Below are 57,671 nucleotides of genomic sequence, written 5' to 3' on the forward strand. Positions count from 1 at the left end.
AGCCGCTGCGGCGGCGGGCGGCACCTCGCTGCGTTGTCGCAACGCCCGAGTACGCCCAGTACGAGGGCGATGCTCCGCCTTGCGAGGCTCCCCCAGCTACCGCTGGGAGGTGCCCCCTGCGCCAGACGCCGCTCGCGGCCGGACGCCCCCTTTGACGACAGACCCTAGCCACGCCCCGTACAGCGCCGCCCGTCCACCGCCCCCCTCCACACGGGAAGCCGATGACCCTCTTCGACCCCGCCCCGGCCCCCCGGCCCCGGCACATGTCACGGGACGCCCTCGAGACAGCGGGGCGCGCCCCGCGTCCCGGTGGCGTCAGCGACAGCTTCGTGCCCCGCGTCGACGAACGCGTCCTCGACGTCTTCGCCCGGGCCCGCGAACCCGACAACCCCCTGGAACTGCGCGACCTGTGGCTGGGCCGCGTCGAGGACGAACTGCGCGGCCACGCCCGGCACCCCGGGCTCGCCGAGCGATGGCGGGCCAGCCGCCCGCTGCGCCCGGTCCAGCCGGACGACGTGCTGCGCTCCCGGGCCACCGTCCGCTTCGTCAAGGAGCTGTTCAACTGGTACTTCCGCGACGACCTCTACGGCGAACTCAGGGACAGCGCCCGCTACATCCTCTCCAGCGGAGCGGTGGACGAGGAACGGTGGGGGCTGCCGCAGAGCCTCAAGGAATGCATCCGCTACGCCTTGGACCGCGACTGGTACGGCTACTCCGACTCGCGAGGGCGCCACCCCGCGCGAGAGGCGATCGCCGCGTACGAGAGCGCCCGCGTCGACAGCCTGCGGTACGGCCCGGAACACGTGGCCATGACCATGGGCGGGACCTTCGCGGTCAGCACCCTGGCGGACTTCGTGCTGCACGGCCGCCCACCCTCGGGCTCCCCCGCGCTGTGCGCGACCCCCAACTACCCGCCGCTGGTGGAGACGGTGGCCCGGCGGCACGGCGTCAGGCTGGTCCCGCTGGCGAGCGAGCACGGCCGGACCTCCGTCGAGCCGCTCATCGACGCCCTCACCCCCGACACCCCGCTGGTGCTGCTGCAGACCGTGGGCAACCCCACCGGCGCGGCCGTCACGGAGGAGGGGCTCGCCCGGCTGATCCGGGCGGCCTCGCCGTCCACGGTCATCGTGCTCGACGAGTGCCACGAGTGGCTGGGCACCTACGAGGAGCGGTCCGCCGCCCGCGGCGCGCCCCATGTGGTGCGCGTCTCCAGCCTCTCCAAGACCTGGTCGGCCCCGGGGCTGAAGGCCGGCTGGTTCCTCGCCGACCCGGCCTTCATCGCCGAGTACTACGAGTACGCGTCCTCGTCCTTCGGCGGGCCGCCCTCGTTCTTCTACACCGTCGTGGAAGTGCTGGCCCGCATGGAGCGGTGGCTCATCACCGGCGTGGAGGAACCCGGGCCGGCCGAGCTCAAGGAGTTCGAGGCATCCTACGGGCTCGGCCTCGACCGCCTGCGGCAGGCCTACCGGGCCTACCGCACGGACCGGCTGCGCCGGATCGAGGACCTCACGGCGCTGCGCGACGCGGCCACCGTCCGCCTCGCGGACATCTCCGCGCGCGTGCTGCCGCCGCGGTTCTCCATCAACACGGCCGTGGAGTTCCCCGACTGGGACGACTCCTACCGCTGCTTCCGCGACATCCTGCGGGAGACCGGGGTCTCCCTCTTCCCCGGCATCCTCACCTTCTGTTTCTCCGGCGCGGTGATGCGGGTGACCACCGCACGCCCGTGGGAGGAGCTGTCGCCCGCCATCGACAGGCTGGGCGCCCACCTCACCGCCACCGCCAGCCGCTGACGACGTCCCCGACGGAGGCCGAGACGCATGAGTACGTGGACGACACCGGGCGACGGACACAAACTGGTCCTCGGCATGGTGCACCTGGCACCCCTGCCCGGCACCCCCTTCCACGAGACCGGCACGTTCCCCCGCATCCTCGACACCGCGGTGGCCTCCGCGCGCGCCCTGTACGAGGGCGGCGCGGACGGATGCCTCATCCAGACCGTGGACCGGGTCTACAGCGTCGCCGACGAGTCCGACCCGGCCCGCACCGTGGCCATGGGCCTGATCGCGCGGGCCGTGGCGGAGGCCACGGGGGAGGGGTTCCGCGTCGGAGTGCAGCTGATGCGCAACGCCAACAAGGCCTCCCTCGCGGTGGCGCGGGTGGCCGGCGGCGACTTCATCCGGGCGGGCGCCCTGGTGGGACAGACCCTCACCGCCCACGGCATGGTGCGGGCCGACCCGCTGGAGGTGATGGCCTACCGCCGCTCCATCGGCGCCGAGGGCATCGGCATCGTCGCGGAGGTCGACTCCATGCACTTCACGTGGTTCGGCGGGGGGAAGACCACCGCGGAGGTGGCGCGCGCCGCCCGGGGCGTCGGGGCCGACGCGGTGTCGCTGTGCCACCCGGACGAGCGCACGGCACTGGAGATGATCGCGTCCGTCCGCGACGCGGCCCCCGGACTGCCGGTGATCCTGGCCGGCCACACCCACCACGACAACGCCGCGCGGCTGCTCGCCGCCGCGGACGGGGCGTTCGTGGGCACGTGTCTGGAGCGCGGCGGCTGGGGCGGCGCGATCGACGTCGACCGCGTCCGCGCCTACGTCGACATCGTGCGGGGAGTCGAGCGATGACCGTCCCCGCACCGGGCCCCGAGGTGATGCTGCGCCAGGCGGAGGCCCTCGCCGACGACCTCCGTACGCACGCCGGCGCGTTCGACGAGCAGGCGCGGGCGCTGCTGTCCGGGGCGCGCCCGGCGGAGATCGAGTCGGTGGTCATCGTGGGCGACGGCGACTCCTACCACGCCGCCCGCGCCGTCGAGATGGCCTTCGAGTCCCTGGCCGGGGTGGACTGCCGGCCGGTGAGCGCGCTGCCCTTCACCCACTACGCGCGCCCCGACGCGCCCCGCCCGGCCCACACCGTCCTCACCATCGCCGTCTCCGCCTCCGGCCGCACCCCGCTCGTCGTACGGTCGGCCGAGCGGGCCCGCCGCGCGGGGGCGACCGTCGTCGCCCTCACCGGCACCCCCGCGAGCCCGCTCACCGAGTCCGCCGACGCCGCCCTCCTGGTCGGCCTGCCCGGGCAGGAACCGTCGCCGGGCGTGCGCACCTACCAGGCCGGCGTGCTCGGTGCCCTGCTGATCGCGATTCGGCTGGGACAGGCGCGGGGACGGCTCGACCGGGACCGGGCCGACGCCCTGCGGGACGAACTCGTCGCACTCGCCGGGGCGGTGGAGGAGACCGTCCGCACCGTCGGCGGGCCGTGCCGTGAGGTCGCCGAGCGCGTCGCCGACGCCCCGGTGCTGACCGTGCTCGGCAGCGGGCCCTCCCACGGAACGGCCCTCTACAGCGCCGCCAAGGTGATCGAGACCTCGGGGGTGTTCGCCGCCGGGCAGGATCTGGAGGAGTGGTGTCACGTCGAGCGGTTCGCCCGCCCGACGGACATGCCGACCTTCGTGGTGGCGCCCCCCGGACACGCCCGCGACCACGCCCACCAGGTCATCCGACGGGCCGCCGGCCTGGGGCGGCGGGTCGTGGCCATCACCCCAGCGGACGACGACCGCGGCGCCGCCGAGGCCTGGGCCCGGCTTCCCGTACGGGGGAGTGTGCGCGAGGAGTTCTCCCCGCTGCTCTACCACCTGTACGCCGCCCCCCTCGCCTGTCATCTCGCCCACCGCCTCGGGCGGACGCCGTTCGCGGCGGGCAGGCCCGCGCCCGACAACCCCCACTGACATCGCACCACCGCCAACACCCCGCACCGCCAACACCTCGCACCGCCAACACCCCGCACCGACACCGATCGTGACCCGGAGGACGCCTTGAGCGACACGATGCACGGCCTGCCCACCCAGCAGGTCATCGAGGTTCTGACCGAGGAGCTGCACAGCCTCGCCCCCGCCGAACGCGAGGCCAAGGCGGTGGAACTGCTGGCGGTCCTCGGCCTCGCGAAGGCCGCCGGCGCCCCGCGCCCCGAGGAACCCGCCACCCGCCCCGCGCCCCTGCTGATCTGCGACTGGGCCGCCGACCTCGGCCTGGACGGCACCACCCAGCAACTCGGCATCGACGTCGCCCCCGGGCCCACCCGGGTGTCCAAGACCGCCGCTGCCACCGGACGCTCCCTGCTGTCGAGCGGTCAGATGGGCGCCGACATCCTGCACGTGCCCGCCGGGAGCGGCTTCGCCCCGCACACCCACCCCGGCGACCACCTGCTGTTCGTCCTGGCCGGAACCGGCACCATCGCCGTCGCCGGGGAGATCGTGGAGACCCGCCCCGGCCAGGTCTACATGGTCGAGGGCGCCGTCACCCACGCGGTCGGCGCGGTCACCGACCACATGATCCTCGCCGTGGGCGCCCCGCACCGGCACCTGGACAGCCCCGAACGGCAGAACCTCACCGCGTACACCGCGCTCCTGAGCGAACTGGGCCACATCACCTGTCGGCTCTGCGACATCCGGGCCTCCAGCGGCGAGGAGCTGGCGGCGAAGGGCTGCCCGCACTCTCCGCACCGGTTCGGGTGAGCCATGGCGCCGGACACCCCCACCGACTTCGACCGGGCCCACACCTACCAGGGCAGGCCCCTCACCGAGCGGCTGACGCCCTGGACGACGGTGCTCTCCCGTCTCGACCACCACGCCCGGGAGCGGCCGGACGCCCCGTTCCTCACCACACCGACGCCCGCGGGCGACACCGTCACCCTCTCCTACGGCCAGGCGGACGCGCTCAGCCGACGGCTGGCCGGATGGCTGCGCCGCGACCCGGCCGCCCCGCCCGGCCGCGCGGTGGCCCTGGCACCGGTCAACGACGCGGCATCCGTCCTGGCCGTCCTCGCGGTGGCGCGGGCCGGCCGCCCGCTGCTCATGCTCAACCCGCTCGACCCGGCCGGCCGCCGCCGGGAGCAGGCCGCGGCGGCCGGGGCCGACCTGGTCCTGCGGCCCGGCGCCGCCCCGGCGGACGCCCTCCCGGAGGCCGTCGCCCTGCCCGACCCGCACACCCTCCCCGACCCCACCGTGCCCGATGCGCACACCCTGCCCGGCCCGGACGACGACGCCTTCTTCTTCGCCACCTCCGGATCGACCGCCGCCGGCAAACTGGTCGCCCAGTCCCACTATGCCGCCGCGGTCAACGCGGAGGCGCTGCGCCGCCACCACGGGCTGCGCCCCGGGGACCGGGTGCTCGGCTGCCTGCCCATCCAGCACGTCAACGGCCTGCACTTCACCGTGCTCGGCGTCCTCGCCGCCGGCGCGCACGTCCTCCTCGCCCCCGGTTTCGACCCGCTGCGGTACCCGCGGCTGGTCGAGCGCTTCCGGCCGCGGATCGCGAGCGTCGTCCCCAGCATCCTGGAAGCCCTCGCCGAGACCTGGCGGCGACCCGAACCGCCCGCCGGCCTCGACTACTTCGTCTCCGCGGCGGCCCCCCTGACCGCGCGCACCGCCCGAGCCGTACGGGAGCGCACGGGCGTCCGGGTGCTCCAGGGCTACGGGCTCACCGAGACGGTGAACTTCTCCACGACCCTCCCCGCCGACCTGTCCGAGGACTCCTACCGCCGGCTGATGACGGACGCCGACATCCCGTCCATCGGCACCGCCCTGTACGGCAACGAGGTCGCGGTGCTGACCGCGGGCGGTGAGCGGGCGAAGCCGGGGGAGGAGGGCGAGATCTGTATGCGCGGGCACAATGTGATGACCCGCTACCAGGGCAACGAGCGGGCCACGGCCGAGGCCTTCGCCGGCGGCTGGTTCCACTCGCAGGACCTGGGCACGGAGGTTCTCGACCCCGACTCGGGACGGCGGTTCGTGGTCGTCACCGGCAGGGTGAAGAACATCGCCAAGGTGGGTGGCGAGGCCGTGTCCCTGGACGAGGTGGACCGCGTGCTCAGGGCGGTGCCCCAGCTGCGGGACGCCGCGTCCGTGGCGCTGCCGCACCGCTTCCTCGGCGAGGAGGTGGTGGCGGCCGTCGTACCGGTGCCCGGCGCCGACCCGCTGCCACCGGCGCACACCGCGCTGTCCCAGGCCTTCCGGCCCGCCTGCCGGCCCGCCCGGATCCTCGTCCTCGACGCGATCCCGAGAACCGCCACGGGAAAGGTGCTCCGCCGCGAACTCGCCGCGCGGATCACCGGCCTGTCCCAGCCTCCCGAAGCCGTCCCACCCACCAGGAGCGCCCAGTGAACGAGACGTCACCCGTCGCCGCCCGTGTCGTGCAGCTCTTCAGGGAGGACCTGCACATCGACGTGACCGACCGGGACACGGCGCTGATCGACACCGGCCTGCTCGACTCCGTGGGCTTCCTGCGCCTGTTCGAGGCCCTGGAGAAGACGTTCGGCATCGCCGTCACGGCCGAGGACCTCGCCCGGGACCGCTTCCGGTCGGTGAACGCCATCGCGGAGTTCGTACGCGCCAAGCAGTCCGGCGACGACACCCACCCCACCGCGGTCCTGACCGACCCCCGCACCGGCGCGGAGCGGCTGACCGTCGCCGTCGGCCGCGAAGGGGAGACCGGAGCGGCCGTGGCGGCGGCCCGCGCGGCCCAGCCCGGCTGGGCCGGCCTCACCCCCCGCGACCGGGCGAGGCGGCTGCTCCGGTTCGCGGACCTGATCGAGGAGAGGTCCGCCGAGTACGCGCGGGCCGAGCGGGCCGGCACCGGCAAGCCCGAGGCGGAGGCACACGGCGAGGTCGAGCACTGCGCCGACCTGCTGCGGTTCTACGCCGGGGCGCTGCGGGCCGACACCGCGCCGGCCGCCGGCCGGCGCATGGGCGGCCGGGAGAGCTGGGTGCGGTGGGAGCCCCTGGGCGTCGTCGCGGCGATCGTGCCCTGGAACTACCCCCTGATGATGGCGGCGTGGCGGATCGGCCCGGCCCTCGCCGCCGGCAACACCGTCGTCCTCAAGCCCGCGCTGACCACCCCGGACACCGCCCTGCTGCTGGCCCGGGACGCGGCCGGGACCCTGGGCCCCGACGTGTTGCTGACCGTGCCGGGCGACCGGGACACGGGCCGCCTGCTGGTCACCGAAGGCGTGGACGCGGTGGCGTTCACCGGCAGCGTGGCGGGCGGCCAGGACGTCGCCGCCCGGGCGGGACTGCGCCGGCTCAGCCTGGAACTCGGCGGCAACTGCCCGGCTCTGGTGCTGCCGGACGCCCCCGACGACACCTGCGAGGCGCTGGTGCGGGCCGTCACCTACAACGCCGGCCAGAGCTGCGCCGCCCCGGCCCGGGTGATCACCCTGCGGGAGAACCACGACCGGGTCGTCGAAGGGCTGGCCAAGGCGATGAGCGACCGGCGCGCCGGGGCCGACTTCGGACCGCTCAACAACGCCGACCAGGCGGCCCGCTACGACCGACTCCTCGCCAGCAGCTCCGCGGGCGTGGACCACGTGGCGGACCTCGCCCCGGCGCCGGGGGAGGAGGGCGGCCACTGGCGGCCCGGCCGTGTCCTGGCCGATCTCCCGCCCGACGACCCGGCGGTGGTCGACGAGGTGTTCGGGCCCGTGCTCACGGTGCAGCGGGCGGACGGCGTCGAGGAGGCCGTGGCGCTCGCCAACTCCGTGCCGCAGGCCCTCGCCGCGAGCGTCTGGGGCTCCCACACGGCCACCACGCTCGGCGTGGCCGGAGAGCTGAACGCCGGCGAGGTCTGGGTCAACTGCCATCTGGACCAGACCGCGGAGCTGCCCCACGGCGGCCGCGGCACCTCGGGACACGGCACGGACATGAGCGTGCTGGCGCTCACCGAGTACCAGCGTCCCAAGACCGTCACCGTACGCGTCGGCGAGCGCTGAGGGAGGGGCCACGATGTCCCGGGCCGAGACACCGCCCACCGATCCGCACCCCACCGGTCCCAACCCCGCCGGACCGCCCCCCTGGCGGTGGCTCACGGCCACCGACCCGGACGTGGTCCACGCGCTGCTGACCTCGTGCGACGCCCATCAGGCGGCCATGTCCGGCACGCCCGCCCCGGCGCGGCGACCGGAGACCACCCGGCGCCTGGTGGAGTCCGGCGCGGTGCACCTGCTCCACCACGCCACCGGGCCGGCCGGCATGTTCACCCTGACCGAGCGCCCGCCCACCGGCACGGACGAGACGGTGTTCCCGCCCGCCGAGCGGCCCCTGTACCTGCAGCGGCTGGCCGTCGCCCCCGCGTGGCTGACCGCCGGGGCGCTGGTCGGGGTGCGCTGCGTGCGCCGGGCCGTGGAGGTGGCGACCGACACGGGCGGCGACGTGCTGCGCGCCCAGGTCAACCCCGACCTGCGCGACACCTGCGCCCTGCTCGCCCTGCTGGGCTTCACCCCCTGCGGCCCCACCTTCGACGACGGGGCGGGCAGGCGCCACGCCCACCTCCACCGGCCCCTGCGCCCGGCCGCGGCCGACCCGGGAAAGGACTGACCGGCATGGCGGCGACCATACGACGCGAGACGGTCGGGACCACGGCCGGACACGCGGGCCAGGGACCGACCCGGGTGGACGCCTACACCCTGGACACCGGCGAGGGCCTGGCCATCACCGTGTGGACGTACGGTGCCGGCCTCGTCGAGGTGCTGGTGCCCGACCGCGAGGGACGCCCGGAGAACGTGGTGGTGAACCTCCCGGACCTGGCCGCCTACCAGGACCGGGCGCGCAACCCCTACGTCGGCTCCACCGTGGGCCGCTACTGCCGGTGCGTGGCGGGCGGCCGGCTGGTGCTCGACGGCGTCACGTACGAACTCGACCGCAACGACGGGCGGCACCACCTCCACGGCGGAGCCATCGGCTTCGACCGGTACGTGTGGCAGGCGAACCCCGAGCCGCGCGGCGACGCGGCGGCGCTGCGGCTGCGCCTGGACAGCCCGGACGGCGACCAGGGCTACCCCGGGGCGCTGTCCGCCGAGGTGGTCTACGAGGTGGCGCCCGGCGGCCGCCTGACCTTCGCGTACGAGGCCACCACCACGGCGAGCACCGTGGTGAGCCTGACCAACCACGCCTTCTGGAACCTGGCCGGGTCCGGCCCGATCGACGGCCACACGCTGGCGGTCAACTCCACCCGGACGACCCTCTTCGACGACCAGCTGATCCCGCTGCCCGGCCCCCCGGCCGACATCGCGGGCGGCCCGCTCGACTACTCCGGGCCCAGAACCGTCGGCGACCACGCGCTGGACAACTGCTTCGTCCTGGACGATCCGGCCTGGGCCGCCGAGCTCCACGACCCGGTGTCCGGGCGCACCATGCGCGTGGTCACGGACCAGCCCGGGCTCGGGGTCTACACGGCCGACGGCTTCACCGGGCGGCGCCGGTCGGGGATCTGCCTGGAGGCCGGGGCGCTGCCCGACGCGCCCAACCGCGCCGACTACCCGCCGGTCCGGCTCGACCCCGGCGAGGTCTACCGCCACCGGACCGTTCACCACTTCTCGGCCGGCTGACCTGGCGCGCGCCCGGCAGCGGCCTCCCAGCGGAAGGACCACCCATGGACCCCCTCATGACCTCCGTCGCCCAGGCGGTGCGGCGCCGAGCCGAGCCGGCGGTGCCGGAGGGCGAACTCGACCCGGACACCGAGCTGTCGGCCCTGGGGGTGACCTCGCTCGGCGTCGCCGGCCTCCTCGTCGACCTGGAGGAGACCTTCTCCCTGCGGTTCCCCGCGGACGCCGTCACCCCCGAGGTGTTCCGCACCGTCCGGACCCTCACCGACGCCGTCCGCCCCCTCGTCACAGCGCCGCACCGACAGGAACAGGAGCGGGCCGGAACCGATGCAGATTCATGACGACACCGTCCGGGTCGGCCTCCACTCGGGCCAGCAGTACCGCACCTTCCCCGAAGCCCTCGAACTGTGGCAGCGCGCGGAGGAACTCGGCTTCGACTGGGTCTCCCTCTTCGACCACTTCCGGCCACCCCTCGGCGGCCCCGCCGGACCGTGCTTCGAGGGGCTGACCCTGCTCTCCGCGCTGGCGGCACGGACCACCCGCATCCGCTGCGCCGTGCTCGTCTCGGCGGTGACCTGGCGCCATCCCGCGCTCGCCGCCGCCGCGGCGGCCACCGTCGACCACGTCTCCGGCGGCCGCCTGGAGTTCGGGATCGGCGCGGCCGGCCCCGACCTCGCCTACGAGCAGTACGGCATCCCCTTCCCGTCCGCCGGGACCCGGCTGGACATGCTGGACGAGGCCTGCCGCGTCATGCGCGGACTGTGGACCGGCGAGTCGAGCACCTTCGACGGCAAGCACTTCCGGCTCACGGACGCCCATCTGGAACCGAAGCCGCTCCAGCGCCGGCTGCCCCTGGTGATCGGTGGCGAGGGGAGGAAACGGACGCTGCGCGTCGTCGCCGAGCACGCCGACATCTGGAACACCCTCGCCGGCACCCCCGACGCCTACCGGGCCACGCTGAGCAGCCTCGAAGGCCACTGCGCCGCCGTGGGACGCGATCCGCGGGACATCCGCAAGTCGGTGACCTTCCGCGCGGTCCTCGGCGAGGACGCGCGGGAGGCCCGTGAGCGGGCCGAGGAACTGCGGCGGCGCATCGGGAACGACTCACCCGACTGGTCCGAGTACGTGGTCGTGGGGACCCCCGAGCAGTGCGTCGAGCGCCTGCGGCCCTATCTCGCCCTCGGCGTCCGGGACTTCCTGCTCGGCGCCCGCCCGCCGGTCGACTGGCGCAGCTGCGAACTCTTCGCCCGGCACGTCGCGCCCGCCCTCCGGGCCGGCTGACACCCCCGCACCTCCGCATCCCCCGTACAGGAAGGGCGAACATGGGCAGCTACTACTACAAGGACGGCTTCGCGCGCTTCTTCGACGGTCAGTACACAGGCTGGACGCACACCTTCTCGCCCCGGCTCGCCGACCACCTGGACCGGCGGCGGCTGCCGGAGCGCACGGTCCTCGACCTGTGCTGCGGCACGGGGGTGACCGTCTCCGTGCTGGCCGCCGCCGGATGGCGGGTCACCGGCGTCGACGGCTCCGCCGCCATGCTCGACATCGCGCGCAAGAAACTCGCCCCCGACATCGACAGCGGGGCGGTGACCCTCCTGGAGGCGGACGCCCGCGACTTCCGCCTCCCGCGCCCCGTGGCCGCCTGCGTCAGCCTGGACGGAGCCCTCAACCACCTCGAGTCCCCGGCCGAGCTGACGCGCTGCTTCACGTCCGTGCGCGAGGCGCTCGTCGAGGGCGGGGAGTTCGTGTTCGACCTGTTCACCGCCTCGCACTTCCGCCACTGGAACCACGTCACCCTGACCGACGGCCCCGACGCGGTCGTCGTCAAGCGCGGGGTCTGGGACGACGAGGCCAGGACCGGCATGCTGCGCGTCTCGGGCGCCCTGGGGTCGGGCCCCGCGTGCGTACGCGTGGACCAGACCCTGCGGAGCTGGGAGTACGACCCGGAAGAGGTGTCGCGGGCGCTCGCCGCCGCCGGACTCGTGTCCGTCGACCACGACTTCGAGCCCGAGTACCTCAACTGCGAGTCGGGCTCCTGCTCCCTGACCAGCGTCCCCTGCCGCACCCTGCACCGCGCGGTGAAACCCGGCGCCGCGTGAGCCGTGCCGGGTGAGCCGTTCCCCTCGGGTCCGCCCGGGCCCGAGGGGAAGCACCCGGCGGCGGCTCAGAGCGCGGCGCGCGCGGGCAGTTCGGCGTGCTCCGGAACCGGCCACTCCAGGGGCCCGGCCGCGGGGCCCCCGTCGGCGCGGCGCCCGTGCCCGCGGACCCGGACCGCCTCCCATCCCTCGGGCGGTTCCGGGCCGACGCGGTAGGCGATGTCCGGTTCACTCGCCCGGCGGGTGACCTCGCAGACCCGTACCTGCCCCTGGGGGGCGAGCGCCAGTAACCTCAGACATCGGTCCGCCACCTCGCCCATCACCCGGGGGGCGTCCGTCTCCCCGGGGCGGAGCAGCAGGTAGGCGTCCCCGGTGGCCACGGCCACATGGAGGCCCGCCGGCGCGGCGGGAGCCGCCGCTCCGGCGCCCCGGGCGGCGAGCCGGTCGCGTACGGCGAACGCCGCCCGCACCGCCCGGGCGGCGTCGTCCGGACCCGCCTCGGGGTGGCCGAACAGCAGGGAGAAGACGGACCCGGCCGCGTGTCCCATCGTCCCGCCGAACCGCTCGCCCTCCTCGCGGACGGCCCGCTCGGCCTCCCGCAGACCGTCCTGGATGGTCGAGGGGTCGTGCCCCGGCCCCTCCAGGGCGTAACGCACCCATACCAGGCTGATCCGGTTGCGCGTGGCCCGTCCCCGGACGGCGGTGAGTCCGGCACCGCCCGGGGCGGGGGCCCGCCGCGCCCCGTGGGCTCCGGGCAGGGTCGCCACCTCGATCAGCGCGGGACCGCACGGCGGGTCGAGCTCCGGTGCCTGTTCGAGGATCGCCCGCTCCAGCTTCCGCATCCCGGGGGTGGGTTCCAGGCCGTACCGTTCGAGCAGCTCGGCCCGGATGCGGCGGTAGGCGGCGAGGGCGTCGGTCTGCCGGCCGCAGCGGTACAGGGCCAGCATGAGCTGACAGCTCAGCCGCTCCCGCGTGGGCTCGGCGGCGGCGACCGCCTGGAGTTCGCCGAGGACCGCCTGGTGGCGGCCGCGGGCCAGCTCGGCCTCGAAGAGGTCCTCCAGGGCGTTCAGCCGGGCGTTCTCCCAGGCGGTCGGCTCGGGCCAGGAGAGGCCGCACTCCACGAGATCGGCCAGCGCGGAACCCCGCCACAGCCCCAGCGCCTCCCGCAGCACGCGGGCCGCCGAGTCGTATGAGCCCGCCGCCACCTCGGCGTGGCCGCGCTCCACCGCCTGCTGGAAGCGGAACAGGTCGATCGCCTCGGGGTCGACCCGCAGCCGGTAGCCGGGGGCGTCGGTCACCAGCGCCACCCGCCCGCCCGGGCCGCGGTCGCGCACCGGGCCCGAGGACAGCAGCCGGCGCAGCTCCCGCACGGCGTTCTGCAGCATCTTTCTCGCGGTCAGCGGGGTGTCGCCGGGCCACAGGGCGGCCAGCAGCCTGCTCGCGGACACCACGCTGTTGGCGTGGATGAGGAGATGGGCGAGCGCGCCCCGCTTGATCACTCCGCCCAGGGGCACCGCCGCCCCGTCCTCGGACACCTCCAGGGGCCCGAGCAAGTGGAACTCCACGGAACCTCACCTTCTGTCTGGATGCGCGTGTCCCCGTGTTAGCCCCGTGTCCCCCGTGCCCTCACCGAGAGCGTCGGTCATCGCGAGCCGCAGGAGTTGCATGCGATTGCTGACCCCTGCCTTGGCCCGGACGCGACGCATGTACGTGTCGACGGTGTGCGGGCTCAGGCCCAGCAGCCGCGCCGCGGAGGAGTAGGTGTGTCCCTCCAGGACACAGTCCAGCACCTCGCGTTCGCGGTCGCTGAGCGTCTCCAGCACACGACGGTCGAGTGGTCCCATGGTGGTGAGCGGCCTCTCTCCTGGCCTCGCGGTACGACGGGTCGAGGCGGTGACGCCGCCGGACGGCGTCACCGTCCCCCCTCGCGCACCGCCCCCGTGGCCGGTGATGACTTACCCGCGGCGTCCCCAGCCGGTGTCGTCGTCGCCAGGAGAGCCGAAGCCGGCCGTCCCCCCTGCGTCGTCGGCCAGGGAGACGGCCGGGGAGGACGCGGGCCGCGAGTCGGCGCCGGCCGTCCGCGCGGCCGCGCTCGGGAGGAGGAAGGCGAAGGCGAGGGCGAGAGCGGCGAGCGCGGTCACGGCGGCGGAAAGAACCGGCTTTTTCATGTCATGGCCTCCGGTGGATGCGATCGGATGCGGATGATGGGGGCGATCCGCCCTGGGCTGACGCCTCGATCATGGCTCGGGGCGCGGAGCGCGCACCACGCGCGCCGCCGCTCACCAACGTGCCGGACAGCAAGGCGAGGGGTGGCCATAACGGGATGAGAGATATTCATCCGGGAGTTTCCGCCCTCCCGGCCGCCCGCCCGGCGGGTCACGGGACCGCGCGGAGCACGAGCAGCAGCAGCGGGCAGGGGGCGCGGGCACCGGAAAGCGTGCAGCTGTGGCCCGCCGGGGCGTAGAAGACCTCCCCGGCGCACAGCCGCAGATCGATCCCCCGGCCCTCGCCGCCCGGCCGGCCCGGGCCCTCGACGTGGCAGCGCGCCCCGCCCTGGAGGAGGCAGACCAGGGTGTCGGCGCCGGGGTGTCGGAGGGCCAGTGCCCGCTCGGCGGGGAGCGTGTGCTCGAAGGCCTCGACGGCGTAGCCCATGCGGTGGCCCAGATCGGCGGCCAGCCGGCCGGCGCCGGTGCCGCGGGGCGCGGGGCGCGGGCCGGAGTCGGCCCGGCCGCCGTACGCGCCACGGGGGCCGCGGAGGCCACCGGGGCCACGGGGGCCACAAAGGTCGCGGGGTTCGCGGCGGGCATGGCGGCCATGGGGGTCCCGGAGGCGGGGGAGGACGGCGTGGGCGCGGTCGGGCCAGACCACGGCCGGTCCCCGGCCCTGGTACGTCGCCAGGCACAGCGCTATGTCGCGGAGGAAGAGTTCCCAGTCCGTCGCGGACACCGCTGCCCTCCGCTGTCGGGGTCGCTTCTCGCGGCCGACGCGGAAGCGCACCGCATCATCACCGGCCCGCCGCCCGGTCCGCCAGTCCCGTGTTCGCGGTCCCGTGTCCCCGGTCCCGCGTGCCCGGTCCCGGGGTCCCGGTCCCGCGAAGGCGTGACACCCGTGCCCGCTACCGGCCGGCCCCCCGCTCATCGGCGCCCGGCTCCTCGTCCTCCTGGTCCAGCAGACCGGCCCGGGCCGCGAGGACCCCCGCCTGGAACCGGCTCACCGCGCCGAGGGAGTCCATGATGTCGGCCACGTGCTTGCGGGTGGTGCGCAGCGACATCCCCAGCCTGCGGCCGATCGCCTCGTCCTTGTAGCCGGCCGCCAGCAGGCGCAGGATCGTTCCGTCCAGCTCCTTGGCCACCGCCTCCAGGCCGTCGGCGGCGGCGTCCGAGAAGGGCCTGGCGTGGGCCCAGGCGTTCTCGAAGACCGAGCGGAGGTAGCCCACGATGGACGGCTCCCGCACCACCACCGCCCCCAGGCCGTCGTCCTCCTCCGGGATGAACGCCAGGTCACGGTCGAAGACGATCAGCCGGCCGAACGGATCGTGGACGGTCCGGTACTCGGCGCCCAGCCCGGACAGCACGGCCACGTACGCCTGGCTCGGCGCGTTGAACCGGGCCGTGTGGTGGTAGAGGGTGCGCATCCGCACCCCCCGGGCGAGCAGCGCCGTGTCCCGGCTCATCGCCTCCTGCAGCACCTCCGGCGCCCGCCCGCCGCCGGGCTGGCTGCTCAGGACCTCCCCCCGGCACTCGTCGGAGGCACGGTTCAAGGCGGCGCGGACCTCGTCCAGATGTGGGATGATCTCGATGCTGTCGGAGGGCCGGCGCCGGCCGTCGAGGAAGTGCGCGCGCAGCCGGCCGAATTCGACACTGATCTGGTTCAGATGGCGCCGCTGTTCCTGAAGGGAGGCCCGGATCGGGGCGGCGAGGGCGGCGGCGGCCAGATCGGGGTCCACGGGCACCAGCAGCGCCGGATCCTTCGTATGGGCCCGCAGCAGGCCCAGCTCCAGCAGTCCGCCGACCGCCGAGTCGAGTTGTTCCTCCGATAAGTCCAGGTCGGGGACGGTACTCAGACGCTCTCTGGTGATCTGCTGGTACCTCAGGACGCAGTCGTAGACCGCCACTTCGTCCTCGCTGAGGTACGAGGGGCCGCGGGAGGCCGAGCGGAGGGGGAGGGTCACCGGAGCTCTCCTCCCATGCGTGCCGGGAGGTGGGCGGAGGGCCCCGGGAGGCGGGCCGCCGACAGAAGTGTGGCCAGGGCCGCGGTGTGAGTGTCGAAGGCCAGCTCGCTCGGCGTGTCGATCACCTGCCACCCCATGGTCTCGGGCATCGCCACCGCCTCGGGCAGCGTCCCGGCCTCGCGCACCGGCAGCAGGGCGAACACCTGGAGGGTGTCCCCCGTGGAGCGCACATCGAAAAGGGTGACCCCGTCCACCGCGGCCACCAGCCCCGTTTCCTCCCGCAGCTCCCGTACGGCGCCCTCCTGCCAGGTCTCGCCGACCTCCACATACCCCCCGGGAAGGGCCAGCAGCCCCCGGCCGGGCTCTATCCCCCTGCGCACCACGACCACACCGAGCCGGCCCGAGGCGGAGGCCACCGGCTGCAGGGCGACGGCCACGGGCAGCGGGTTTCGCCACTGGGTCTCGCCGCAGCCGGAGCAGTCCCTCGGCCAGCCGACCCCGTCGGCATAGGCGCTTCCACAGTACGGGCAGTGTGTGACGCGACGTCCGCGCGTATACCCCATTGCGGCTTTCACCTCTCGTTGGCGGCAGCACGCAAAGATACCGGACGGGCCTCCGCGCCGTTCTTCCCGGGGAGATTCAGTTCTTGTCGTCGATAGGCCGCTCGCGCATCATGTCTATCCTTCAAGTATGTGCCACCAGTAGCCTGTTGTTCCTGCCGTTAACAGTCGTGCTGGGAGGCTGAGAGCCTGTGATCGTGCTCGGTTACAACGGATTCAGCAGGGGCGCGGAGCTTTTCGGGCGTCTTTACGGGGCGACCGGTGTGGGCCGTAATCTTCTGGTGGGGCACGACGCCGCGGCGGCCCTGGTCGTCGATGGCGAGTTGGTCGCGGCGGTCGAGGAGGAGCGGCTGAGCCGGGTCAAGAAGACCTCCGACTTTCCGGTGAACGCGATCGAGTGGTGCCTGGAATCCGCAGGTGTGGGCCTTGACCAGGTGGACGTTTTCGCTTTCCCCTGGCGGTTTTCCCCGGCCGTGGCCGAGGAGATGATCACGCAGATATGCGACTCCGATCTGCCGGTCACCGCCAAGTTCGACGCTCTGCGCAGCACGGGTGAGCTCTATACCGATATGCTCAGCCGCGACGCGGTGTACAGCGATTTCGTCCAGCGCACCGGTTATGAGCCGGACCCCAACAAGCTGGTCCTGGTGCCCCACCATCTGGCCCATCTCATGTGCGGCGCCTATCTGGCCGGCGGGGGAGACGCGGCCTTCCTGGTGAGCGACGGCCGGGCCGAGACCCTGTCCTCGGTGATGGGCGAGGTGCGCGACGGCGTGGTCCGCCTGTTCGAGGACAGCGCCGTGCCCATGACCAGCTCGCTCGGCGTGGCCTACGGCAGGATCACCCGCTATCTGGGGTTCGTGCCCAACAACGACGAGTACAAGGTCATGGGCCTGGCCGCGTACGGCCCGCCGCCGCGCCACAACCCCCTGCTCGAACACGTGGTGCGGCTGCACGAGAACGGCACCTACACCATCTCCATCCCGCGCGACAAGGACGCCTACTACGCGCTGTTCGACAGCCTCTTCGACGGCGGCGGGGTCAAGCGCGAGGAGTTCGACTTCCGGGTCAAGGTGGCCGGAATGGCCCAGCACATGGTCGAGGCCATCACGGCCCATCAGCTGCGGACACTGACCGCGGCCTCCAGCCTGGACACCCTGCTCTTCGAGGGCGGCCTGGCGCTCAACTGCGTGGCCAACACCAAGATGCTGGAGCGGTCGTCGTTCACCGGCATGGAGGTCAGCTTCGGGGCCAGCGACCCGGGTGTCGCCATCGGCGCGGCCGTGTACACCGCCGGCCTCAGGAACCGCCCCGCCACCGCGGCCACCACCCCGTACCTGGGGCCCTCGTACGGCGAGCGGCAGGTCCTGGACGCGCTGAAGGAGTACGCGGACCGCGTCGAGTGGCAGGAGGAGCCCGACGCCGCCTCGGTCGCCGACCGGACGGCGGAGCTGCTGGCGGGGAAGAACGTGGTGGGCTGGTTCCAGGGCCGCGCCGAGTTCGGGCCGCGCGCCCTGGGGAACCGCAGCATCCTCGCCAACCCGTCCTTCCCCGACATCAAGGACATCATCAATCTGAGGGTGAAGCACCGGGAGCCGTTCCGGCCGTTCGCGCCGGTCGTCCTCGAGTCCGAGGCGCCGCGCGTCTTCGAGATGGGCAAGAAGACCTCGTCGCCCTATATGACGTTCGTCTTCCCGGTGCGGAAGGAGTACCGGGAGCGGATCCCCGGTGCCTGCCACGTGGACGGCACGGCGCGGGTCCAGACGGTCGACGAGCGGCAGAACCCCGCGCTCGCGGAGCTGCTGCGGGTCTTCACGGCGCGGACGGAGGTGCCCTGCCTCCTCAACACCTCTTTCAACGTGGCCGGGGAGCCCATCGTCTGCTCCCCGCGGGACGCGCTGGACTGCTTCCTCGCCACCGAGATCGACTACCTCGTCATCGACCGGTACGTGGTCACCAAGAAGGGCCGCTGAGTCTCCGGCCCGCGGGTCGCACCCGCCCCGCGGGCCGGTTCGCTAGCGGAGCCCGAGGGGTTCGTTCGGCCCGCCCTTCGCCTCGATCGTCAGATACGACAGCACCTCGTCGCCGATGTTCTTCAGGTCGTGGAGGTGGTAGCGGTCCGCGGCGGCGTCGAAGTGCCGGGTCTGCCCGCGGACGAAGGAGATCTCCCGGGTGCTGCCGTCGCTGTTGTGCTGGCGGGCCCGGCCGTCGGTGAGCGCGATCCAGTGGTATTCCAGCACATGCCGGTGGACGGGGAGGCGCTCTCCCGGCTGGAGGTGGGTCTCCCAGATGCGCAGCGCGTCGGTCTCCTTCAGCAGGGTCACACCGACGCGCCCGTTGTGCTCGTTGGTGGCGAATTCCTCCTTCAGAGGAGGGCTCCAGCGGTCGAATCCCTCGGCGACGACGGTGGAGGCCAGAGGGAGATCGGAGCGAGAACCATTGCCCACGAACCGGATCCTTTCCGTTGGGGTCTTTTCGCTGGGGTCTTCTCGTCGGGGTCTTTCCGCCTGGGTCACAGGGCGGCGGAGAGTGCTTCGAGCAGCGCGGTGTTGGCGCGCCGGTCGCCGATGGTGATGCGGCAGGTGTCGGGGATGAGGCGCCCGACGTCGGCGACGAGAATCCCGGCGGCGGCCAGCTGCTCCGTCACGCGCTCGTGCTTGTGCAGCCGGACCAGCAGGAAGTTGGTCTCCGAGGGGAACACCCGGGCCACCGCCGGGTGGTCGGCCAGGAGGCGCGCCATGCGATCGCGCTCGGCGCGGATGCGCCGGATGGCGGCGAGCACCCGCCGGGAGTGGGTCAGCCGGTCCCGTACGGCGCGCTGTGACGCGTTGGTGAACCCGAAGGGCACCTGCACCCGCCGCAGCGCGTCGGTGATCCCCGGTTGGGCGAGGACGATCCCGCAGCGCGCGCCCGCGAGCCCCCACGCCTTCGAGAGCGTCCTGAGCACGATGAGGTTGTCGTGGTGTGCGACCCACCCGGCGTACGAGGGCTTCTCGCTGAACTCGACATAGGCCTCGTCGATCACCACAAGACCGCGGCTCTCGGCCACCAGGGTCCGCACCTGGGCCGGATCGAGCCTCGTGCCCACGGGGTTGTTCGGGTCGCACAGGAAGGTCACCCGCGGATCGGCCGCCAGGATCGCCTCCGTGTCCAGCCGGGACAGGTCGTCGCCGCGCAGCGGCACCTCGGTGACGGGCAGCCGCAGCACCCGGGCGAAGTGGTCGTACAGCGGAAAGGTGGGGGGTGTGACGCAGACCCCCTCGCCCGGCGAGGCCAGCGCCGCCAGCAGGAGCAGGACGCCGTCGACCGCCCCGCTGGTGAACAGCAGGTGGTCCGCGCCCAACGCGCCGACGCCGTCGTGGCCGGGCAGCTTCGCGAGGGTGGCCAGATAGATCCGGGCCAGCTCCGCCGTGTCCAGCTCGGGATAGTGACCGTCGGCGCCCAGGAACGGATTGGTGTTGCTCGACAGGTCGATCTGGTCGAACCGCGGCACATGGCGGAACCGGGCCGGGCCCGGGACCGGCACGGTCGTGACGGGGGGTGCCGCGAACTCCGACAGCGCCGGCTCCCGTTCCTCCTCCCGGGAGGGTGTGCGGCCGGGGGCCCGCAGCCAGTGGTCCAGGGGGACGAACAGGTCGGCGCCGAGGCGCCGCATGCGGGAGGCGTCCCCCCGGCCGAGGTGGACCCAGTCCAGGCCGGAGCGCCGGGCGTGGAGGTACAGCCGGTACAGGGACGCCACGAAGAGGTTGTGCCGCGCGGCGGGGTCGCCGTGGTCGACGGCCTGCGTGAGGACGTACACCCCCCGCCCGTTGTGCGAGGTGGTGAGGAGCCCGGCCTGGACCACGGCCTTCCCTCTGCGGCGCACGAACATCTCGGTGCGGTCCGCCAACGGGCCGTGCGCCAGGGCGTCGAGGGCGTCGGCGTTGTACAGGCTGTCCCGGCCGCCGTGGCGCTCGGCCTGGCGCCGGTGCAGCTCCACGAAGGCGTCCCGCGCCCACGGCGCCCCGTCGAGCCCGCCCAGCGGGATCCGCTCCCAGCCGACCTCACGGGAGACCGCGCGGTGGCGGCGGCGCAGATCGAGGAGTTGCCCGGCACCGACGCGGTTGCGCAGCACCTCGTCCACCTCGCCGGTCAGCCGGACGACACACTCGCTCCCGGCCGCGACGGGCACCAGGCCGGCCGCCCGCAGCGCGGTGGTGTCCTCGCCGCGGCGCACATGGGGCACGAGGATCTGGGGCACGTCCAGCGCCGCCGCGCGGCGGACCAGCTCCTCGACGGCGTGGGCGGTGGGCGCGGGGCTGCTCGGGTGGTACTGGGACCCGCCGCCGACCAGGGTGGGGCGCTCGAGCACCGCGGCGTCGGCACCGGTGAACGCCTCGGCGGTTTCGCCCAGCCGCGTCAGGGAGCACACCGGCGCACGGGACCCGAGGGCAGCGCACAGCACGTCCTGAAGCGCGTCGATGTCGGCGGACCTGCGCATGCTCGATCTCCACTCTCTCGGGTCGCTTCTCTCGGGTCACTGGAAAGGGCCGGCCGGGTACGCGTCGGCGTACGCCCCGATCCGCTCGCGGTACTCCTCGAACAGCTCGGCCAGGGTGCGGGCGATCCCGGGCTTCCAGTCCACCGAGCAGTCGCCGATCAGGGCGCGCCGGGCGGTGTGGTCGAAGATCGCCGTCTCCCGGCTGAAGTCGCCGCGGTCCAGTCGGACCGGCACCCCGGTGAGCGCCGACATGTACTCCAGCAGGTCGGTCATGCCGACCTCCTCGTCGCCGCCCCAGTTCACGACCCGCGCGGGCACCCCCGCCCCGTCCCACAGCAGCGGCACCTGGCGCACGACGTCGTCGGTGTGCAGCAGGTTGCAGTAGTTCTGACCCTCGCGGGGCACCGCGCAGGCCTGTCCGTCGCGCATCTGCCGGAACAGGATCATGGGCACGCCGCCGTGACCGTACGGGCCGTAGGCGATGTTGAGGCGGGCGATCACGGTGGGCAGCGCGAGCGTCTCGGCCAGGCCGCGCGCCACCCCCTCGGCGGTGATCTTGGCGATCGGGTACGTCGGCAGCCACGGCGCCGCCCCGCCCAGGGGGTCGCTCTCCCGGTACCGATGGTTCCGGTCGGCCCGGTGGTAGACCACCCCGGACGACACGTACAGAAACGCCTCGGCGGCGGAGCAGTGGGTCATCAGCCGCGCGGTGGAGACCGCGTTGACGCGCGCGGTCTCCTGGAAGTCCTTTCCGTCGCCCCGGTGCACCGCCGAGTGCAGCACATGGGTGAAGTCGCGCGGCAGGCCCGCCAGGTCGTCGGTGGCCATGTCCCACCGGGCCGTGCGGGCGCCCGCCTCCTCCAGGGCCTCGCGGGCGGCCGGGTCGCCGAACCGGCCCAGGCACCACACCTCGTTGTCCGCGGCGAGCGCCTCGGCGACGGGCCTCGCGACCTGCCCGGTGCCACCCGTGACGAGAATCTTCTTCCCCCGCATGGTCAGCGGCCTCCGGTGGTGTCGGCGGTCGTCCCGGCGGTCGCGTCGGCCCGTTCCCGTTCCCCGTCGAGCGAGCGGGCCAGCTCCCGCCGCAGGGTCGCCTGGAAGGTCCGCACGTGCTGCGGGCTCATCAGGGTGTAGTGCTCCCCGTCGACCTCGATATAGGTGTTGGGTTCGCGGGTGAAGGTGTCCCAGTGGCGCAGCTGGTCGTTCAGCCACTCCTCCTTGGTGCCGCGCAGCGGGGTGCAGTAGAAGACCTTCACCCGCTCGACCGACCCCGACGGTTCGTAGTCGCGGCCCAGGTGCACCATGCTCTGGGCCAGGTCGACCCAGGCGGTGAACTGCTCCAGGGTGAGGTCCAGTTCGGTCAGCCGCCGCTTCGGCGCGTGATCGATCAGATAGGCCAGCTGGTCGGCCTCGGGCAGCGGGCGGAGGGTGGAGGTCAGCTCCCCGATGTCGGCGGCGTCGATCAGCTCGAGGAACAGCGCCAGGTTGATCGCGCCGTCGGTGAAGGTGATCTCGTTCATGCGGCCGGAGATCCGCGGAGGCAGATTGAAGACCCCCACGAACTCGACCGCCTCGCCGTCGGCCTCCAGCCGCTTGGCGATCTCGAACGCCACCGCCGCGCCGTAGGAGTACCCGGCGACGGCGTAGGGGCCGCTGGGCTGTGTCCGCCGGATCGCGTCCACATAGGTGGAGACCATCTCGGCGAACGACCCGAAGTGGGTCTCGCCCCGCCCGAAGCCACGCGCCCGCAGCGCGTAGAACGGCCGCTCGCCGGTGAAGTACTGGGCGAGGTTGACGAACACCAGCACCTCGCCCAGGCCGGGGTGGACGCAGAACAGCGGCGTCCCGTCCCCGGTGACCTGCAGCGGCACCAGCGGGTCGTAGGCAAAGTCCCCTCCGGCGCCCCGCCCGGCCCGCAGCCGGCGGGCCAGCGCGCGCACGCTGGGGGCCTGGAGGAGCGTCGACATCGGCACGTCCTCGATGCCGAACCCGGTCTGGATCTCCAGCTTGAGCCGCAGCACGTCCAGCGAGGTGCCGCCCAGATCGAAGAAGCTGGCGGTCGCCGGCACCCTCTCGGTGTTCAGCACGCGGGCGTACAGGCCGGCCAGCGCGATCTCGTCGTCGCCCTCCGGCGCCACGTAGCCGCCGAGGAAGCGGGTGCTCACCTCCTCCGCCCGGCGGGCCGCCCCGTCGAGGGCCCCGGCCTCGACAGCCGAGCGCAGCCTCGACCGCTGCACCTTCCCGAGGTTGCCGCGGGGGATCTCGGCCTCGGCGACGGGGAGGATCAGCTGGGGCCGGAACCCCCAGTGCATCACCGTGGAGCTGCGGATCGCCACCAGGGTCCGGTACACGGCCGTGTCGTCGGCGGGATCGCCCGCCGGGACGAAGGCCACGGCGAGCTGTTCGGAGTCGGCCCCCTCCGGCCGGATGGGGAAGGCCGCGACCTGTCCGCGCCTGACCCCGTCCAGCTCGTCCAGGACCGCTTCCAGGTCGTGGCTGTAGTAGTTGACGCCGTTGACGATGATGGAGTCCTTGGTGCGGCCGACCAGCGTCAGCCGGCCCCCGGAGTCGAGACGGCCCAGGTCGCCGGTGCGGAACCAGCCGTCGGGGGTGAACGCCTCCGCGGTGGCCCGCTCATTGGCGAAGTACCCGCCGGTGACCATCGGGCCGCGCAGCTGCACCTCGCCCGACTCGGCCGACCCCGGCCGGTCCGTGGAGGCCAGCACCGTGCCGTCGCCTCCGGTGATACGGATCCGCAGCCCTTCCACGGGGTGGCCCAGCGGAGGGAACTCCGTGTCCAGGTCACGGGCCGCGAAGTCACGGTTGAAGATCGAGCCCGCGCAGGTCTCGGTCATCCCGAACGCCGGCACGATCACGTCGTCCCGCAGTCCGTAGCGGGAGAGGGCGTCCAGGAACGCCCGTACGGTGGCGGTCACGGTGGCCTCGCCGCCGGAGATGATGTGCCGCACCCCCGACAGATCCACCTCCTCGCGCGGGAGGGGGCGCTGCGCGAGCGCCTGATTGATCTGCCCGAACAGGAAGTTGGGGGTGAAGGTCACGCGCACCCGGTGCGCCGCGACCAGCCTGAGGAACTCCACGGGATCCGCCAGCACCGTGGCCGGAACCGTCATGACCTGGTCGGCGCCGTTGAACATGGGCAGCAGATGCGCCTCGATCGCTGCGATGTGATCGACCGAGATCCAGTTCAAGGAGGTGTCCTCGGGCCCCAGGCCCAGCGCCCCCGACTTCCCGGCCTGCGCCGCCAGCAGGTTGGCGTGGGTGAGCCTGACCGCCTTGCTCGACCCGGTGGACCCGGAGGTGAGCATCAGCAGGGCGAGATCGTCCGGGGCGGGCGCGTGGAGCCGCCCGTCCTCGGGCGAGGCGTGCCCCAGCTCCTCCACCGTCACGGTCCGCAGCCCGACGTCGGGCAGGTCTCCGTGAGCCGCCTTGGAGACCACCACCAGCGGTTCTCCCAGCAGCACCCGCAGGTGCTCCAGCTGCGCACGCCCCTGCGAGGGGTCGGCCGACGGTGCGATCGGGCACGGCACGACACCGGCGAGCACACACCCCCAGAAGGCGCGGAAGAAGTTCTCCGGATCGTTGACCGCGATCAGCACGCGGTCGCCGGGGGCGGCGCCGTTGCCGCGCAGCCCCTGGGAAATCCGGCGGGCGCACTCCCTTAACTCCGCGTAGGACAGGTACGAGCCGCCGATGAATGTGATTCCTCGCGAGGTGTCGCGAGCCGCGCGCTCCAGCAGCTGCGGGAGCGTCGAGGCACGAAGTGGATCCGGCATCGGATGAAGTCCTCCGAGAGAAACGGGCGGAAAACAGTGATGAGCGGACGCTTGACGGGAAGGGGAGGTGGGCTGGAGAAAGCGCACCGGGGCCGGCCCGCATGACGGAGGTGAGTACGTCGGGGCTCTCGACGGCGGGCGCGCGATTTCGTCGATCGATTGCCGGGGCTTCAGCCCATCCCGATCGGCGGCAACACGGAAGTCGCGCTCGAAATCCTTGCGGCGGGGCAAAACGCCCGCTTTGTTCCGGTCACAATCATCGTCGGCATTCTTGCTTCCCCCGATTACGGCTAACCAAAACCTTGAAGAAGTGATTGCCATACCGCTGCCCGCGGGCAACACCGGGCATCATTTCACAGGGGTGCTCGGATGTAGCGCGTGATGTAAATCACAGCTTGCTCGCCATAAAGGGAGACCGGCGCCGCCCAAATCCATTTCCGCTCTTCAGGGTGTATTTGTCAGGCATATGGGGTGGTCTGGAAATGGCGCTGCGGGAGGCGGACGATGGGTACCTGACGGCGGCCGGAGCGGGGCCGTCGGCACGGGGGGTGCGGGATGGACGCGGAGCGGCGGCGGAGCGACGGCGGGGGCCGGGCGCTGGGGCTGCGGCTCTGGGTCGCCGTCACCACCCGTCAGGCCCATGAGGCGATGCGCCGGGCGGCGGACGACCCGGCGCGGGCCGCCGCGCTGTCCCAGACGATCCAGCATCTCGCCGCCATCGAGCGCCTGTTGCCCGTTACCGATCCGCTCCGGGGCGACCTCGTCCCCCTGCTGACCGCGCTGAGGCGCCTGCGGCTCGCCCGGCCCCCGGCCGACGTCCCGCCTGCGGATGCTCCGTCGGCCGCCGCCCCGTCGGCTGACGCTCCGTCGGATGACGCTTCGCCGGCCGACGACGCGCTGTCCGGCGCCGTCCGGGACGTGCTGGCCTGGGCCGTGGAGGACGTCCCGCGGTTCACGGGGCTCGTGGTGTGGCTGTGCGACATCGTGAACTACCCGCCGATCTCCGCCGAGGCGGCCGGCGAGGAGGTGGCGGCCCTGGGCCTGGACCGACCGGTCCTCGCCCCGCTGCGCGAGCTGCTGGCCGGCATCCGGTCGGGCGAGGGCGACCCCCGGGAGCTGGCCGAGCGCGTCCGGCGCGGCGCGGAGGCCGCCCGGCGCGCCCTGGTGGCCCTGCCGCCGCACGCGCCAGAACGGGCCCGCGTCGCCAGGCTGCACGCCGCTCTGCTGCTCCAGGCCAACCTCCTGGTGCCCGGGACCATGGACTTCGACGACGTGGACGAGGCCGTCTCGGAGCCGGAGCGGGAGCCCACCGGCCGCTCCGCCCGGCCGGGGCAGTTCGGCCCGGAACAGAGGCTGGTCGAACTGATCGACAGCCTACGGGTGGCCCAGACCGGCGACCTGGCCCGCCTGGAGCAGAGCACCGCCCGGCTCCGGGAGGAGATCGAGGCGTTGCCCGGGGACGACGAGGGGGCCGCGGCCACCCGCCTCGCCCTGGCCGGCGGCCTCGCCGGCCGCCTCCACTCGGCGCTGACGCTCGGCGGCAGCCTCCAGGCCGCCGACGCCGCCCTGGAGATAGCCAGGGAACTGCGCGCCGCCTGGCACCGCGAGGGCACGCCGCCGTCCACGAGCACCCTCAACGCGATGGTGTTCGCGTCCCACCACGAGCTGGCCCGGGCGCGCCGCAGCGGGGACTTCACCGTACTGCCGCGCCTCGTCGGGGAACTGACCGGCCTGTACGCCACCCTGCCGCCCGACCAGGAGAACCGCTTCGCCGTCGCCGCCACCCTGGCCGAGCTCCACCGCGAGCAGGCGGCCCGCGGCCAGGACCCGGCCGGGCTCGGCGCCGCGGCCCGTTACCTCCGGGAGGTGGTGGAGACCGACCCGCGGCGGGTCGCCCCCTTGCTCGCCCCCTACTTCCCGGCCCTGCGGGCCTCCGCGCTCACCCAGCTGATGATGATCGAGCCCGGCCGGGAGGCCGCCGACCACGCCGTCGCGGAGGTCCACCGCACGCTCCGGGGCCCGCAGCCCAGCCCCTACCAGGAACTCCAGCTGCGTTACCAGCTCGGCCGGGCCCTGCTGCACACGGCCCGCCACCTCGACGACCCCGACCTGCTCGACCTGTGCGTCACGGAGCTGGCCCGGGTCCGCGAGCTGATCCGCGGCGGGCAGGGCCTCCCGCACAGCGCCGACGCCCTGGCCCAGCTGTCCGACGCCCACTGGCTGCGCCGCCGGCGCGGGGGCCCGGGCGCCGCCGGGGACCGGGAGGCCGCCCTGGCCACCCGGGGCGAGGCGCTGACCGAACTGTCCGCGGACGTCCTGCTCCAACTCGGCTCCGAACACGGCCTGGCCGTGGCCCGCACCGGGTCGGCACAGGCACTCTGGCTGGCCTACTGGACCACCGTGTGTGACCGCCCGGCCGAGGCGGTGGACGCGCTGGAGCTGGGCCGGGCCCTGGTGCTGCGGGCCGCCGCCGCGTCGCGCGGCATTCCCGAACTCCTCGAAGCCCGCGGCCACCCGGACCTGGCCCGGCAGTGGCGCGTCCAGGCCGCCGCCGACCCGCTGCCGCCCGACACCGCCGTGCCGCCGGCCCCGCCCACCGGGCCGGCGATCCCGGGCGGTCTGCGCCGCAGGGCACTCCACGCGCTGGGCGCGGTCGCCGGCGCGGACGCCCGGAAACTGCTCGCCCCCGCCGACCTGCGCGGGCTGCGGGCCGGCCTCACCGCCGCCGGCGCCGACGCGCTCGTCTACCTCGTCCCCGGGCCGGAACCCGGCATGCCGGGCCTCGCCCTGATCCTGCGCCCCGACACCGACCCCGCGGCGCCGGCCGTCCTGAAGCTGCCGCTGCTGACCCCCGGAAGCCCCCCGCTGGAGCGCTACCTCGACGCCACGGTCAAGCGCTCCCGGGTCCTCGCCGACGACACGGTCCACTCGAGCTGGAAAGCGGCGTGGGACGCGCACTGGGAAGCGGCGCTGCGCGCACTGTGCGACTGGGCCTGGCCCGCCGCGATGGGCCCCGTCCTGGCCGCCGTGGGGCCGCTCCACCAGCCCCCGCGGATCGTGCTGGTGCCGTGCGGGCCGCTCGGCGCGGTCGCCTGGCACGCCGCCCGCACCCCGTACGGGAGCGACGGGCGCGAACACCGCTACGCCTGCGAGGAAGCGGTGCTCAGCTACGCCCCCTCCGGCGCCGAGTTCCTGCGGGCCGCGGCCCGGGACCGGATGCCCGCCTCCGCCGGGCAGGTCCTGGTCGCCGACCCCGACCTCACCCTCCTGTGGGCCGGGATCGAGGCGGAGGCGCTGCACGCGACCTGCTACCCCGACGGCCTGCGCTACGGCGAGTTCCCCACCCCCGGCGCCGGCGACGCGCCGGGCACCCCCGAGGACATCCTCGCCGTCCTCCCCGGCGGCACCTCCCCGGCCGCCGTCCTGCACATCTCCTGCCACGCCCTGGCCGGCCCCGACCCCACGCGCTCGGCGCTCCGGCTCGCCGCCCCGCCGGACGGCCCCGAGGACGCCGGACGCCTGACCGTGGCCCGCATCCTGGACGGCGCCGCCACCCCGCGGCCGGCGGCCGCCGGGCCGCTGGTGGTCCTCAGCGCCTGCGAGACCGACCTGAGCACCCGCGACCACGACGAGGCCCTGACCCTGTCCACCGCCCTGGTCGCCCGCGGCGCGACCGACGTCATCGGCTCCCGCTGGGCCGTCCGCGACGCCGCGACGGCCCTGATGATGGCCGTCTTCCACGACTTCGTCACCAGGCACGGCCTCGCCCCCGCGGACGCCCTGCGCGCCGCCCAGATGTGGATGCTCGACCCGCGTCGCGAGCCGCCGCCCCATCTCCACGGCGAACTCGGCCGCGAAGCCGACCGCGGCGACCTCGACCGGATCCACCTGTGGGCCGCCTTCACCCACCAGGGCAACCCGGCGGCGGCCCGCCCCCGGTGAGGGGGTTTCACGCGACACGTCCGCCGTCCTGCGCCCGGCCCGGCCGCGCGTGGGGGAAGGTGAGCGTGCGGGCGGCGCGCGCCCGCACCGGGCCGAGGGACGAAGGAGCCGCCGTGCGCGACGAGGACGTGCTCATCGTGGGGGCGGGCGCGGCCGGGCTCTCGCTCGCCTACCGGCTGTGCGCCCCACCGCCGCCCGGCGCACCCACCCCCCGGGTGACCCTGGTCGACGCGCCCCCCGGCCCGCTGCGCCCCCCGGAGCGTACCTGGTGCTACTGGGAGCCGCCGGGAGGCGAGTTCGACGAGGCGCTGACCGCGTCCTGGGGGCGGCTGCGGGTACGGGGGCCCGCCGGGGAACCGATCGTCGGCCGCCCGGCCCATCTGCGGTACAAGATGCTCCGCTCCGGTGACTTCGAGGCGTTCGTGGGGCGGCGGCTCGACGGGTGCCCCGGCTTCCGCCGGGTGGCGGCCGCCGTGCACACCGTGGCCGACGGGCCGGGCGGGGCCGAGGCGCGGGGCGCCGACGCCGCCGGGGCCCCCGTGGTGCTGCGGGCCCGCTGGGCGTTCGACTCCCGCCCGCCGCCGCCGTCGCCGCCCGCCCGGACCAGGCTGGCGCAGCACTTCCGCGGCTGGTTCCTGCGCACCGACCGGCCCCGGTTCGACCCGGCCGTCGTGGACCTCATGGACTTCCGCACCCCCCAGCCCCCGCGCGGCACCTCCTTCGGCTACGTGCTGCCGCTCGGCCCCCGGGAAGCGCTCGTCGAATACACCGAGTTCTCCCCGGCACCGCTTGACGACGCGGCGTACGACCGGGCGCTGGCCCACTACGCGCGGCAGCTGCTGGGGCCGGCGCGGTGGGAGGTCGTCGCCGTCGAGCAGGGGGTGATCCCGATGACCGACGCCCGCTTCCCGCGGCGGGCCGGCGCCTCGGTGTTCCGGATCGGCACGGCCGGCGGCGCCACCCGCCCCGCCACGGGATACACCTTCGCCGCCGTCCAGCGGCAGGCCCGGGCCGTCGCGGCCGCCTGGCGGCGCGGGCGCCCCCCGGTGCCCCCGCGCCCGTACCCGGCCCCGCACCGGGTCATGGACGCGGTGCTGCTGCGGGCGCTGGCGGCCGGCCGGGTGGACGGCGCGGCGTTCTTCACCGGCCTGTTCCGGCACGTGCCCATCGAGCGGCTGCTGCGCTTCCTCGACGGGCGGACCCGGCTCGCCGAGAACCTCGCCATCGGCCTGCGCACCCCCGTCCCCGCGATGCTGCGCACCGCCCTCGAACTGCCATGGCTGCGCAGGCGGCCATGACCGTGCTGCGCGACGACGACCTCACTGCGGCGTTCGACCGCGCCGCGCCCGGCTACGACCGGCTGGTGGCCGTCAACCCCGGCTACCACGCCCAGCTGCGGCGCTCCGCCCGGCGGCTGGGCCTGCCGGGGCGGGGAGCCGGGCTGCGGCTGCTCGACCTCGGCTGCGGAACGGGGGCGTCCACCGCCGCGCTGCTCACCGTGGCGCCCGAGGCGGAGATCGTCGCCGTGGACCGCTCGGCCGGCATGCTGGCGCGGGCGGCCGCCAAGCCCTGGCCGGCCGGGGTGCGGTTCGTCCGGGCCCCGGCGGAGGGCCTCGCCGCCGCCGGGGTCGCTGGGCCGTTCGACGCGGTGTTCGCCGCCTACCTCGTCCGCAACGTCACCGATCCGGACCGGCTGCTCGCCACGGTGTACGGGCTGCTCGCCCCGGGCGGGCGGCTGGCCGTCCACGACTACCTCCTCGGCGGCGGCCGCCGGCACCGGGCGCTGTGGACCGCGGTGTGCCGCGCGATCATCCAGCCCGCCGGGGCGCTCACCGGCGCCGTCCGGCCCGGTACGCCTCCAGGGCGCCTGAGCCCCTGTCGACGGTCGACCGTGCTCGCCCCCTCGTTCCTCGGGGCCTGTGCGCGCTCTCCCTTTCACGGCGCACATCAGCGCCTCCGGCGCGGGTGGCGCGCCTCTTCGGGTCACGGCGACCTCTACCGCCATCTGCGGCGCAGCGTGCTGGAGTTCGACACCGCCCCCGCCTTCCGCGACCGGCTCCGGCGGGCGGGCTTCACCCGGGTGCGGGTGCTGCCCGTGCCCGGCTGGCAGACGGGCATCGTCCACACCGTCGTCGGCAGCGTGCCGGACGGGCCGGACGGGCCGGACGACGGAGGCGCGGCGTGCGGCCGACCTCCGGCGGCGCGGCGGCCGGCGCCGAGCCGGACCGGGCCCGCGACCGCCGGGCCCGGGTGCTGCCGCCGCCGCCCGGCCGGCCCCGGATCGCCGGGGCGCCGCCGCGGGTGGCGGTGGCCGGGGGCGGCATCGCCGGCCTCGCGGCCGCCCTCTGCCTGGCGGAACGCGGGGTGCGGGTCACGCTGTACGAGCGCGAGGAGCGGCTCGGCGGGCGGCTCGCGGGGTGGCCGGTGCGGCTGGACGACGGCTCCCGGGCGACCATGAGCCGGGGCTTCCATGCCTTCTTCCGGCAGTACTACAACCTGCGCGGCCTGCTGCGGCGCGCCGACCCCCGGCTGGGCATGCTCACCGCGCTGCCGGACTACCCGCTGCGGCACAGCTCCGGCCGGTACGAGAGCTTCGCCCGGGTGCCGCGCACCCCGCCGCTCAACGCCCTGGGCTTCGTCGCGCTCAGCCCCAGCTTCGGCCTGCGCGACCTGGCGCGGATGCGGCCCGCCGCGGCGCTGCCGCTGCTGGACGTGCGCGTGCCGGAGGTGTACGAACGGCTGGACCGCGTCAGCGCGTGGGACTTCCTGGCGCGCGTCCGCTTCCCCGAGGCCGCGCGCCACCTGGCGTTCACGGTGTTCTCCCGGAGCTTCTTCGCCGACCCGCGCGAACTGTCCGCCGCCGAGCTGGCGCTGATGTTCCACATCTACTTCCTCGGCTCCGCCGAGGGGCTGCTGTTCGACGTGGTCCGCGAGCCCTTCCCGCAGGCCCTGTGGGAGCCGCTCGGCCGCCGCCTCGCGGACCTGGGGGCACAGCTGAGCTGTGCCACGCCGGTGGAGAGCGTGGAGCCCGCGCCCGGCGGCGGGCTGCGGGTCACCGCCGGCGGCGTGACCCGCCCCTACGACGCGGCCGTCCTGGCGCTGGACACCGGCGGGCTGCGGCAGGTGGTGGCCGGCTCGCCCCGGCTGGGCACCAGCCGGTGGCGGGCGGGCGTCGAACGGCTGCGCACCGCACCGCCGTTCCTGGTGTCCCGGCTGTGGCTGGACCGGCCGGTGGCGCGCGGCCGCCCCGGGTTCCTCGGCACCGCCGGCTACGGCCCGCTGGACAACGTCAGCGTCCTGGAGCGCTGGGAGGGGGAGGCCGCCCGCTGGGCCGCCCGCAGCGGCGGCTCGGTGGTCGAACTGCACGCGTACGCCCTCGACCCGGGCGCCGACCGGGAGGCCGAGCAGGACCGGCTCCTCGCCCAACTGCACCGCGTCTACCCGGAGACCCGGGGCGCGCGGATCCTCGGCTCGTGCCACGAGTGGCGGGCGGACTGCCCGTTGTTCCCGGTGGGCGGCCACGCCGGCCGGCCCACGGTCCGCACCCCGGACCCGGCCGTGGTGCTGGCCGGCGACCTGGTCCGCACCGACCTTCCGGTGGCGCTGATGGAGCGCGCGGCCACCACCGGATTCCTCGCCGCCAACGCCCTGCTCGAGCGTTGGGGCGTCCGGGGCGAGACCCTGTGGACCGTCCCCGCCCAGGGCCGCTGCGGACCGCTGCGCGCCTGGGCCGGGCTCGCCGCGCGCTGACCGACCGCCCGGCCGCCCGCCCGGCCGGGACCGCCGCTCAGCCCGGGAAGACCCCCGCGCTGCGCAGCGCCCAGCGGCGCTCCGCGTAGGCCAGGTCGTCGCGCCACAGCCGGCCGGCCGCGGCGCGCATCACGGGCCGCAGCAGGGGCGCCAGGGCGCGCGCGACGGCGAAACCCGGGCGGTCCGAGGCCGCGACGACCGCCTCGATCACCGCCGTACGGGGGTGTCCGGCCGCGTCGGGCGACAGCGGCGTGGCATGCGTCTCGACGACCGAGCCCCGCCCCTCTCCCTCCACGACCCGCATGACGACGGTACGCGGCCCGGGCGCGGTGAACCGCGCCAGCACCGGCACCGTGGCCCGCCCCGCCACCTTGAAGGACACCTCCACGGTGAACCCGTCGCCGTCCGCGGTGTCCTGGCCGGAGGGCGTGTCCACCACCGTCAGATCCACGAAGGAGTACGGGTGGAGCCATGCGCCGTGCCAGGGATCGAGCCGGTTGGCCACCACGTCCTGCGGCTCGCAGCGGCCGACGCCGGTGTAGACGGCGGTCACCGCCTCGGCGGGACGCGGCCGGGCCGGGACGACCGGGCGCTCCAGCGGCGGCTCCCCGCCGGCCCGGTCCAGCCGCACCCAGGCCAGCACGCCGTCGTCGTACGACGGGAAGGGGGACCAGCCCGGCAGCGGTCCGCCGGGGAGCGCCAGCCCGTGCCAGCGGCAGATCAGGGTGCCGCGGCGGACCGGGCCGTCCTTCAGCGGGGCCCCGAGGTGCGGGCACGCCCCGGGGCCGGTCCGCAGCCGGCCGTCGGCGTCGCGCCAGGCGACGACCTCCACCCCGGCGACGGTACGGCCGAACGCGTGCCCCGGCCGGATGTCGCGGGCGGCCGCCAGCACGTACCAGTCGCCGCCGGGCCGGGCCTGGGCGCGTCGCAGCGCCTCGGCGATGAGCCCGGCCCTGGCGTCCCGCCAGGTGGGCCGCTGCCGCTCCCAGGGGACGGGCGCGCGACGCAGCCGCAGCGGATAGCGCCCCCGTGGGGCGCGCCGGTCGGAGTCGGTCATGCGGTGCCCTTCCACCCGGGGGTTCACTGTCGGGGACGCCCGACCGGGGCGGCCGGCCGCGACCGGCCGGCCCGGGCCCGGAGCCGCGCGGCCGCGACCCGGCCGAGACCGTCCAGCGCGACCGCGGCGCGGCTGCGGCGCGGGACCACGGCCCGGCGGTGCACCACCGCGTAGCCGTCCCGCGCGATGGCGTCCAGGATGCCGCCGTACAGCACGAACGCGGTCCGCACACACGGCCGGGACACCGGATCCAGTATGGCCAGGCCCGGGGCCGCCGCCCGGTAGACGCCCCGCGTCAGCCGGGCGGCCGCCCGCAGCGCGGCCACGATGCGCGGGTCGCGGGCGCCGGTCGCGTGGCTCCACTCCAGCAGCTCCCGGTCGACGCCGTGCGCGGCGAGCAGGTCGCCGGGCAGATACACCCGGCCGCGGTCCAGGTCCTCTCCCACGTCCCGCAGGAAGTTGGTGAGCTGGAAGGCGATCCCCAGCGCCGCGGCGTGCGGAGCGGCCTCGGCACGCGGTACGACCGTGCCCAGGACGGGCAGTATCTGCAGCCCGATGACGGCGGCGGAGCCGTGCATGTAGGAGCGCAGGTCCGCGTAGGTCGGGTAGTCGGTGACCACCAGGTCGCTGCGCATGGCGGCCATGAAGTCGGTGAAGTGCCGGTGGTCGATGTCGTACACGGAGGCCGTGTGGGCCAGGGCCCGCACCACCGGCTCCTCGCTCCGCCCCGTCCGCAGCCCCAAGGCCAGCCGCTCCTGGAGCGCGTCGAGCGCGGCGGCCCGCTCGGCGGGACCCGCGCCGCAGCTCAGGTCGTCGACGATGTCGTCGGCCCAGCGGGCGAAGCCGTACAGCGCGTGCACCGCCGGCCGGCGGGCCGGCGGCAGCAGCCGGGTGGCCAGGAAGTACGTCCTGCCGTGCCGCGCGTTGAGCGCCCGGCAGCGGGCGTAGGCGGCGCGCAGCGCCGGGTCGGTGATGCCCGCGGCGGTCAGTTCCCGGCCGGTCACGGCCGACCGCCTCGCTCCGGCGCGCGCCGGCGGGCCGGCGGGCCGGTGATGCGGGCGGCGGCCAGCTTCCCGGAGAGCAGCACCGTCGGCACCCCGACCCCGGGGGTGGTGCCACAGCCGGCCAGCACCGCGTTGGCGACCCCGCGCACCAGGTTGCGGGGGCGGAACGGGCCGGTCTGGGCGAAGGTGTGGGCGGCCGAGAAGGGGGTGCCCGCGGCGTGCCCCTGTGCGCTCCAGTCGGCCGGGGTGACCAGGCACTCCTCCTCGATGGCGGCGCCGAGCCCGGCCAGCCCGCGCCGCTCGAGCTCGGTCAGCAGGCGGTCGCGGTAGCGGGGGGCCAGCTCCCGCCAGGCGCGGGGGTCCGGGCCGATCTCGGTGTTGGGGCAGGGCGCGAGGATGTAGTGCAGATGGCGACCGGGCGGGGCCAGGCCCGGGTCGTGGGTCGTGGGGCGGGTGATCAGCAGCGAGGGGTCGGTCATCAGCGCACCCGCGCGGGTCAGCTCATGGAAGGTGCTCTTCCAGGCGGTGCCGAAGGACAGGGTGTGGTGGGACAGCTGCGGCCAGGTGCGGTCGGTGCCCGCGTGCAGCACCACCGCCGAGGGCGCGTGGCGCAGCCGCAGCGGGCGGCGCGGCCGCCGCCCCAGCAGCCGGTAGGCGACCGGCAGGTCAGGGGTGAGCACCACGGCGTCACAGGGGATCCGCCCCCGGTGGGTGATCACCGCGGTGATCCGCTCGCCCGTGCGCTCCAGGCGGGTGACGCGGTGCCGGTAGCGGAGGTCGGCGCCCGCCCGGGCCGCCGCGTCGGCCAGGGCCCGCGGCAGGGCGTGCATGCCGCCGCGCGGGAAGTACACCCCGGCCACGGTGTCCATGTAGGCGATGACGGCGTACGCGGCCAGCGCCCGGGCCGGCGGCACCCCCACGTACAGGGACTGGAAGCTGAACACCCGGCGCACCCGCTCGTCGGCGAGGAAGCGGCCGAGCCGGGCGTCGAGCCGGCCGAAGCCGCCGAGCGCGGCCAGCCGTGCCACATCGGGGTGCAGCAGCCGCAGCGGCGAGTCGTAGTTGGTGTCGATGAAACGGCGCATCTGGACCGCGTAGAGCTCCTTAAGCCAGGCCCGCAGCCGCCGGTAGCCGAGCGCCTCCCGGGCGCCCGCGAAGCGCCGGACCTCGCTTTCCATGGCCTCGGCGCGGGTGTGCACGTCGAGGTGGTCGCCGTCGGCGAACCGGGCGCGGTAGGCGGGATGCAGCTCGATCAGGCTCAGGTGGTCGGAGAGCCGGTCGCCGACCGCGGCGAGCGCCTCCTCGATCAGGTCCGGCATGGTGAGCACGGTGGGGCCGGTGTCCAGGTGGAAGCCGCCGCGCTCCACGCGGCCGGCCCGCCCGCCGGGCACGGCCGCCCGCTCGACGACGGTCACCTCGCGCCCCGCGCCGAGGAGGTGGAGGGCGGTGGCGAGGCCGGCCAGGCCCGCCCCGACCACCACCACCCGGTCGGTGCGGCCGGGCACGGTCCTCATCGGGCCCGGCCCGCGGTCGGTTCTCCCTGCGCACGGCGCATGAGTCTCCCTTCACGACGTCGGCCGGCCCCCGCATCCGGCCCCGGGCCCCCATCCGGACCTCGGCATTCGGACCCGGCATTCGGACCCGGCATTCGGTTCCCGACATGGGGACAGGTGCCCGCTCGCCGACGATCGCGGTCATGATCCACCCGATCGGCGGACAGGCGGCCGGGCGAAGTCCTGCACCCCTGGGCAAGACGCTGTGCGCTGCTCGGCAAGAGGCGGCGCGGCGCCCGCCCTACCGTGGCCGGGCGCCCTGCCGGGCACAGCCATCCCGAAACGAGGAAAGCGACACATGCCGTACATCACCGTGGGCCAGGAGAACTCCACCCCCATCGACCTGTACTACGAGGACCACGGAAGCGGGCAGCCGGTCGTCCTCATCCACGGTTTCCCGCTCGACGGCCACTCCTGGGAGCGGCAGACGGCCGTGCTGCTCGACGCCGGCTACCGCGTGATCACCTACGACCGTCGCGGTTTCGGGCAGTCGAGCCAGCCGACGACCGGGTACGACTACGACACCTTCGCGGCCGACCTGAACACCGTGCTGGAGACCCTCGACCTGCGGGACGCCGTCCTGGTCGGGTTCTCGATGGGCACCGGCGAGGTCGCCCGCTACGTGTCCGCGTACGGCTCCGCCCGGGTCGCCAAGGTCGCCTTCCTGGCCTCGCTGGAGCCCTGCCTGCTCAAGAGCGACGACAACCCCGACGGGGTGGCCCCCAAGGAGTTCTTCGACGGCGTCGTCGCCGCCGTCAAGGCGGACCGGTACGCGTACTACACCGCCTTCTACAAGGACTTCTACAACCTGGACGAGAACCTCGGCACCAGGATCAGCGAGGAGGCCGTGCGCAACAGCTGGAACGTGGCCGCGGGCGGTGGGTTCTACGCGGCGGCCGCCGCGCCCTCGACCTGGTACACCGACTTCCGCGCCGACATCCCGGCCATCGACGTGCCGGCCCTGATCCTGCACGGCACGGCCGACCGGATCCTGCCCGTCGAGGGCACCGGGCGGCCGTTCCACCAGGCGCTCCCGTCCGCCGAGTACGTGGAGATCGAGGGCGCCCCGCACGGCCTGCTGTGGACCCACGCGGAGGAGGTCAACGCCGCGCTCCTCGCCTTCCTGGCGAAGTGAGCACGGCGAAGTGACCGCGCCCCGCAAGCACCACCACCGCCGGAACGAAGAGGCCCCCATGCAGTTCGGTATTTTCTCGGTGGGGGACGTCACCCCCGACCCGACCAACGGCCGTGACCCCTCGGAGCACGAACGCATCAAGGCGATGGTCGCCATCGCGCTGAAGGCGGAGGAGGTCGGCCTGGACGTCTTCGCGACCGGCGAGCACCACAACCCGCCGTTCGTGCCGTCCTCGCCGACCACGATGCTCGGCTTCATCGCCGCCCGCACCGAGAAGCTGATCCTGTCCACCGCCACCACGCTGATCACCACCAACGACCCGGTGAAGATCGCCGAGGACTACGCGATGCTCCAGCACCTGGCCGACGGCCGGGTGGACCTGATGATGGGCCGTGGCAACACCGGCCCGGTGTATCCGTGGTTCGGCCAGGACATACGGCAGGGAATCAACCTCGCCAAGGAGAACTACGCCCTGCTGCGCCGGCTGTGGCGGGAGGACGTGGTGGACTGGGAGGGCAGGTTCCGTACGCCCCTCCAGGGCTTCACCTCCACCCCCCGGCCGCTGGACGGCACACCCCCGTTCGTGTGGCACGGCTCGATCCGCTCGCCCGAGATCGCCGAGCAGGCGGCCTACTACGGCGACGGCTTCTTCCACAACAACATCTTCTGGCCCACCGACCACACCCGGCGGATGGTGCAGCTGTACCGGCGGCGCTACGCCCACCACGGCCACGGCCGGCCCGAGGAGGCCATCGTGGGCCTGGGCGGGCAGGTGTTCATGCGGAAGAACTCCCAGGACGCGGTACGGGAGTTCCGCCCCTACTTCGACAACGCGCCCGTCTACGGGCACGGGCCCTCGCTGGAGGAGTTCACCGAGCAGACCCCGCTGACGGTGGGCTCCCCCCAGCAGGTCATCGAGCGGACGCTGTCCTTCCGTGAGTTTGTCGGCGACTACCAGCGGCAGTTGTTCCTCATGGACCACGCCGGATTGCCCCTGAAGACCGTCCTGGAGCAGCTGGACATCCTCGGCGAAGAGGTGGTGCCCGTGCTGCGGAAGGAGTTCGCGATCGGCCGCCCGGCCGATGTGCCGGACGCCCCCACCCACGAGACGCTGCGCGCCCGCGGGGAGGTGTCCGCCGCATGAGGCTCGTCGCCGTCTCGGCGGGGCTGAGCACCCCGTCCTCCACCCGTCTGCTCGCCGACCGGCTGGCCGAGTCGGCCGGCGGCGAACTCGAGGCCCGGGGCCACGAGGTGCGGGTCGACGTCATCGAGCTGCGGGAGCTGGCCGTCGCCGTCGCCAACCACCTGGTCACCGGCTTCCCCGCGCCGCCGCTCGCCACCGCGATCGACGCGGTCACCGGCGCCCACGGGCTGATCGCCGTGACCCCCGTGTTCACCGCCTCGTACAGCGGGCTGTTCAAGTCCTTCTTCGACCTGATCGACCCGGAGGCCCTCACCGGGAAACCGGTCCTGGTCGCGGCGACGGGCGGCACGGCCCGCCACTCCCTGGTCCTGGAACACGCCCTGCGCCCGCTGTTCAGCTATCTGCGTGCCGCCCTGGTCCCCACCGCGGTGTACGCGGCCTCCGAGGACTGGGGGTCCGGCGGCGACGACTACACGGAGGGCCTGCCCGCGCGCATCCGGCGGGCGGGCGGCGAGCTGGCCGCCCTCATGGCCGCCCGCCCGGACCGGGAGACGAACGGGGACGACGTGGACGCGCTCGAGCGGCAACTCTCCGACCTGCGGTTCGACTGAGGCGGCCGGCCGCATGGGGATCTCAGTCGTCCAGCCGGAGCCTCTCCCGCAACTGGCCCCGGGAGGTGATCCCCAGCTTCGGATAGATCCGGTACAGGTGGGCTCCGATGGTGCGGTGGGAGAGGTAGAGCTGCTGGCCGATCTCCCGGTTGGACAGCCCGGTCGCCGCCAGCTGCGCGATCTGCAGTTCCTGCGGGGTGAGCAGATCCCAGTCCGCGGGGCTGCTCTGGTCGCCCCGCTCGCCCGCGGAGCGGAGTTCCTGACCCGCGCGCTCGTGCCACGGCTCGGCCCCCAGCGAGGCGAAGCACTCCCGGGCGATCCGCAGCGGCGCCCGGGACTCCATCACCCGGCGCCTGCGGCGCAGCCAGGTGCCGTGGGCGAGCAGGAGGCGGGCCCGGGTGAAGGGGTCCCGGGACAGATCCAGGCCGAGCGCCGCCCGGAACGCCGCCTCGGCGTCCTCGTCGTCGGCCAGCAGAGCGTGGGCGAAGCTCAGGTTCGTCCTGATCAGCCGGGCCGTCGTGGCCGCGGACGCGCCGTCGAGCCGGCTGAGGGCGGCCCGTGCCGCCGTCCTGTCCTCCTCCCGCACGGCGGCCTCGGCGAGCACCGGGATCGCGATGAACTGGAGATACGGGTGGTGGGCGGGGTCCGCGGGGTCGAAGACCCGCCAGACGCAGCCGAACGCCTCGGCGTGACGGCCGGCCGCGAGCGCGATCAGGCCCCGGGTGATCTGGACGTAGGCGAGGTTCGACGGGTTCGCCACGGCGATCACCCCGCGTTCGGCCCGTTCGACGGCGGCCCGCGCCGTCTCCAGCTCCCCGCGCACCGCCGACAGCTGGGCCTTGGCGATGAGCGCGCCGGTGAGCCAGCGGGGCTGGGCGTTCTCCTCCGCGAGCCGGGCGGCCTCGGCCACGCTCGGCAGACCCGATTCCCAGTCCACGGTGTGCGCCGATACGAACGACAGCGACACCAGGGTCTGGGCGAGGAGCCACAGCCGTCCCTGGGCCCGCAGACCGGCCGCCGCGTGACGGAGGAACCCCGCCGCGTGGTCGTAGCCCCCCATCATCGTGGCCGCCGTGCCGAGCGTGGCGGCGGCGAGGGCGTCGTAGCCTCCCTCGCTCTCCAGGCGCTCGAACCGCTCGATCACCGTGGCGCCGCGCTCCAGCGGGGCGGCGCCGGCGAGGACGAACACCAGCTCGGGGTGCAGCTCGGGGACCGGCAGCCGCTCGGCCGCCGCCACCACGCGCTCGCGCATGGCGCGGCCCGGGTCGGACCACCAGCAGCGTCGGGCCGCCGTGCGCAGCAGCCGCAGCGCGAGTCCGGGATCACCGGCGTCCGCCGCCTCCTCCGCCGTGGCGATGAGGAGGCGCAGCCGCGGGACGTTGTTCGACACATCGGTTTCGAGTCCCTCGCGCAGCAGCACCGTCTGGGCCCGCTCCAGCACGTCGAGCTTCAGCGGCGCCACCCGGTGGAGAAGAGCCGATGCCTGGTCCGCCCTGCCGAGTTCCAGAGCCAGTCCAGCGGCCTTGAGCAGGCGTTTCGCCGTGTGCGAAGGGAGCTCGCCCAGCGCGATGGACCGCTCCAGGGCCGCCAGGGCCACGGCCGGCGCGCCCCGCTCCTCCGCCCTGGCGGCGGTCCGGTCCAGCTCCGCGGCGACGGATTCGTCGCGCCGGCCGCTGGCCGCGGCCCGGTGCCAGATCTGACGGTCGGGCTGCCCGTCCAGGACCGCGGCCAGCGCGCTGTGCGCGGTGAGGCGCTCGGTGAGCGAAGCGGACTGCAGGACGGCCGACCGCACCAGGGGGTGGCAGAACCGGATCCGGTATTCGTCCACCGTGACCAGGCCGAGCTCCACCGCGGGGGACACGGAGTCCGGCGCGACATCAAAGCCCGCCAGCACCGAAGCGGCCGCGAGGACCTCGCCCAGCGCCCCCTCGTCGTCGGAGGCCGCGACGAGCAGCACGCTCCGCGTGTCGGTCGGCAGGTCGGACAGCCGCGACGCGAAGGTCTGCTCCAGCCTGGCGGTGAGGGGGACGGCCGAGGAGGTCAGGGCCGCCGCGGCCGCACCCTGCCGGCGCAGCGCGGCGGGCAGCTCGATGACGGCCAGGGGGTTGCCCGCGGCCGCGTCGAGCACCCGGTGCCGCAGTGGCGGATCCAGCCCCGGCTCCACGGCGTCCAGCAGCGCCCCGGCATCGCCCGGGGTGAGCGGGGGAAGCCGCAGTTCGCGCAGTCCGAGGGTGTCCAGGGGCGTGGGGTGTCCGTCGCGGACGCCGAACAGCATCCCCAAGGGCTCGGCCCCGAGCCGGCGGGCCATGAACGCGAGCACGTCCAGGGTCGGCGAGTCGAGCCACTGCGCGTCGTCGACGACCAGCAGCACGGGCGCCCGGCCGGCCGCTTCGCTGAGCAGGTCGAGCGTGGCCAGCGCGATCAGGAAGAGCTGCGGGGGCTGCCCGGCGGGGGGCGGCGCGGCCATGCCGAAGGCCCCCAGCAACGCCTCCGCCTGCACCGGAGGCAGCCGTGGCACCCGGTCCAGCATCGTCCGCGTCAGCTGGTACAGCCCGGCGAACGGCAGATGGGTCTCGGCCTCCACGCCGGACGCGGAGAGCACGGTGAACCCCGAGCGCTCCGCCTGGCGCGCGGCCCGGGCCAGGAGGGCGGACTTGCCGATCCCCGGAGCGCCGCGCACCACGAGGGCCTGGCCCTCCTCGGGCAGCCCGGCCACGAGCGCGTCGAGAACGGTGACTTCCTTCTCCCTGCCGAACAGGTCGTCGTCCGACATCCGACCCGACATGCGTTGACCCCCAGGCCCTGTGCGTTTTGAGCAGGTCCAGTGCGTTTGAGCTGCAGAAACATTCTATGAGGGGACAGCGGGACAAGGTCGCGGGGGGCCGCGCGGGGCGGTGACGGCACACGCCGGGGCCCGGCCCCCACAGTCACTTCGCAGTCATTGTGCCGATGCCCCGGGAGCAGGCAGGAGCCAGGCTCGGGGGAGTGTTTGAAAGTTTGAAAGGCTCCACGATGGCCGCTCCCGACGAGGCGGGCTCCGGCACCATCCGCACGGCCCCGCTGGGCCGGCTCCAGGTCACCACGGTCGAAGGCGACCCGCCGAAGGCCCTGCGGGCCCGGCGGCTCGCCACCCAGGGCGATGAGGACCAGGACGTGGTCGTGAAGCTGTTGAGCAAAGGGAGCGCCCGCCTCCAGCAGGACGCCCGCGATGTGACCCTGCGGGCCGGGGACGTCTTCGTCTACGACAGGGGGCGCCCGTTCCGGCTGACCTTTCCCGAGCGCTTCCGGACCGTCTCCGTCATGATCCCCCGGCGGATGCTGGGGCTGAACGAGACGCAGCTACGGCAGATCACGGCGTCCCCGCTGCGCCCCGACACGGCGCTCGGCGGACTGCTGTCCACCTTCCTGGACAGGCTCGCGGACACGGCGGGAAACTACCGCCCGCACATCGGCGAGCTGCTCGCCCGCAACGTCGTGGACATCCTGACCGTCCTGGCCGACGAGCGGCTCGGCAGCACCTCCACGGACACCTCGAGCGGCGACGCGGCGATGCTGCTGCGCATCCGCGCGTACATCGACCGGCACCTCGCCGATCCGGAGCTGAGCCCGCGGACCATCGCCGGGGCCCACCACATTTCCGTGCGCTACCTGCACAAGCTCTTCGAGGCCGAGGACACCACGGCCGGCCGGTGGATCCAGAGCCGCCGACTGGAGGCGTGCCGGCGGGACCTGGGCCGCCGGGAGACCATGGGCCGCACCATCGCCGCGGTGGCACACGGGTGGGGCTTCGCCAGCGCCGCCCACTTCAGCCGGGTCTTCCGGGCCGCGTACGGGATGTCGCCCAGCGAGTGGCGGGACGCTCACCGCCCCGCCGCCCGGTAGGCCGGCGCGGTCCGGTGGACGGGCAGCAGCCCACCCGCGGGTGGTTGTACCGCTTGCGCCATCGCTTGCGCCATTGCTTGCGCCATTGATGGAAAAGCGCACCTCAAGAGCGTGCCTCAGGTGTCGAAGCGGCGGCGGGAAGCCTCGATATGGGTGAGGTAGGTGTGGGTCCAGCCGCACATTCCGTCGATCGTCCTGCGCAGGGCCCGGCCCGGCTCGGTGAGGGTGTACTCGACCCGCGGCGGCACGGTGGGGTGCACGGTCCGCTCGACCAGGCCGTTGCGCTCCAGCATGCGCAGGTTCTGGGTGAGCATCTTGTGGCTGATGCCCTCGACCTCGTCGCGCAGTTCGCTGAACCGCAGGGTGCGCTCCCCGAGAAACTCGATGATCAGGAGCGCCCACTTGTTGGCGACGTCCGAGAAGATCTCCCGCGCCAGGGAGTCCGCCCGCGCCAGATCCGCTTCCTCGGCCATGCCCCTGAACTGCTTGGTCACCATGAGGTTCCCCAGTCACTGAAAAGTGCGTTCTTCCATGTCAGCGACCACTCTCTTACGGTTCCCGAGTAACCACAAGAGACCGAGAGGCGGGCAGTATGGCCATCACTCTGATCAACCCCAGCGGATTGCCGGAGATCGACGCGTACCGGCAGGTGTCGATCGCGACCGGGTCCAAGCTGGTCTTCATCGCCGGGCAGGTGGCCTGGGACGCCGACGGGGTCACGGTCGGCGAGGGCGACCTCGCCGCGCAGGTCGAGCGGTGCTACGTCAACATCGGCGCCGCCCTGGCCGGGGCCGGCGGCTCCTTCGACGATGTGGCGAAGCTGACCGTCCACGTCGTCGACTGGAGCCCCGACAAGATGCCCCTCCTCCTGGAGGGGATGGCCCGGGCGGCCGCGACACTGGGGGTAACCCCGGTGCCGCCGGCCACGCTGATCGGGGTCGCGGCGCTGGACGTACCCGAGCATCTGGTCGAGGTGGAGGCCACCGCGGTCATCGACTGACCCGTCCCCACGCCCCGCCGCTGAGTCGCCGTGTCCGTCAGGGCCCTCCGGTCAGGAACCTTGGAAGATCGTCGTGCACAGCAGCGTCCGGCCGTCGTCCACCAGCCAGGCCCAGTAACGCCTCCGGTCGTTCGGCCCCTCCACGCAGTTGCGGGCACTGGCACCCGCGGGCGCCTGGTAGACGCCGGAGATGTGCATGATCTGGTTGTAGGCGGAGGGGACGCGCCGCGCCCGGCAGTCCACGGCCGTCATCGGGCCGATCGAGATGCTGTCGCCGGACTGAGTGCCGAGTACGCAGTAGTTCTTGAGGTAGATGCGGCTGACGCAGAGCTTCGTGGTCTCACCCGACACGGATGAGGCGTACGTCCACGACGCCTTCCCGGTGCCGCTGGGGCAGACGCTGTCCGAGGTGCTGGTGACGCGGACGAGCCCCGCCCACTGGCTGCCGCAGGACACCGGGGTCGGCGGCACATCGGCGCTCCAGTCGATGACGTTCCCGCGGCGGCCCGTGTCGTAGACGGGCAGGCAGTCACCGACCGAGACGGCCTTGAACGCCTCCTCGGTCGGGTCGGGGGTGGGGGAGGAGGTCTCCGGGTCGGGCTCCTCGGTCGTGGGCTCGCTGGTGGTGTCCGCGCTCGAATCCCCGTCCGTCTCCGGGGTGTCGGCGTACGGGGTGCCGGTGTCCGGATCGGTGGCGTACGAGCCGCCGCCGGTCGGGGAGGGGCTCTCGGACGAGCTGTTCGACGAGCCGGCCTGGGAGTCCGGGCTGTCGCCACCCTTCCAGGGCTGCCAGGCCAGGAGTACCAGTGCGAACACCAGCAGGACGGCCAGTGCGAGGCCGCCGCCGGACGAACCCCCCTGACCGGTCCTGCCACTTGACGCGGAGGTGGCCGGTTTCTCCCGCGTCCCGGCGCCGCCCGTGTTCCCCCCTTTCCCGCCGCTCCCGGCGCTCCCGGGTTTCCCAGTGCTCCCGGGTTTCCCGGCGCTCCCGGCGCTCCCGGCGCCCGCGGCGCCCGCGGCGCCCCCAGTGCTCCCGGCGCCCCCCGTGGCCGCGGCTTTCCCGGGTCGCCCGGCCTTGCGCCGCTCCTCGGCCTGCCGCGCCTTGGCGCGCCTGGCGGCCTCGGCCAGGTCGCGCATCTCCTGCTGCCTGACCTCGCGGGTCTCGCGCGCCCGCTGCTCCCGCTCCCGCCGCGCCGCCCGCTCCCGGGTGTCGAGGAGGGTGGGCGCGGGCGGGGGGACCGGTCGGGTGTGCTCGTCGGACATCGCGGCCGCGGCGCCGCGGTCCGCGTCCAGCGCCCGCCCGTGGGCCTCGTACGCGTCGATCAGCGCCGTCCACCGCACCGGCAGCCAACGCTGCTCACGCCCCCGTCCGGACGCCCCGTCGGCCTTCTCCAGGAAGCGCACCAACAGGTCTTCGAGCGTGGGGCGCAGGCCGGGGTCGATGGCCAGGCAGGGGCGGATCAGCGGGTCGAGCTCCGGCGGCAGGCCGGCCAGGTCGAGCGTGCCGGTCTGCACCCGGGCCAGCCGCTGGAGGGGTCCGTCGTCGACCTCGGGGTAGGGGGCGCGCCCCACGGCGAGGTGGAAGAGCGTCGCGCCCAGCGAGAACACGTCGGAGGCCGGGGTGGAGCGTTGGCCGAGCGCCTGTTCCGGCGAGGTGTAGTCGATCGTGCCCAGCGTCAGCGAGGTGGTCGTCTTGTCGATGGCGTGCGAGATGCCGAAGTCGATGACCAGCGGGCCGGTGAGCGGCAGCAGGATGTTCTGGGGTTTGACGTCGCGGTGCACGACACCCTTGTCGTGCAGGGCGAGCAGGGCCTGCGCGGCGCCCGCCGCGACCCAGGGCAGGGCGGACGGCGGCAGCGGCCCCGCCTCGCGGACCAGGTCGCCGAGGGAGGGCGCCGGGACGTACTCGATGGCCATCCAGGGCCGCCCGGCCCGCGCGTCGGCGTCGACCACCCGGGCCGTGTAGGCGCTGTCGACCCGCCGGGCCAGCTCCACCTCGCGCGCGAACCGCTTCCGGTCGGGCTCGCTGACCACGCCCTCGGCCAGCAGGGTCTTGACCGCGACGAGCGGGCCGTCCGGGCGGGACCGCGCCAGGTAGATCCGCCCCATGCCGCCCGTGGTGAGCCGCCACAGAAGCCGGTAGGACCCGAGCCGCTTCGGATCGTCCTCACCGAGCGGCCTGATGCCGATTCCGGCCATCCCCCGTCATCCTCCCCCGTAGTCCCGCCGCGCGGTGATGCGGCATTCGAGTGTGCTGCATCCCGGGGCGGCGGGACAACCGTGATCCATTTCCGGAAACATTTCGGGACCAGCCAGCTGAATCCCGTTGTCGCAAGCGGGTGTTGGCGATCCCGTCCGAGAAGGCAGAGTTCAGCGGGGAAGCGGTGGGGGAGGTGGGGCACGTTCCTTCCGGAATCGTTCCGGAAGAAAGCGTTGACGTTGCGTCAGCTCCGCAGGATACTCCGCTTCGCCCGCACCGGCCTCTCCCGCCGACCGGCGCCGACCAGCACACCGACGGACGGGCACCCCGACCTGTGCTCCTGGAGGAAAAATGCTCGGAAGCGCGCGCAACCGCATACGGATCGCACTCGTCGCCGCGGCCACGGCCGCCCTGGCGGCCTTCTCGGTGGCCCCGTCCCCGGCGGCCACGCCCGGGGAGGCGCGTGGCGGCACGGCCTGGGCCAACTGCCCCGGCGGATACGTGGGTCTGACCTACGACGACGGACCGAACCCCGCCTCGACACAGGCGCTGCTGAGCGCCCTGCGGGCGGGTGGCGCCAAGGCCACCTTCTTCATCTGGGGGCAGCACGCCGAACAGTACCCGGACCTGCTCAGGGCCGAGCAGGCGGCGGGCATGTGGATCGCCAACCACACCGCCACACACGCCCACCTCACCCAGATCGGCGAGCCGGCCGCGTACAACGAGATCGCCACCGCCCAGAACACCGTCCGGCGCATCACCGGACAGTCGCCCACCCTTTTCCGGCCGCCGTACGGCGAGACCAACGCGCAGGTCAAGTCGGACGCCGCCCGCCTCGGGCTGACCGAGGTCCTGTGGAGTGTGGACTCCCAGGACTGGAACGGCGCCGGCACCCAGCAGATCGTCCAGGCCGCGGCCGGCATGCGGGCGGGCGGCATCATCCTCATGCACGACGGTGGCTACCAGACCACCGTCAACGCCGTGCCGCAGATCCTCAGCGGGCTCGCCTCGCGAGGGCTGTGCCCGGGCAGGATCACCGCGGGAGCCGGCGGCACCGCGGTCGTCACCGCACCCTGAACGGCACTCCGAACGGCCGCTGCCCGAACGTCAGTTCCCGGCCACGGGGTGAGGAGCGTCCGCGCGCGGGGCGCACCGGGCGACCACCGCCACCGCCTGCTCGATCCGGGCGTCGGTGAGGTCCCCGCGCGCGGTGAGCCGCAGCCGGGAGAAGCGGTCGGGAACGGAGGGCGGCCGGAAGCAGCCGACCGCCACCCCCGCCTCCCGGCAGGCGCGCGCCCACGCCACGGCCGCCTCGGGCGACGGCGCGCGGACCGACACCACGGCCGCGTCGGGCACGCTCGCCTCGAGCCCCGCGGCCGTCAGGCCCGCGGACAGCCGGCGGGCCACCTCCCTGGCCCGCGCGGCGCGCTCCGGCTCCTCGCGCAGCAGCCGCAGGGCGCCCAGGGCCGCCCCCACGCTCGCGGGGGCGAGCCCGGTGTCGAAGATGAAGGTGCGGGCCGTCTCCACCAGGTGCCGGACGACCCTGCGGGGGCCCAGGACGGCCCCGCCCTGCGACCCCAGGGACTTCGACAGCGTCACCGTCGCCACCACATCCGGTGAGCCGGCCAGCCCGGCGGCCGCCAGGGCCCCGGCCCCGCCGTCCCCCACCACGCCCAGGCCATGGGCGTCGTCCACCAGCAGCGCGGCGCCGTGCGCGCGGCAGGCCCCGGCCAGCTCCGCCAGCGGCGCCGCGTCGCCGTCCACCGAGAACACCGAGTCGGTCACCACCAGGGCCCGGCCCCCGTCGCGCCCCGCGAGCGCGGCGCGCACCGCGTCCGGATCGCGGTGCCCCACGGGCGCCACCTCCGCCCGGGAGAGCCGGCAGCCGTCGATGAGCGACGCGTGGTTGTACGCGTCGGCGACGATCAGCGTGCCCGGTCCGGTCAGCGCGGTCAGCGCGGCGAGGTTGGCCGCGTATCCGGAGGAGAAGACCAGCGCGGCCTCGGCCCCGCAGAACGCGGCGAGCTCCTCCTCCAGTTCGGTGTGCAGCTCCGTGGTGCCCGTGACCAGCCGTGACCCGGTGGCGCCGGCGCCCCAGCGCAGCGCCGCGTCGGCGGCCGCCCGCACCACCCGGGGGTGGCGGACCAGCCCCAGGTAATCGTTGCTCGCCAGATCCAGCAGCGGGTCCACGGCCGGCCGGGGACGCGGGCGACGGGTCAGCCCGGCCCGGGCACGCAGCTCCGCGCGCCGGTCGACCCAGTCGAACACCGCCGCGGGGTCGGGGGCGGCGCCCTCCGGGCGGGCACGGTGGGATTCCGGACTGGTCGGCTGGACGGTGCGGTTGGCCATGGCGGAACTCTGACACGCATCCGGGGACACGCTCCAGGCAGGCCCAGCCGCGTCGCCGTGGATACCGGGTGATACCGCGCACATCATGCCGACGGCCGACCGCTCACGTGTTAGCGTCCGGGCGTGATCACCCCGGCCCTGGAGGGCCTCGACCTGTTCGGCGAGGGCTTCGTCCGCGACCCGCACCCCTGGCTCGACCTGCTCCGCGCCCAGGCGCCGGTGCATCACGACGCCCGCACCGGACTCTGGCTGATCAGCCGTCACCGGGACATCCGCCGGGTGCTGCTCGCCCCGGACGCCTTCCGCCCGGACAACGCCCAGCACGCCGTCACCCCGCTGCCGGTGGCCGTGCTGCGGGTGCTCGCCCGGGCCGGCTTCCAGCTCCCGCCCGCGCTCGCCAACAACGGCACCGCCAGCCACCCCGGCCTGCGCCGGGTGGTCACCCGGTTCTTCAACGGCCGGCGTGTCGCGGCGGCGGTGCCGGTGATCGAGCGCATCGCCGACGAGCTGCTCGAGGAGGCACGGGCCCGATTCGACGCCACCGGCGGCTGCGACCTGTTCGCCTCCTACGCGCAGATCCTCCCCTGCCGGGTGCTGATGGAGCTGCTGGGCATCGAGGGCATCGACCCGGCCACGCTGATCCGCTGGAGCGACGCCTCGCTCGAGCTGTTCTGGGGCCGGCCGACCCTGGACCGCCAGCTCGAACTCGCCCCGCTCGTCGGCGAGTTCCACCAGTGGCTGACCGGGACGGTGCGCGGCGGCAGGGCCCCCGCCGACTCGTTCGTCGGGGCGCTCGCCCGGCACCGTCTGCCCGACGGCGAGCCGTTGGACCCGCAGACGGCGGTCGGCGCCTGCTTCTTCGTGTTCATCGCCGGACAGTCGACCACCGGACAGCTCCTCGCCACCGTGCTGCGCCGGGCGCTCACCGAGCCCGGCCTGTGGCCGCGCCTGGCGCACGAGGAGGCGCTGGCCGGGGCCTGGGTGGAGGAGGTGCTGCGGCGCGAGCCGCCGGTGACCACCTGGCGGCGGATCACGGCACGGCCCGTGCAACTGGGCGGGAGGGAGCTGCCCGAGGGCGCGCGGCTGCTCCTGATGCTCATGGGCAGCGGATCGGATCCGGAGGTCTTCGCGGCTCCCGAGCGGATGTGCCCGCACCGGGCGGAGGTCCGCCACCATCTGGCCTTCGGCGTCGGCAGCCACCGCTGCCCCGGCGCTTCCCTGGCGCGCACCGAGGCGGCGGTGGCACTGCGGGCGGCGGCCCGCGGCCTGCCACGGGCGCGCCTCGCCGCACCGGCGCAGGAGCCGCCGATGCTCGGCCTGCTGTCCTTCCGGGCCCCGCTACGGGTGGCGGTGACCGCGGGGGCTGGGAACACCCCCTAGCACTTACGGGTTGCGGGCGGCCACGGCGCGGCGGACCCCGTAGGCGGTGGCGCCGCAGGCCAGCACCGCGGTCCCCGAGACGACCGAGGAGAGCGGGAGCGCGAAGGCCAGCGCCAGGCAGCCGGCCAGTCCGACGGCGGGGATCAGCCGGTTGGGCCGTCCCTCGTCCCGGGTGAGCGTCCAGGCGGAGGCGTTGGCGACGGCGTAGTAGGCGAGCACCCCGAAGGACGAGAAGCCGATCGCCCCGCGCACGTCCGCCGTCGCGGCCGCCACCGCCACCACGGCGCCCACCAGCAGCTCGGCCCGGTGCGGCACCTTGAAGCGCGGGTGGACGGCGGCCAGCGCGTGGGGCAGATGGCGGTCACGCGCCATGGCCAGGGTGGTGCGCGAGACGCCGAGGACCAGCGCGAGCAGCGAGCCGAGCGCGGCCACGGCGGCCCCGGCGCGCACGACCGGGGCCAGCCCGCCGGCGCCCGCCGCCCGGACCGCGTCCGACAGCGGTGCCGCGGACTGCGCCAGTCCCTTCGGGCCGAGGACGGTCAGGGCGGCGACGGCGACGGCGGCGTAGACCACCAGGGTGATGCCGAGGGCGAGCGGGACGGCCCGGGGGATGGTGCGCGCCGGGTCGCGGACCTCCTCGCCGAGCGTGGCGATACGGGCGTAGCCGGCGAACGCGAAGAACAGCAGGCCCGCCGCCTGGAGCACCCCGCCGGGGGTGGCGTCCGAGCCGACGTCCAGCCGGGCCGCGTCCGCGGCGCCGGACGTCACGGCGGCGACCACCACGGCGGCGAGCACCGCCAGGACCACGGCGACGATGGCGCGGGTCAGCAGCGCGGACCTGTGCACCCCGGCGTAGTTCACCGCGGTCAGCGCCACCACCGCGGCCACCGCCACGGCGTGGGCCTGACCCGGCCACACATAGGAGCCGACCGTGAGGGCCATGGCCGCGCAGGAGGCGGTCTTGCCGACCACGAAGGCCCACCCGGCCAGATAGCCCCAGAAGTCGCCGAGGCGTTCGCGGCCGTAGACGTAGGTGCCGCCGGAGGCCGGGTAGCGGGCCGCGAGCCGGGCGGACGAGGTGGCGTTGCAGTACGCGACCACGGCGGCGAGCGCCAGGCCGAGCAGCAGACCGGAGCCGGCCGATCCCGCCGCGGGGGCCAGGGCGGCGAAGATCCCGGCGCCGATCATCGACCCCAGCCCGATCACCACGGCGTCCGGCACCCCGAGCCGACGGTGCAGTTCGCCGGGTATCCCGGTGGCGGTCGACGGCTTGTTCATGGCCCACTCTCCCGGCGGCACGGCCGCGGACGTCACGCACTCCGATGTCGGGAGACGATACGTGAGCCCCGTCCCTCCCGGGTCGCCCAGAGGCGGGCGCGCTCCACCGGGGCGCGGCCGACCGGGCTCACAGGCAGTGGCGGACGAGCCACTCGTCCGGGTCGTAGTGGTCCCTGGCGGGGTCCGGCGCCGTGGCCGCCCGCTCCTCGACCGTGTCCTCCAGGCGGATCCGCTCCGGCAGCGCGCCGAACCGCGCGCGGCGCGCCGCCTCCGCCTCGTCCGGCACTTCCCGTGTCCGCGACATCTCGTCGCCCCCTTGTCACCTGTCCGACTGGTGACGATGATGCGGGCCGATGCGTCACCTGTCAAGGTGGTGACGATTCTTGCGGCGGCTCGGGTCACCCGCCAGGATGGTGACGTGAACCCGGACCATGTCTTCCTGTGCGGAAACCCCGCTCTCGACTTCGCCGCCACGCTGCGGGCCCGCCGTTCGTCGCGGTTCGAGCTGTTGGTGTCGCCGGACCGGCTGGCCGCCTGGTACCTCGAATCCGGGATCGTCGACGCCGTCTCCGCCGCCCGCGAGGCCGACGTCGAGCGGGCGATCGCCGTACGGGAGGCCATCTACCGCCTGGTGACCGCCCGCCTCGCCGGCGCGGCGTACGACACGGAGGCGCTCGCCACGGTGAACGAGGCGGCCCGCAGGCCACCGGCGACGCCCCAGCTCACCGCGGCGGGCCGCCGGACGGAAGCGACGCCGGACGAGGCGCTCTCCACCGTGGCGCGGCACGCCGTCGAACTCCTCGGCGGCCCGGACGTACCGCTGCTCAAGGAGTGCGGCAACCCCGAGTGCACCCGCGTCTACATCGACCGGTCGCGCGGCATGCGCCGGCAGTGGTGCGGCATGGAGTCCTGCGGGAACAGGCTCAAGGCGGCGGCCTACCGCGCCCGCAAGCGCCAGGCCGCTTAAGGCCCCCGCCGCGCGCTGACCCGCCGCGGAGGCGGCACGGCGCGGAACGCCGCCGACGACCGGGCGCCGCCTTCCTGCCGAGGCCGGTCCGCGCGGACCGTGCACCATGGGAGGTGCGGGGCACCCGGTCGTGCGCGTCGTGCCGCGCGGGGTACCTCCCAGCGGCAGCTGGGGGGAGGACTGGAGTCCGCCGATGGCTCGTGGACGGTTGCGGATCTACCTCGGGGCGGCGCCCGGGGTCGGCAAGACCTACGCCATGCTCCAAGAGGGCCGGCGGCTGCGCTCCCTCGGCGCCGAGGTGGTCATCGGCCTGGTCGAGCCGCACGGGCGACGCCCGACCGCCGCGCTGGCCGACGGCCTGGAGACGGTGGACCGCCGCACGCTGGTCCACCGGGGCGTGCCGCTCACCGAGATGGACCTCGACGCGGTCCTGGCCCGCCGCCCCCAGGTCGCCCTGGTCGACGAACTCGCGCACACCAACGTGCCGGGGTCGCGCCACACCAAGCGGTGGCAGGACGTCGAGGAACTCCTCGCCGCGGGCATCGACGTCGTCACCACCCTCAACGTCCAGCACCTGGAGTCCCTGAACGACGTCGTCCGGCAGATCACCGGCGTCACCCAGCGTGAGACCCTGCCCGACGAGGTGGCGCGCCGCGCCGACCAGATCGAGCTGGTGGACCTGCTGCCCGAGACGCTGCGCCGGCGCCTGGTGCACGGCGACATCTACCCCGCGGACCGCGTCGAGGCGGCACTCACCCACTACTTCCGGCTCGGCAACCTGACCGCGCTGCGTGAGCTGGCGCTGCTGTGGCTCGCCGATCGCGTGGAGGAGGGCCTCCAGCGCTACCGCGCCGAGCACGGCATCACCGCCCCCTGGGAGACCCGCGAGCGCATCATGGTCGGCCTCACCGGCGGCCCGGAGGGGGAGACCCTGATCCGCCGCGCCGCCCGGATCACCGCCCGCACCCCGGGCAGCGAGCTGCTGGCCCTCCACGTCGTGCCCGGTGACGGGCTGACGCACGGCGACCCGACCGCGCTCTCCGCCCAGCGGGGGCTCGTGGAGTCGCTGGGCGGCAGCTACCACCAGACCACCGGCGAGGACATCCCCCAAGCGCTGCTGCGGTTCGCCGAGGCCGAGAACGTCACCCAGATCGTGCTGGGCGCCAGCCGGCGCGGCAGGCTCTCCCTGCTCCTGCGGGCGGGCGTGGGGCAGCGGACGATCCGCGACTCCGGCCCCATCGACGTCCACATCGTCACCCACGAGGCGGCGGCGGGGACTTTCGCGTCCCGACCGCCCCGGCCCGCCGCGCGCGGCTCCGGGCCGGCCCGGAGCTGGTCCGCGTTCGCCGCGGCCGCACTGCTGCTGCCCGCGCTGACGCTCGTACTCACCGCGGCGCGTGGGAGCCTCGGCCTGCCCGGCGCCCTGGTGCTCTACATGCTCGTCGTCGTCCTGACCGCCCTCGTCGGCGGGCGCGGCCCCGCACTGCTCACCGCCGTCGCGGCGAGCCTCCTGGCCGACTACTACTTCACCCTCCCCCTGCACTCCATCGACGTCGCGCGGACCGTCGACATCGTCGTGCTGATCGTCTTCCTCGCCGCCGCGTGGCTGGTGGGCACCGCGGCGGGGGCGGCCGCCCGGCACACCCGCCAGGCCGTCCGGGCGACCTCCGAGGCCCGTGCCCTGAGCCGGATGGCGGTGGCCATGATGCGTGGCCAGGACCTGCCGGCCCTGCTGGAACAGGTGCGGGAGAACTTCTCGCTGGCCTCGGTCAGCCTGCTCGAACGCGCCCCGGAGCCCGGCCCCGAACCCCGCTGGTACGTCGTCGCCAGCACCGGCGACCGGCCGCCCGAGCGGCCGTGGGACGCGGACGTCGAGGCCCCCGTCGACGACCGTCTCACCCTGGCCGCCCGCGGTCGCGGTCTGAGCGGCGACGATCTGCGCCTCCTCACCGCGTGCGCCGCGCAGCTCGGCATCGCCCACGCCCACGGCCGGCTCACCCGGCACGTCGCCGAGACGGACACCCTCGCCGCCGCCGAACGCACCCGCGCCGCGCTGCTCCTCGCGGCGGGACACGACCTGCGGGCCCCGCTGGGCGCGGCCGAGGCGGCGCTCGGACGGCTGAGCGATCTGGTCCGGGCGGGCGGGCCGGGCGGCCAGGGTGGCCCGGGCGGCGGCCCGGACGGCGAGGCGGCCCACCTCCTGAGCTCCGCCTCCGCGTCGGTGCGCCGGGCCGGGGCGCTGGTCACCGACCTCGACGACCTGAGCCGGCTGCACGCCGGGGCGCTGGACCTCTACCTGCGCCCGGTCGACCTGGACGAAGCGCTCACCGCGGCCCTCGACGACCTCGGCCCGGGCGGCCACGGCATCGTGCTGAGGCTGCCGCCCCAACTGCCCGACGTCATCGCCGACGCCGCCCTCCTCACCCGGGTGCTGACCACCCTCGCCGCCGACGCGCTGCGTCACAGCCCGCCCGACGCCCCGCCGACCCTCATCGCCGAAACCCAGCCCGACCGGCTGACGGTCCGGATCGCGGACGGCGCCATCGGCGCGCCGGCGAACGGCGGGGCGGTCACGGACCGCCCGGGCGACAGCCTGCCCCTGCGGCTGTCGCGCGACCTCATCGAGGCCATGGGCGGCGCCCTCGACACCACGACCACCACCGGCCACGTCTTCGCGGTGACCCTCACCCTGCCCACCTCGGCCGGGCGCCCCGCTCCGGCCCCGGACCACCAGGGCCGGGGCATCTGATCCCGTTCACCCGACCGGTCGTAAGAGATGCGTCAAAGGTGTACGAGTGGCCGTAAGGGAGCCGTCAACGACGGCCAAAACCGGCCACAGGGGCGATTTCCTCGACTCGTCAGTTCTTGTTCTCCGTATCTCACTAGGAGCTCGCGATGGCCGACGTGGCCTTCGTCGTCACCACGCTCGCGGTGTTCGCGCTCGTGGCTCTCGTCGCCAAGGGGGTGACGAAGCTGTGACCGCCGAGAACATCGTCGGCCTCGTCGTGGCCGTCGCCCTGCTGGGCTATCTCGTCCTCGCCCTGATCTTCCCGGAGAGGTTCTGAGCCCCGTCATGAGTCCCGTTCTGGCCGGCGTGCTCCAGATGCTCGCCCTGATCGCGGCGCTGGCGCTCGCCTACCGTCCCCTCGGCGACTACATGGCCCGGGTCTACTCCTCCGACAAGCACCTGCGGGTCGAGAAGTGGATCTACAAGGGGATCGGTGCCAACCCCGACACCGAGATGCGCTGGCACGCGTATCTGCGCGCCGTGCTGGCCTTCTCCGCCGTCGGTGTCCTCTTCCTGTACCTGCTGCAGCGGCTCCAGGGCGTGCTGCCCGGCTCGCTCGGCTTCGCCTCCATCGACCCGGACCAGGCGTTCAACACGGCCGCGTCCTTCGTGACCAACACCAACTGGCAGTCGTACGCCGGCGAACAGGCCATGGGCCATGTCGTGCAGACCGCCGGGCTGGCCGTGCAGAACTTCGTCTCGGCCGCGGTGGGCATGGCGGTGGCCGTGGCGCTGGTGCGGGGCTTCGCCCGCTCGCGCACCGGAGAGCTGGGCAACTTCTGGGCCGACCTGGTGCGCGGCACGGTGCGGGTGCTGCTGCCGATCGCCGCGGTCGCCGCGGTCGTCCTGGTGGCGTGCGGCGCGCTGCAGAACTTCTCCGGCATCCATGAGGTCGGCCAGTTCATGGGCGGCTCGCAGCAGTGGAACGGCGGTGCGGTCGCCTCCACGGAGGCCATCAAGGAGCTGGGCACCAACGGCGGCGGCATCTTCAACGCCAACAGCGCCCACCCGTTCGAGAACCCCACCCCGTTCACCAACCTCTTCGAGATCTTTCTGATCCTGGTGATCCCGTTCTCGCTGACCCGGACCTTCGGCGTCCTGGTCGGCTCCGTCAAGCAGGGGTACGCGATCCTGGCCACGATGGCCGTCATCTGGATCGGCTTCGTCACCCTGATGATGTGGACGGAGTTCGCCCACCGCGGCCCGGCGCCGGAGATCGCGGGCGGGGCGATGGAGGGCAAGGAGGTCCGCTTCGGCGTCGGCGCCTCGTCCCTCTTCGCGGCCTCGACCACGCTCACCTCGACCGGTGCCGTGGACTCCTTCCACTCCTCCTTCACGGGCCTGGGCGGCGGCATCACCATGCTCGGCATGATGCTCGGCGAGATCGCGCCCGGCGGTGTGGGCTCCGGCCTCTACGGCATCCTGATCATGGCGGTGATCGCGGTGTTCATCGCCGGTCTGATGGTCGGCCGTACGCCCGAGTACCTGGGCAAGAAGATCGGCACCCGCCAGATCAAGCTGGCGGCCCTGTACATCCTCGTCACGCCGGCCCTGGTGCTCGGCTTCACGGCCGTGTCCATGGCGCTGCCCACCCCGCCGCACTCCATCCTCAACACCGCGGCGGGCTCGGTGGACCACAGCGGGGCGCACGGGTTCTCCGAGATCCTCTACGCCTACACCTCCGGGGCCAACAACAATGGCTCGGCCTTCGCCGGCCTGGGCGCGGACACGCCGTGGTTCAACACCACGATCGGCCTGGCCATGCTGCTCGGCCGGTTCCTGCCGATGGTGTTCGTGCTGGCGCTGGCGGGCTCGCTGGCGGAGCAGAAGCCGGTCCCGGCCACCGCGGGCACCCTGCGCACCGAGAAGCCGCTGTTCACCGGCCTGCTGGCGGGCGCGATCCTGATCATCACCGGTCTGACGTACTTCCCGGCGCTCGCGCTGGGCCCGCTCGCCGAGGGGATGGCGGCATGACCACCCGTACCGACAAGCACGAGGACGCGATGTCCACAGCCACTCCCACCCCGGCGCCGCACAGCGACGTATCCGCCGCGCACAGGGCCACCGCGGGCCGCGTCGGCGGGGGCCTGTTCGACCCCGCGCAGCTCGTCAGATCGCTGCCGGACGCCATCCGCAAGCTCGACCCGCGGGTGATGGTCGCCTCGCCCGTGATGTTCGTGGTGCTGGTCGGCTCCGTCCTGACCACGGCCTTCTCGTGTCTCCACCCGACCGAGTGGTTCGGCTGGGCGATCAGCGCCTGGCTGTGGCTGACCGTGATCTTCGCGAACCTCGCGGAGGCGGTCGCCGAGGGCCGCGGCAAGGCGCAGGCCGACACCCTGCGCAAGGCGAAGACCGACACGGTCGCGCGCCGGCTCACCGGTGCCGCCGAAGAGCGTGTGGCGGGCACCGAGCTGCGCATCGGCGACCTGGTGGTCTGCGAGGCGGGCGATGTCATCCCCGGCGACGGCGACGTCGTCGAGGGCGTCGCCTCGGTGGACGAGTCGGCCATCACCGGCGAGTCGGCACCCGTCATCCGGGAGTCGGGCGGCGACCGCAGCGCCGTCACCGGCGGGACCAAGGTGCTCTCCGACCGCGTCATCATCAAGATCACCGCAAAGCCGGGGGAGACCTTCATCGACCGGATGATCAACCTCGTCGAGGGCGCCGCCCGGCAGAAGACGCCCAACGAGATCGCGCTGAACATCCTGCTCGCCTCCCTGACGATCGTGTTCCTCCTCGCGTGCGCCACGCTGCCGCCGTTCGCCGAGTACGCGGGCACCCACCTGACCATGGTCGTCCTGGTGGCCCTCCTGGTCTGCCTGATCCCGACCACGATCGGCGCGCTGCTGTCCGCGATCGGCATCGCCGGCATGGACCGCCTGGTCCAGCGCAATGTGCTCGCCATGTCCGGACGGGCCGTCGAGGCCGCCGGCGATGTGTCCACCCTGCTGCTCGACAAGACCGGGACCATCACGCTCGGCAACCGCCAGGCGGCGGAGTTCGTGCCGGTCCGCGGCACCACCGAGGCCGAGGTCGCGGACGCCGCGCAGCTGTCCTCGCTGGCCGACGAGACCCCCGAGGGCCGCTCCATCGTGGTCCTCGCGAAGGAGAAGTACGGGCTGCGGGAGCGGCACCAGGGCGAGCTGAGCGGT

The 57,671-nt window shown here is 74.3% G+C and carries 46 protein-coding genes and 2 pseudogenes (1 of these 48 running past the window's edge); 29 read left to right on the plus strand and 19 right to left on the minus strand.

All coding sequences use genetic code 11. The features are described 5' to 3' along the window. Positions 1-221: 221 nt before the first annotated feature. From ABFY07_RS31455 to ABFY07_RS31505, 11 genes are all read left to right on the plus strand, one after another. Positions 222-1,793, plus strand: a complete 1,572-nt coding sequence (locus ABFY07_RS31455; RefSeq protein ID WP_346177748.1) for a pyridoxal phosphate-dependent aminotransferase — start codon at positions 222-224, stop codon at positions 1,791-1,793. 27 nt (positions 1,794-1,820) lie between these two features. Further along, complete coding sequence (locus tag ABFY07_RS31460; RefSeq protein ID WP_346177749.1) at positions 1,821-2,630, plus strand: BtpA/SgcQ family protein; 810 nt, start codon at positions 1,821-1,823, stop codon at positions 2,628-2,630. Beyond that, entirely contained in the window at positions 2,627-3,727 is a 1,101-nt protein-coding gene (locus ABFY07_RS31465) for an SIS domain-containing protein (RefSeq protein ID WP_346177750.1), read from the plus strand. Before ABFY07_RS31460 ends, ABFY07_RS31465 begins: the two co-directional genes overlap by 4 nt. Before the next feature lie 87 nt (positions 3,728-3,814). Beyond that, positions 3,815-4,513 carry a cupin domain-containing protein gene (locus ABFY07_RS31470; protein WP_346177751.1) on the plus strand — a complete coding sequence of 233 codons (699 nt, stop codon included), beginning with the start codon at positions 3,815-3,817 and terminating at the stop codon, positions 4,511-4,513. A 3-nt stretch (positions 4,514-4,516) separates the two neighbouring features. Further along, a complete protein-coding gene (locus ABFY07_RS31475; protein ID WP_346177752.1) occupies positions 4,517-6,160 on the plus strand; it encodes a class I adenylate-forming enzyme family protein in 1,644 nt (547 codons plus the stop codon). After that, positions 6,157-7,764, plus strand: coding sequence for an aldehyde dehydrogenase family protein (locus tag ABFY07_RS31480; protein WP_346177753.1), 1,608 nt, complete (start codon positions 6,157-6,159; stop codon positions 7,762-7,764). Before ABFY07_RS31475 ends, ABFY07_RS31480 begins: the two co-directional genes overlap by 4 nt. A gap of 13 nt (positions 7,765-7,777) precedes the next feature. Beyond that, positions 7,778-8,368, plus strand: coding sequence for a GNAT family N-acetyltransferase (locus ABFY07_RS31485; RefSeq protein ID WP_346177754.1), 591 nt, complete (start codon positions 7,778-7,780; stop codon positions 8,366-8,368). Positions 8,369-8,373: 5 nt separating this feature from the next. Further along, entirely contained in the window at positions 8,374-9,378 is a 1,005-nt protein-coding gene (locus tag ABFY07_RS31490; RefSeq protein WP_346177755.1) for an aldose epimerase family protein, read from the plus strand. Between the two features lie 44 nt (positions 9,379-9,422). Further along, positions 9,423-9,716: an acyl carrier protein gene (locus tag ABFY07_RS31495; RefSeq protein ID WP_346177756.1), complete on the plus strand. Its 294-nt coding sequence runs from the start codon at positions 9,423-9,425 to the stop codon at positions 9,714-9,716. Next, a complete protein-coding gene (locus tag ABFY07_RS31500; RefSeq protein ID WP_346177757.1) occupies positions 9,703-10,656 on the plus strand; it encodes a TIGR03560 family F420-dependent LLM class oxidoreductase in 954 nt (317 codons plus the stop codon). Before ABFY07_RS31495 ends, ABFY07_RS31500 begins: the two co-directional genes overlap by 14 nt. A gap of 41 nt (positions 10,657-10,697) precedes the next feature. Next, positions 10,698-11,477: a class I SAM-dependent DNA methyltransferase gene (locus ABFY07_RS31505; protein WP_346177758.1), complete on the plus strand. Its 780-nt coding sequence runs from the start codon at positions 10,698-10,700 to the stop codon at positions 11,475-11,477. 65 nt (positions 11,478-11,542) lie between these two features. Here the strand turns inward: ABFY07_RS31505 and ABFY07_RS31510 are convergent, their stop codons facing one another. The 6 genes from ABFY07_RS31510 to ABFY07_RS31535 all read right to left on the minus strand — a co-directional run bounded on the left by ABFY07_RS31510 (position 11,543) and on the right by ABFY07_RS31535 (position 16,082). Beyond that, complete coding sequence (locus tag ABFY07_RS31510) at positions 11,543-13,039, minus strand: AfsR/SARP family transcriptional regulator (RefSeq protein ID WP_346177759.1); 1,497 nt, start codon at positions 13,037-13,039, stop codon at positions 11,543-11,545. 6 nt (positions 13,040-13,045) lie between these two features. Beyond that, a complete protein-coding gene (locus tag ABFY07_RS31515; protein ID WP_346177760.1) occupies positions 13,046-13,318 on the minus strand; it encodes a helix-turn-helix domain-containing protein in 273 nt (90 codons plus the stop codon). A 111-nt stretch (positions 13,319-13,429) separates the two neighbouring features. Beyond that, positions 13,430-13,642 (minus strand): hypothetical protein, encoded by a 213-nt coding sequence (locus ABFY07_RS31520; protein WP_346177761.1) that lies wholly within the window; start codon positions 13,640-13,642, stop codon positions 13,430-13,432. A gap of 208 nt (positions 13,643-13,850) precedes the next feature. Then, positions 13,851-14,420: a hypothetical protein gene (locus ABFY07_RS31525; protein WP_346177762.1), complete on the minus strand. Its 570-nt coding sequence runs from the start codon at positions 14,418-14,420 to the stop codon at positions 13,851-13,853. A 169-nt stretch (positions 14,421-14,589) separates the two neighbouring features. Continuing rightward, positions 14,590-15,645 carry a helix-turn-helix transcriptional regulator gene (locus ABFY07_RS31530; RefSeq protein ID WP_346177763.1) on the minus strand — a complete coding sequence of 352 codons (1,056 nt, stop codon included), beginning with the start codon at positions 15,643-15,645 and terminating at the stop codon, positions 14,590-14,592. Then, a complete protein-coding gene (locus tag ABFY07_RS31535) occupies positions 15,642-16,082 on the minus strand; it encodes an NUDIX domain-containing protein (RefSeq protein ID WP_346177764.1) in 441 nt (146 codons plus the stop codon). The genes ABFY07_RS31530 and ABFY07_RS31535 overlap by 4 nt, the downstream gene beginning before the upstream one ends. Before the next feature lie 314 nt (positions 16,083-16,396). On the opposite strand from ABFY07_RS31535, the gene ABFY07_RS31540 reads away from it, so the two are divergent. Further along, on the plus strand, positions 16,397-18,178 hold the full coding sequence (locus ABFY07_RS31540) for a carbamoyltransferase family protein (protein ID WP_346177765.1): 1,782 nt from the start codon (positions 16,397-16,399) through the stop codon (positions 18,176-18,178). Positions 18,179-18,220: 42 nt separating this feature from the next. Here the strand turns inward: ABFY07_RS31540 and ABFY07_RS31545 are convergent, their stop codons facing one another. The 4 genes from ABFY07_RS31545 to ABFY07_RS31560 form a co-directional block, all read right to left on the minus strand. Continuing rightward, on the minus strand, positions 18,221-18,652 hold the full coding sequence (locus tag ABFY07_RS31545; protein WP_346177766.1) for a cupin domain-containing protein: 432 nt from the start codon (positions 18,650-18,652) through the stop codon (positions 18,221-18,223). A gap of 65 nt (positions 18,653-18,717) precedes the next feature. Beyond that, complete coding sequence (locus ABFY07_RS31550; protein ID WP_346177767.1) at positions 18,718-20,685, minus strand: aminotransferase class I/II-fold pyridoxal phosphate-dependent enzyme; 1,968 nt, start codon at positions 20,683-20,685, stop codon at positions 18,718-18,720. A 36-nt stretch (positions 20,686-20,721) separates the two neighbouring features. Further along, the gene (locus ABFY07_RS31555) at positions 20,722-21,678 is read right to left on the minus strand and encodes an NAD-dependent epimerase/dehydratase family protein (RefSeq protein WP_346177768.1); all 957 of its coding nucleotides are present in this window, start codon (positions 21,676-21,678) and stop codon (positions 20,722-20,724) included. A gap of 2 nt (positions 21,679-21,680) precedes the next feature. Next, the gene (locus tag ABFY07_RS31560; RefSeq protein WP_346177769.1) at positions 21,681-24,479 is read right to left on the minus strand and encodes an alpha/beta fold hydrolase; all 2,799 of its coding nucleotides are present in this window, start codon (positions 24,477-24,479) and stop codon (positions 21,681-21,683) included. 555 nt (positions 24,480-25,034) lie between these two features. Between ABFY07_RS31560 and ABFY07_RS31565 the strand changes: the two genes are divergently transcribed. From ABFY07_RS31565 to ABFY07_RS31580, 5 genes and pseudogenes are all read left to right on the plus strand, one after another. Further along, the gene (locus tag ABFY07_RS31565; protein ID WP_346177770.1) at positions 25,035-28,421 is read left to right on the plus strand and encodes a CHAT domain-containing protein; all 3,387 of its coding nucleotides are present in this window, start codon (positions 25,035-25,037) and stop codon (positions 28,419-28,421) included. Positions 28,422-28,534: 113 nt separating this feature from the next. Continuing rightward, positions 28,535-29,719, plus strand: coding sequence for a lycopene cyclase family protein (locus ABFY07_RS31570; protein WP_346177771.1), 1,185 nt, complete (start codon positions 28,535-28,537; stop codon positions 29,717-29,719). Continuing rightward, positions 29,716-30,252, plus strand: a pseudogene (locus ABFY07_RS31575) (class I SAM-dependent methyltransferase); the annotation flags it as partial. The gene ABFY07_RS31570 and the pseudogene ABFY07_RS31575, both read left to right, overlap by 4 nt. Positions 30,253-30,399: 147 nt before the next feature. Beyond that, positions 30,400-30,576, plus strand: a pseudogene (locus ABFY07_RS43265) (ubiquinone biosynthesis methyltransferase UbiE); the annotation flags it as partial. Between the two features lie 26 nt (positions 30,577-30,602). After that, positions 30,603-32,171: an FAD-dependent oxidoreductase gene (locus ABFY07_RS31580; RefSeq protein ID WP_346177772.1), complete on the plus strand. Its 1,569-nt coding sequence runs from the start codon at positions 30,603-30,605 to the stop codon at positions 32,169-32,171. 37 nt (positions 32,172-32,208) lie between these two features. Here the strand turns inward: ABFY07_RS31580 and ABFY07_RS31585 are convergent, their stop codons facing one another. From ABFY07_RS31585 to crtI, 3 genes are read right to left on the minus strand one after another with little or no spacing between them, the layout of a single operon-like run. Beyond that, entirely contained in the window at positions 32,209-33,228 is a 1,020-nt protein-coding gene (locus ABFY07_RS31585) for a DUF5914 domain-containing protein (RefSeq protein ID WP_346177773.1), read from the minus strand. A 23-nt stretch (positions 33,229-33,251) separates the two neighbouring features. Then, positions 33,252-34,232, minus strand: a complete 981-nt coding sequence (locus tag ABFY07_RS31590) for a phytoene/squalene synthase family protein (protein ID WP_346177774.1) — start codon at positions 34,230-34,232, stop codon at positions 33,252-33,254. Then, on the minus strand, positions 34,229-35,746 hold the full coding sequence (gene crtI, locus ABFY07_RS31595; protein WP_346177775.1) for a phytoene desaturase family protein: 1,518 nt from the start codon (positions 35,744-35,746) through the stop codon (positions 34,229-34,231). Before crtI ends, ABFY07_RS31590 begins: the two co-directional genes overlap by 4 nt. 337 nt (positions 35,747-36,083) lie before the next feature. Here crtI and ABFY07_RS31600 point away from each other — a divergent pair, with 337 nt between their 5' ends. From ABFY07_RS31600 to ABFY07_RS31610, 3 genes are read left to right on the plus strand one after another with little or no spacing between them, the layout of a single operon-like run. Beyond that, positions 36,084-36,920 (plus strand): alpha/beta fold hydrolase, encoded by an 837-nt coding sequence (locus tag ABFY07_RS31600; protein ID WP_346177776.1) that lies wholly within the window; start codon positions 36,084-36,086, stop codon positions 36,918-36,920. Positions 36,921-36,978: 58 nt separating this feature from the next. Continuing rightward, entirely contained in the window at positions 36,979-38,064 is a 1,086-nt protein-coding gene (locus ABFY07_RS31605) for an LLM class flavin-dependent oxidoreductase (protein ID WP_346177777.1), read from the plus strand. Beyond that, the gene (locus tag ABFY07_RS31610; protein ID WP_346177778.1) at positions 38,061-38,675 is read left to right on the plus strand and encodes an FMN reductase; all 615 of its coding nucleotides are present in this window, start codon (positions 38,061-38,063) and stop codon (positions 38,673-38,675) included. The genes ABFY07_RS31605 and ABFY07_RS31610 overlap by 4 nt, the downstream gene beginning before the upstream one ends. 22 nt (positions 38,676-38,697) lie before the next feature. Here the strand turns inward: ABFY07_RS31610 and ABFY07_RS31615 are convergent, their stop codons facing one another. Beyond that, positions 38,698-41,448 carry an ATP-binding protein gene (locus ABFY07_RS31615; protein ID WP_346177779.1) on the minus strand — a complete coding sequence of 917 codons (2,751 nt, stop codon included), beginning with the start codon at positions 41,446-41,448 and terminating at the stop codon, positions 38,698-38,700. Between the two features lie 239 nt (positions 41,449-41,687). On the opposite strand from ABFY07_RS31615, the gene ABFY07_RS31620 reads away from it, so the two are divergent. Beyond that, on the plus strand, positions 41,688-42,557 hold the full coding sequence (locus ABFY07_RS31620; protein WP_346177780.1) for an AraC-like ligand-binding domain-containing protein: 870 nt from the start codon (positions 41,688-41,690) through the stop codon (positions 42,555-42,557). 116 nt (positions 42,558-42,673) lie between these two features. Here the strand turns inward: ABFY07_RS31620 and ABFY07_RS31625 are convergent, their stop codons facing one another. Then, positions 42,674-43,054 carry a winged helix-turn-helix transcriptional regulator gene (locus ABFY07_RS31625; RefSeq protein WP_346177781.1) on the minus strand — a complete coding sequence of 127 codons (381 nt, stop codon included), beginning with the start codon at positions 43,052-43,054 and terminating at the stop codon, positions 42,674-42,676. A 95-nt stretch (positions 43,055-43,149) separates the two neighbouring features. Between ABFY07_RS31625 and ABFY07_RS31630 the strand changes: the two genes are divergently transcribed. Continuing rightward, a complete protein-coding gene (locus ABFY07_RS31630) occupies positions 43,150-43,557 on the plus strand; it encodes a RidA family protein (RefSeq protein ID WP_065967745.1) in 408 nt (135 codons plus the stop codon). A 51-nt stretch (positions 43,558-43,608) separates the two neighbouring features. On the opposite strand, the gene ABFY07_RS31635 is transcribed toward ABFY07_RS31630, so the two are convergent. Beyond that, entirely contained in the window at positions 43,609-45,756 is a 2,148-nt protein-coding gene (locus ABFY07_RS31635; RefSeq protein ID WP_346177782.1) for a serine/threonine-protein kinase, read from the minus strand. A 352-nt stretch (positions 45,757-46,108) separates the two neighbouring features. Between ABFY07_RS31635 and ABFY07_RS31640 the strand changes: the two genes are divergently transcribed. After that, the gene (locus ABFY07_RS31640; protein ID WP_346177783.1) at positions 46,109-46,834 is read left to right on the plus strand and encodes a polysaccharide deacetylase family protein; all 726 of its coding nucleotides are present in this window, start codon (positions 46,109-46,111) and stop codon (positions 46,832-46,834) included. 30 nt (positions 46,835-46,864) lie between these two features. Here the strand turns inward: ABFY07_RS31640 and ABFY07_RS31645 are convergent, their stop codons facing one another. Next, positions 46,865-48,106 carry an 8-amino-7-oxononanoate synthase gene (locus tag ABFY07_RS31645; protein WP_346177784.1) on the minus strand — a complete coding sequence of 414 codons (1,242 nt, stop codon included), beginning with the start codon at positions 48,104-48,106 and terminating at the stop codon, positions 46,865-46,867. A gap of 123 nt (positions 48,107-48,229) precedes the next feature. Between ABFY07_RS31645 and ABFY07_RS31650 the strand changes: the two genes are divergently transcribed. Continuing rightward, entirely contained in the window at positions 48,230-49,486 is a 1,257-nt protein-coding gene (locus ABFY07_RS31650) for a cytochrome P450 (RefSeq protein WP_346177785.1), read from the plus strand. Positions 49,487-49,489: 3 nt separating this feature from the next. Here ABFY07_RS31650 and ABFY07_RS31655 read toward each other — a convergent pair whose 3' ends face one another. Both ABFY07_RS31655 and ABFY07_RS31660 read right to left on the minus strand, forming a co-directional pair. Then, positions 49,490-50,764 carry an APC family permease gene (locus ABFY07_RS31655; RefSeq protein WP_346177786.1) on the minus strand — a complete coding sequence of 425 codons (1,275 nt, stop codon included), beginning with the start codon at positions 50,762-50,764 and terminating at the stop codon, positions 49,490-49,492. A 127-nt stretch (positions 50,765-50,891) separates the two neighbouring features. After that, positions 50,892-51,068, minus strand: a complete 177-nt coding sequence (locus ABFY07_RS31660; RefSeq protein WP_170066630.1) for a hypothetical protein — start codon at positions 51,066-51,068, stop codon at positions 50,892-50,894. A gap of 114 nt (positions 51,069-51,182) precedes the next feature. Between ABFY07_RS31660 and ABFY07_RS31665 the strand changes: the two genes are divergently transcribed. The 5 genes from ABFY07_RS31665 to kdpB form a co-directional block, all read left to right on the plus strand. Then, on the plus strand, positions 51,183-51,731 hold the full coding sequence (locus ABFY07_RS31665) for a CGNR zinc finger domain-containing protein (protein WP_346177787.1): 549 nt from the start codon (positions 51,183-51,185) through the stop codon (positions 51,729-51,731). Between the two features lie 193 nt (positions 51,732-51,924). Beyond that, positions 51,925-54,480 carry a sensor histidine kinase gene (locus ABFY07_RS31670; protein ID WP_346177788.1) on the plus strand — a complete coding sequence of 852 codons (2,556 nt, stop codon included), beginning with the start codon at positions 51,925-51,927 and terminating at the stop codon, positions 54,478-54,480. 226 nt (positions 54,481-54,706) lie between these two features. Beyond that, complete coding sequence (gene kdpF / locus ABFY07_RS31675) at positions 54,707-54,796, plus strand: K(+)-transporting ATPase subunit F (RefSeq protein ID WP_016434100.1); 90 nt, start codon at positions 54,707-54,709, stop codon at positions 54,794-54,796. An 8-nt stretch (positions 54,797-54,804) separates the two neighbouring features. Next, on the plus strand, positions 54,805-56,493 hold the full coding sequence (kdpA, locus tag ABFY07_RS31680) for a potassium-transporting ATPase subunit KdpA (protein WP_346177789.1): 1,689 nt from the start codon (positions 54,805-54,807) through the stop codon (positions 56,491-56,493). Continuing rightward, positions 56,490-57,671, plus strand: partial view of a potassium-transporting ATPase subunit KdpB gene (gene kdpB / locus ABFY07_RS31685; protein ID WP_346177790.1) — the 5' portion only. The gene runs 966 nt beyond the window's last position; only the first 1,182 of its 2,148 coding nucleotides appear in the window; the start codon lies at positions 56,490-56,492; its stop codon lies beyond the right edge, outside the window. The genes kdpA and kdpB overlap by 4 nt, the downstream gene beginning before the upstream one ends.

It is taken from the genome of Streptomyces sparsogenes subsp. cuspidosporus (assembly GCF_039532705.1).
Classification (GTDB): Bacteria; Actinomycetota; Actinomycetes; order Streptomycetales; family Streptomycetaceae; genus Streptomyces; species Streptomyces sparsogenes.

Coding starts and splice junctions, on each gene's coding strand:
- ABFY07_RS31630 (WP_065967745.1), top strand. CDS start 43,150: ATGGCCATCACTCTGATCAACCCCAGCGGATTGCCGGAGATCGACGCG.
- ABFY07_RS31465 (WP_346177750.1), top strand. CDS start 2,627: ATGACCGTCCCCGCACCGGGCCCCGAGGTGATGCTGCGCCAGGCGGAG.
- ABFY07_RS31560 (WP_346177769.1), bottom strand. CDS start 24,479: ATGCCGGATCCACTTCGTGCCTCGACGCTCCCGCAGCTGCTGGAGCGC.
- ABFY07_RS31610 (WP_346177778.1), top strand. CDS start 38,061: ATGAGGCTCGTCGCCGTCTCGGCGGGGCTGAGCACCCCGTCCTCCACC.
- ABFY07_RS31605 (WP_346177777.1), top strand. CDS start 36,979: ATGCAGTTCGGTATTTTCTCGGTGGGGGACGTCACCCCCGACCCGACC.
- ABFY07_RS31645 (WP_346177784.1), bottom strand. CDS start 48,106: ATGGCCAACCGCACCGTCCAGCCGACCAGTCCGGAATCCCACCGTGCC.
- ABFY07_RS31655 (WP_346177786.1), bottom strand. CDS start 50,764: ATGAACAAGCCGTCGACCGCCACCGGGATACCCGGCGAACTGCACCGT.
- ABFY07_RS31485 (WP_346177754.1), top strand. CDS start 7,778: ATGTCCCGGGCCGAGACACCGCCCACCGATCCGCACCCCACCGGTCCC.
- ABFY07_RS31460 (WP_346177749.1), top strand. CDS start 1,821: ATGAGTACGTGGACGACACCGGGCGACGGACACAAACTGGTCCTCGGC.
- ABFY07_RS31505 (WP_346177758.1), top strand. CDS start 10,698: ATGGGCAGCTACTACTACAAGGACGGCTTCGCGCGCTTCTTCGACGGT.
- ABFY07_RS31615 (WP_346177779.1), bottom strand. CDS start 41,448: ATGTCGGACGACGACCTGTTCGGCAGGGAGAAGGAAGTCACCGTTCTC.
- ABFY07_RS31520 (WP_346177761.1), bottom strand. CDS start 13,642: ATGAAAAAGCCGGTTCTTTCCGCCGCCGTGACCGCGCTCGCCGCTCTC.
- ABFY07_RS31475 (WP_346177752.1), top strand. CDS start 4,517: ATGGCGCCGGACACCCCCACCGACTTCGACCGGGCCCACACCTACCAG.
- ABFY07_RS31670 (WP_346177788.1), top strand. CDS start 51,925: ATGGCTCGTGGACGGTTGCGGATCTACCTCGGGGCGGCGCCCGGGGTC.
- ABFY07_RS31555 (WP_346177768.1), bottom strand. CDS start 21,678: ATGCGGGGGAAGAAGATTCTCGTCACGGGTGGCACCGGGCAGGTCGCG.
- crtI (WP_346177775.1), bottom strand. CDS start 35,746: ATGAGGACCGTGCCCGGCCGCACCGACCGGGTGGTGGTGGTCGGGGCG.
- ABFY07_RS31550 (WP_346177767.1), bottom strand. CDS start 20,685: ATGCGCAGGTCCGCCGACATCGACGCGCTTCAGGACGTGCTGTGCGCT.
- ABFY07_RS31660 (WP_170066630.1), bottom strand. CDS start 51,068: ATGTCGCGGACACGGGAAGTGCCGGACGAGGCGGAGGCGGCGCGCCGC.
- ABFY07_RS31490 (WP_346177755.1), top strand. CDS start 8,374: ATGGCGGCGACCATACGACGCGAGACGGTCGGGACCACGGCCGGACAC.
- ABFY07_RS31515 (WP_346177760.1), bottom strand. CDS start 13,318: ATGGGACCACTCGACCGTCGTGTGCTGGAGACGCTCAGCGACCGCGAA.
- ABFY07_RS31455 (WP_346177748.1), top strand. CDS start 222: ATGACCCTCTTCGACCCCGCCCCGGCCCCCCGGCCCCGGCACATGTCA.
- ABFY07_RS31620 (WP_346177780.1), top strand. CDS start 41,688: ATGGCCGCTCCCGACGAGGCGGGCTCCGGCACCATCCGCACGGCCCCG.
- ABFY07_RS31495 (WP_346177756.1), top strand. CDS start 9,423: ATGGACCCCCTCATGACCTCCGTCGCCCAGGCGGTGCGGCGCCGAGCC.
- ABFY07_RS31625 (WP_346177781.1), bottom strand. CDS start 43,054: ATGGTGACCAAGCAGTTCAGGGGCATGGCCGAGGAAGCGGATCTGGCG.
- ABFY07_RS31635 (WP_346177782.1), bottom strand. CDS start 45,756: ATGGCCGGAATCGGCATCAGGCCGCTCGGTGAGGACGATCCGAAGCGG.
- ABFY07_RS31640 (WP_346177783.1), top strand. CDS start 46,109: ATGCTCGGAAGCGCGCGCAACCGCATACGGATCGCACTCGTCGCCGCG.
- kdpA (WP_346177789.1), top strand. CDS start 54,805: ATGAGTCCCGTTCTGGCCGGCGTGCTCCAGATGCTCGCCCTGATCGCG.
- ABFY07_RS31600 (WP_346177776.1), top strand. CDS start 36,084: ATGCCGTACATCACCGTGGGCCAGGAGAACTCCACCCCCATCGACCTG.
- ABFY07_RS31500 (WP_346177757.1), top strand. CDS start 9,703: ATGCAGATTCATGACGACACCGTCCGGGTCGGCCTCCACTCGGGCCAG.
- ABFY07_RS31565 (WP_346177770.1), top strand. CDS start 25,035: ATGGACGCGGAGCGGCGGCGGAGCGACGGCGGGGGCCGGGCGCTGGGG.
- ABFY07_RS31585 (WP_346177773.1), bottom strand. CDS start 33,228: ATGACCGACTCCGACCGGCGCGCCCCACGGGGGCGCTATCCGCTGCGG.